Source organism: Bradyrhizobium sp. P5_C12 (genome assembly GCF_054049735.1).
Map to the genome: position 1 here is coordinate 1 of NZ_JBFULU010000041.1, position 54,925 is coordinate 54,925.

51 protein-coding genes and 1 tRNA gene (1 of these 52 cut by a window edge) are annotated in these 54,925 nt (G+C 64.5%); 30 read left to right on the forward strand and 22 right to left on the reverse strand.

Features of this window, described 5'->3' with window-relative positions:
• Window positions 1–42: 42 nt before the first annotated feature.
• Window positions 43–651 (reverse strand): TetR/AcrR family transcriptional regulator, encoded by a 609-nt coding sequence (locus ACXJMY_RS28585; RefSeq protein WP_456622696.1) that lies wholly within the window; start codon window positions 649–651, stop codon window positions 43–45.
• A 130-nt stretch (window positions 652–781) separates the two neighbouring features.
• On the opposite strand from ACXJMY_RS28585, the gene ACXJMY_RS28590 reads away from it, so the two are divergent.
• A complete protein-coding gene (locus ACXJMY_RS28590) occupies window positions 782–2,014 on the forward strand; it encodes an MFS transporter (protein ID WP_456622697.1) in 1,233 nt (410 codons plus the stop codon).
• 1,190 nt (window positions 2,015–3,204) lie between these two features.
• Here ACXJMY_RS28590 and ACXJMY_RS28595 read toward each other — a convergent pair.
• The gene (locus tag ACXJMY_RS28595; protein ID WP_456622698.1) at window positions 3,205–4,023 is read right to left on the reverse strand and encodes a class I SAM-dependent methyltransferase; all 819 of its coding nucleotides are present in this window, start codon (window positions 4,021–4,023) and stop codon (window positions 3,205–3,207) included.
• A 506-nt stretch (window positions 4,024–4,529) separates the two neighbouring features.
• Between ACXJMY_RS28595 and ACXJMY_RS28600 the strand changes: the two genes are divergently transcribed.
• Window positions 4,530–5,075, forward strand: coding sequence for a hypothetical protein (locus tag ACXJMY_RS28600; protein ID WP_456622699.1), 546 nt, complete (start codon window positions 4,530–4,532; stop codon window positions 5,073–5,075).
• 492 nt (window positions 5,076–5,567) lie between these two features.
• Here ACXJMY_RS28600 and rpmG read toward each other — a convergent pair whose 3' ends face one another.
• Both rpmG and ACXJMY_RS28610 read right to left on the reverse strand, forming a co-directional pair.
• On the reverse strand, window positions 5,568–5,735 hold the full coding sequence (gene rpmG, locus ACXJMY_RS28605) for a 50S ribosomal protein L33 (RefSeq protein ID WP_007603295.1): 168 nt from the start codon (window positions 5,733–5,735) through the stop codon (window positions 5,568–5,570).
• A 124-nt stretch (window positions 5,736–5,859) separates the two neighbouring features.
• Window positions 5,860–7,185, reverse strand: a complete 1,326-nt coding sequence (locus ACXJMY_RS28610; RefSeq protein ID WP_456622700.1) for an LLM class flavin-dependent oxidoreductase — start codon at window positions 7,183–7,185, stop codon at window positions 5,860–5,862.
• A 245-nt stretch (window positions 7,186–7,430) separates the two neighbouring features.
• Here ACXJMY_RS28610 and ACXJMY_RS28615 point away from each other — a divergent pair, with 245 nt between their 5' ends.
• Window positions 7,431–8,009, forward strand: a complete 579-nt coding sequence (locus ACXJMY_RS28615) for a hypothetical protein (RefSeq protein ID WP_456622701.1) — start codon at window positions 7,431–7,433, stop codon at window positions 8,007–8,009.
• Between the two features lie 74 nt (window positions 8,010–8,083).
• The gene (locus tag ACXJMY_RS28620) at window positions 8,084–9,442 is read left to right on the forward strand and encodes a metallophosphoesterase family protein (protein ID WP_456622702.1); all 1,359 of its coding nucleotides are present in this window, start codon (window positions 8,084–8,086) and stop codon (window positions 9,440–9,442) included.
• Between the two features lie 27 nt (window positions 9,443–9,469).
• On the opposite strand, the gene ACXJMY_RS28625 is transcribed toward ACXJMY_RS28620, so the two are convergent.
• The 4 genes from ACXJMY_RS28625 to topA are packed head-to-tail and all read right to left on the reverse strand — an operon-like array spanning window position 9,470 to window position 15,799.
• Entirely contained in the window at window positions 9,470–10,222 is a 753-nt protein-coding gene (locus ACXJMY_RS28625; RefSeq protein ID WP_456622703.1) for an NUDIX hydrolase, read from the reverse strand.
• A gap of 33 nt (window positions 10,223–10,255) precedes the next feature.
• Window positions 10,256–10,696 carry a DUF983 domain-containing protein gene (locus tag ACXJMY_RS28630; RefSeq protein ID WP_456622751.1) on the reverse strand — a complete coding sequence of 147 codons (441 nt, stop codon included), beginning with the start codon at window positions 10,694–10,696 and terminating at the stop codon, window positions 10,256–10,258.
• Window positions 10,690–13,038 (reverse strand): ribonuclease R, encoded by a 2,349-nt coding sequence (rnr, locus tag ACXJMY_RS28635; protein ID WP_456622704.1) that lies wholly within the window; start codon window positions 13,036–13,038, stop codon window positions 10,690–10,692. The genes ACXJMY_RS28630 and rnr overlap by 7 nt, the downstream gene beginning before the upstream one ends.
• A gap of 7 nt (window positions 13,039–13,045) precedes the next feature.
• Window positions 13,046–15,799 (reverse strand): type I DNA topoisomerase, encoded by a 2,754-nt coding sequence (gene topA / locus ACXJMY_RS28640; RefSeq protein WP_456622705.1) that lies wholly within the window; start codon window positions 15,797–15,799, stop codon window positions 13,046–13,048.
• Between the two features lie 228 nt (window positions 15,800–16,027).
• On the opposite strand from topA, the gene ACXJMY_RS28645 reads away from it, so the two are divergent.
• Window positions 16,028–16,267, forward strand: coding sequence for a hypothetical protein (locus tag ACXJMY_RS28645; protein ID WP_456622706.1), 240 nt, complete (start codon window positions 16,028–16,030; stop codon window positions 16,265–16,267).
• 216 nt (window positions 16,268–16,483) lie between these two features.
• Here the strand turns inward: ACXJMY_RS28645 and ACXJMY_RS28650 are convergent, their stop codons facing one another.
• The gene (locus tag ACXJMY_RS28650) at window positions 16,484–17,038 is read right to left on the reverse strand and encodes a flavodoxin family protein (RefSeq protein ID WP_456622707.1); all 555 of its coding nucleotides are present in this window, start codon (window positions 17,036–17,038) and stop codon (window positions 16,484–16,486) included.
• 303 nt (window positions 17,039–17,341) lie between these two features.
• On the opposite strand from ACXJMY_RS28650, the gene ACXJMY_RS28655 reads away from it, so the two are divergent.
• On the forward strand, window positions 17,342–17,581 hold the full coding sequence (locus ACXJMY_RS28655) for a hypothetical protein (protein WP_456622708.1): 240 nt from the start codon (window positions 17,342–17,344) through the stop codon (window positions 17,579–17,581).
• 89 nt (window positions 17,582–17,670) lie between these two features.
• Window positions 17,671–18,021 (forward strand): hypothetical protein, encoded by a 351-nt coding sequence (locus tag ACXJMY_RS28660; RefSeq protein ID WP_456622709.1) that lies wholly within the window; start codon window positions 17,671–17,673, stop codon window positions 18,019–18,021.
• A 24-nt stretch (window positions 18,022–18,045) separates the two neighbouring features.
• On the opposite strand, the gene ACXJMY_RS28665 is transcribed toward ACXJMY_RS28660, so the two are convergent.
• Window positions 18,046–18,525 (reverse strand): winged helix-turn-helix transcriptional regulator, encoded by a 480-nt coding sequence (locus tag ACXJMY_RS28665; protein ID WP_456622710.1) that lies wholly within the window; start codon window positions 18,523–18,525, stop codon window positions 18,046–18,048.
• Window positions 18,526–18,646: 121 nt separating this feature from the next.
• Between ACXJMY_RS28665 and ACXJMY_RS28670 the strand changes: the two genes are divergently transcribed.
• Complete coding sequence (locus ACXJMY_RS28670) at window positions 18,647–19,420, forward strand: SDR family oxidoreductase (RefSeq protein ID WP_456622711.1); 774 nt, start codon at window positions 18,647–18,649, stop codon at window positions 19,418–19,420.
• Window positions 19,421–19,595: 175 nt separating this feature from the next.
• Window positions 19,596–19,778 carry a hypothetical protein gene (locus ACXJMY_RS28675; RefSeq protein WP_456622712.1) on the forward strand — a complete coding sequence of 61 codons (183 nt, stop codon included), beginning with the start codon at window positions 19,596–19,598 and terminating at the stop codon, window positions 19,776–19,778.
• 58 nt (window positions 19,779–19,836) lie between these two features.
• Here ACXJMY_RS28675 and ACXJMY_RS28680 read toward each other — a convergent pair whose 3' ends face one another.
• Window positions 19,837–20,445 carry an FMN-dependent NADH-azoreductase gene (locus tag ACXJMY_RS28680; RefSeq protein WP_456622713.1) on the reverse strand — a complete coding sequence of 203 codons (609 nt, stop codon included), beginning with the start codon at window positions 20,443–20,445 and terminating at the stop codon, window positions 19,837–19,839.
• Window positions 20,446–20,529: 84 nt separating this feature from the next.
• Between ACXJMY_RS28680 and ACXJMY_RS28685 the strand changes: the two genes are divergently transcribed.
• Entirely contained in the window at window positions 20,530–20,940 is a 411-nt protein-coding gene (locus tag ACXJMY_RS28685; protein WP_456622714.1) for a winged helix-turn-helix transcriptional regulator, read from the forward strand.
• On the opposite strand, the gene dprA is transcribed toward ACXJMY_RS28685, so the two are convergent.
• A complete protein-coding gene (dprA, locus tag ACXJMY_RS28690; RefSeq protein ID WP_456622715.1) occupies window positions 20,937–22,079 on the reverse strand; it encodes a DNA-processing protein DprA in 1,143 nt (380 codons plus the stop codon). The genes ACXJMY_RS28685 and dprA overlap by 4 nt on opposite strands.
• 562 nt (window positions 22,080–22,641) lie before the next feature.
• Entirely contained in the window at window positions 22,642–22,863 is a 222-nt protein-coding gene (locus ACXJMY_RS28695) for a hypothetical protein (RefSeq protein ID WP_456622716.1), read from the reverse strand.
• A 115-nt stretch (window positions 22,864–22,978) separates the two neighbouring features.
• On the opposite strand from ACXJMY_RS28695, the gene ACXJMY_RS28700 reads away from it, so the two are divergent.
• A complete protein-coding gene (locus ACXJMY_RS28700; protein ID WP_456622717.1) occupies window positions 22,979–24,223 on the forward strand; it encodes an amidase in 1,245 nt (414 codons plus the stop codon).
• Here ACXJMY_RS28700 and ACXJMY_RS28705 read toward each other — a convergent pair.
• From ACXJMY_RS28705 to ACXJMY_RS28720, 4 genes are all read right to left on the reverse strand, one after another.
• Window positions 24,215–25,429: a patatin-like phospholipase family protein gene (locus tag ACXJMY_RS28705; RefSeq protein WP_456622718.1), complete on the reverse strand. Its 1,215-nt coding sequence runs from the start codon at window positions 25,427–25,429 to the stop codon at window positions 24,215–24,217. The genes ACXJMY_RS28700 and ACXJMY_RS28705 overlap by 9 nt on opposite strands.
• A 148-nt stretch (window positions 25,430–25,577) precedes the next feature.
• Window positions 25,578–26,174 (reverse strand): glycerol-3-phosphate 1-O-acyltransferase PlsY, encoded by a 597-nt coding sequence (gene plsY, locus ACXJMY_RS28710; protein ID WP_456622719.1) that lies wholly within the window; start codon window positions 26,172–26,174, stop codon window positions 25,578–25,580.
• 83 nt (window positions 26,175–26,257) lie between these two features.
• Complete coding sequence (locus ACXJMY_RS28715; protein WP_456622752.1) at window positions 26,258–27,559, reverse strand: dihydroorotase; 1,302 nt, start codon at window positions 27,557–27,559, stop codon at window positions 26,258–26,260.
• A 5-nt stretch (window positions 27,560–27,564) separates the two neighbouring features.
• Window positions 27,565–28,512, reverse strand: a complete 948-nt coding sequence (locus ACXJMY_RS28720; RefSeq protein WP_456622720.1) for an aspartate carbamoyltransferase catalytic subunit — start codon at window positions 28,510–28,512, stop codon at window positions 27,565–27,567.
• 186 nt (window positions 28,513–28,698) lie between these two features.
• Between ACXJMY_RS28720 and ACXJMY_RS28725 the strand changes: the two genes are divergently transcribed.
• From ACXJMY_RS28725 to ACXJMY_RS28735, 3 genes are all read left to right on the forward strand, one after another.
• Window positions 28,699–29,475, forward strand: coding sequence for a M15 family metallopeptidase (locus ACXJMY_RS28725; protein ID WP_456622721.1), 777 nt, complete (start codon window positions 28,699–28,701; stop codon window positions 29,473–29,475).
• Window positions 29,476–29,495: 20 nt separating this feature from the next.
• Complete coding sequence (locus ACXJMY_RS28730) at window positions 29,496–31,139, forward strand: acyl-CoA dehydrogenase family protein (RefSeq protein ID WP_456622722.1); 1,644 nt, start codon at window positions 29,496–29,498, stop codon at window positions 31,137–31,139.
• Window positions 31,140–31,285: 146 nt separating this feature from the next.
• On the forward strand, window positions 31,286–32,050 hold the full coding sequence (locus ACXJMY_RS28735; protein ID WP_456622723.1) for a CPBP family intramembrane glutamic endopeptidase: 765 nt from the start codon (window positions 31,286–31,288) through the stop codon (window positions 32,048–32,050).
• Here ACXJMY_RS28735 and ACXJMY_RS28740 read toward each other — a convergent pair.
• Complete coding sequence (locus ACXJMY_RS28740) at window positions 32,047–32,970, reverse strand: AEC family transporter (RefSeq protein ID WP_456622724.1); 924 nt, start codon at window positions 32,968–32,970, stop codon at window positions 32,047–32,049. The genes ACXJMY_RS28735 and ACXJMY_RS28740 overlap by 4 nt on opposite strands.
• 3 nt (window positions 32,971–32,973) lie before the next feature.
• A complete protein-coding gene (ruvX, locus tag ACXJMY_RS28745) occupies window positions 32,974–33,465 on the reverse strand; it encodes a Holliday junction resolvase RuvX (RefSeq protein WP_456622725.1) in 492 nt (163 codons plus the stop codon).
• A gap of 45 nt (window positions 33,466–33,510) precedes the next feature.
• Between ruvX and ACXJMY_RS28750 the strand changes: the two genes are divergently transcribed.
• Entirely contained in the window at window positions 33,511–33,726 is a 216-nt protein-coding gene (locus tag ACXJMY_RS28750; RefSeq protein WP_456622726.1) for a hypothetical protein, read from the forward strand.
• A 65-nt stretch (window positions 33,727–33,791) separates the two neighbouring features.
• On the opposite strand, the gene ACXJMY_RS28755 is transcribed toward ACXJMY_RS28750, so the two are convergent.
• On the reverse strand, window positions 33,792–34,727 hold the full coding sequence (locus tag ACXJMY_RS28755) for a cyclase family protein (RefSeq protein WP_456622727.1): 936 nt from the start codon (window positions 34,725–34,727) through the stop codon (window positions 33,792–33,794).
• A gap of 360 nt (window positions 34,728–35,087) precedes the next feature.
• Window positions 35,088–35,978, reverse strand: coding sequence for a LysR substrate-binding domain-containing protein (locus tag ACXJMY_RS28760; protein WP_456622728.1), 891 nt, complete (start codon window positions 35,976–35,978; stop codon window positions 35,088–35,090).
• Window positions 35,979–36,073: 95 nt separating this feature from the next.
• Between ACXJMY_RS28760 and ACXJMY_RS28765 the strand changes: the two genes are divergently transcribed.
• From ACXJMY_RS28765 to ACXJMY_RS28820, 12 genes are all read left to right on the forward strand, one after another.
• Window positions 36,074–37,099: an NAD(P)H-dependent flavin oxidoreductase gene (locus tag ACXJMY_RS28765; RefSeq protein WP_456622729.1), complete on the forward strand. Its 1,026-nt coding sequence runs from the start codon at window positions 36,074–36,076 to the stop codon at window positions 37,097–37,099.
• A 106-nt stretch (window positions 37,100–37,205) separates the two neighbouring features.
• Entirely contained in the window at window positions 37,206–38,282 is a 1,077-nt protein-coding gene (locus ACXJMY_RS28770; RefSeq protein WP_456622730.1) for an NAD(P)H-dependent flavin oxidoreductase, read from the forward strand.
• Window positions 38,283–38,460: 178 nt separating this feature from the next.
• The gene (gene gatC / locus ACXJMY_RS28775) at window positions 38,461–38,748 is read left to right on the forward strand and encodes an Asp-tRNA(Asn)/Glu-tRNA(Gln) amidotransferase subunit GatC (protein WP_247983795.1); all 288 of its coding nucleotides are present in this window, start codon (window positions 38,461–38,463) and stop codon (window positions 38,746–38,748) included.
• An 18-nt stretch (window positions 38,749–38,766) separates the two neighbouring features.
• Window positions 38,767–38,979, forward strand: coding sequence for a hypothetical protein (locus ACXJMY_RS28780; RefSeq protein ID WP_027547180.1), 213 nt, complete (start codon window positions 38,767–38,769; stop codon window positions 38,977–38,979).
• Window positions 38,976–40,451: an Asp-tRNA(Asn)/Glu-tRNA(Gln) amidotransferase subunit GatA gene (gene gatA, locus ACXJMY_RS28785; RefSeq protein ID WP_456622731.1), complete on the forward strand. Its 1,476-nt coding sequence runs from the start codon at window positions 38,976–38,978 to the stop codon at window positions 40,449–40,451. Before ACXJMY_RS28780 ends, gatA begins: the two co-directional genes overlap by 4 nt.
• 2 nt (window positions 40,452–40,453) lie before the next feature.
• The gene (locus ACXJMY_RS28790; protein ID WP_456622732.1) at window positions 40,454–40,744 is read left to right on the forward strand and encodes a hypothetical protein; all 291 of its coding nucleotides are present in this window, start codon (window positions 40,454–40,456) and stop codon (window positions 40,742–40,744) included.
• Window positions 40,741–42,219, forward strand: coding sequence for an Asp-tRNA(Asn)/Glu-tRNA(Gln) amidotransferase subunit GatB (gene gatB / locus ACXJMY_RS28795; protein WP_456622733.1), 1,479 nt, complete (start codon window positions 40,741–40,743; stop codon window positions 42,217–42,219). Before ACXJMY_RS28790 ends, gatB begins: the two co-directional genes overlap by 4 nt.
• Window positions 42,220–43,759: 1,540 nt before the next feature.
• Window positions 43,760–44,026, forward strand: a complete 267-nt coding sequence (locus ACXJMY_RS28800) for a hypothetical protein (protein WP_456622734.1) — start codon at window positions 43,760–43,762, stop codon at window positions 44,024–44,026.
• Between the two features lie 472 nt (window positions 44,027–44,498).
• Window positions 44,499–44,592, forward strand: a tRNA-Ser gene (locus ACXJMY_RS28805).
• Between the two features lie 400 nt (window positions 44,593–44,992).
• Complete coding sequence (locus tag ACXJMY_RS28810; protein WP_456622735.1) at window positions 44,993–45,172, forward strand: hypothetical protein; 180 nt, start codon at window positions 44,993–44,995, stop codon at window positions 45,170–45,172.
• Window positions 45,162–47,777 carry an O-linked N-acetylglucosamine transferase family protein gene (locus tag ACXJMY_RS28815; protein ID WP_456622736.1) on the forward strand — a complete coding sequence of 872 codons (2,616 nt, stop codon included), beginning with the start codon at window positions 45,162–45,164 and terminating at the stop codon, window positions 47,775–47,777. The genes ACXJMY_RS28810 and ACXJMY_RS28815 overlap by 11 nt, the downstream gene beginning before the upstream one ends.
• An 856-nt stretch (window positions 47,778–48,633) precedes the next feature.
• The gene (locus ACXJMY_RS28820; RefSeq protein WP_456622737.1) at window positions 48,634–50,241 is read left to right on the forward strand and encodes a porin; all 1,608 of its coding nucleotides are present in this window, start codon (window positions 48,634–48,636) and stop codon (window positions 50,239–50,241) included.
• A 457-nt stretch (window positions 50,242–50,698) separates the two neighbouring features.
• Here the strand turns inward: ACXJMY_RS28820 and ACXJMY_RS28825 are convergent, their stop codons facing one another.
• Window positions 50,699–53,101: a transglycosylase SLT domain-containing protein gene (locus ACXJMY_RS28825; protein WP_456622738.1), complete on the reverse strand. Its 2,403-nt coding sequence runs from the start codon at window positions 53,099–53,101 to the stop codon at window positions 50,699–50,701.
• Window positions 53,102–53,381: 280 nt separating this feature from the next.
• On the opposite strand from ACXJMY_RS28825, the gene dapA reads away from it, so the two are divergent.
• The 3 genes in view from dapA to smpB are tightly spaced (at most 59 nt apart) and all read left to right on the forward strand, a layout consistent with a single transcriptional unit that may run on beyond the window.
• Complete coding sequence (gene dapA, locus ACXJMY_RS28830; protein WP_456622739.1) at window positions 53,382–54,272, forward strand: 4-hydroxy-tetrahydrodipicolinate synthase; 891 nt, start codon at window positions 53,382–53,384, stop codon at window positions 54,270–54,272.
• Window positions 54,273–54,328: 56 nt separating this feature from the next.
• Entirely contained in the window at window positions 54,329–54,745 is a 417-nt protein-coding gene (mscL, locus tag ACXJMY_RS28835; protein ID WP_271554767.1) for a large conductance mechanosensitive channel protein MscL, read from the forward strand.
• A gap of 59 nt (window positions 54,746–54,804) precedes the next feature.
• Window positions 54,805–54,925, forward strand: partial view of an SsrA-binding protein SmpB gene (gene smpB / locus ACXJMY_RS28840; protein ID WP_247387893.1) — the 5' end (the start) only. It continues 353 nt past the right edge of the window; the window shows 121 of its 474 coding nt (coding positions 1–121); its start codon is at window positions 54,805–54,807; the stop codon falls past the right edge of the window.

Genomic DNA, 54,925 nt, shown 5'->3' on the forward strand with positions numbered 1-54,925 from the left:
TTTCGTGGTTATGGGTCCCGGCCTTCGCCGGGACGACATCGGTTAGTGTGGCTTGCGCTTGTCTTGCGTCACCGGCTTCACCGCACCATCCCCCACATCCACCCCGGCGTTCCGCAACAGCACCTTCGCTGCTTCCTTCGCCGCGCGCGCCATGGCGGGGTCGTCGCGGACGAGGTCCTGCGCGATGGAGCCGTCGACCAGCAGCACGAGCTGCGTTGCTAGCGCCTCGGCATCGGTCACGCCGAGCTCGTTCAGGCGGTCGCGAAACCAGACGCGGCGGCTTTCCTTGAAGGCGATCGCGATCTTCTTCACCGCGCGGTCCTTTGGCCCGAGCTCGGCGACCGCGTTCACGAACGGGCAGCCGCGAAAATCTTTCGCAGCAAAACGCCGCTCCAGCGAATCGAAGGTGGCGAGGATCTGCTCGGCCGGCGGTTTGTCGGAGGCGCGCGGCTGCACGAAGCGGCGCGCCAGATAGGCCGCGATCAGCGCGTCCTTGGACGGGAAGTGGTTGTAGAGCGTGCGCTTGGAGATGCCGATCTCGGCTGCGATGGTATCGACGCCGATGGCGCGAATGCCTTGCAGATAGAACAGCTTGTCGGCGGTCTCGAGGATCCGCTCCTTCATCGTCTGTGGTCTGGTCGGGGGAGCCATGCGACCGCAAACATCCTCTTCGCTTGACAGTGCAGTCCTTCTATAGCCTAGTTACACAGGTCTGTGTAACCAAAATCAACGTGAATCGCAGACGCCGGCGCGCGTGCCGTGCCCACGAGGGAGAAGAAAAATGCCCCTGTTGCAGGTCCTGCGTCCGACGCTTCCCATCCTGATCGGTGCCTCCATCATGCTCACGCTGAGCATGGGGCTGCGACAGTCGCTCGGCATCTTCCTCCAACCGCTGACCCACGACATTCACATCTCGGTGTCTGATTTCACGCTGGCGCTGGCCGTGCAGAACCTCGCCTGGGGCTTTCTCCAGCCGCTCGCCGGCGCGATGACCGTGCGCTACGGCTTCCGTCCTATCATGATCGTCGGCGCGCTGATGTACATCGTGGGCCTGGCGCTGATGGCGACCGCGAACGGACTTGTCAGCATCATGATCGGCGCCGGCGTGCTGATCGGGACGTCGCTGGCCTGCACCGCGGCCGCGATCGCGATGTCGGTGGCGGCGCGCGCGGTGCCCGAGACCGTGCGCTCGACCGTGCTCGGCATCGTCTCCGGCGCCGGCTCGCTCGGCGCGCTGCTGTCGGCGCCGCTCGGGCAGATGCTCAACGAGGGTTTTGGCTGGCGCGTCGGGCTCGCCGGCTTCGTGGTGATGTCGGTGCTGATGATCCCCGCCGCCTGGTATGCCGGCCGCGTCGACCAGATTCCGCTGCCGAAGCCTTCGGCCGACGACATCGGCGATGCCACCGCCGCGATCGCGGCGAAGACGGCGTTCGGCAACGCGTCCTTCGTGGTGATGACCTGCGCCTATCTCGTCTGCGGCATGCAGCTGGTGTTCCTCACCACGCACCTGCCGTCCTACCTCGCCATCTGCGGCCTCGACCCGATGCTGAGCGCGCAGACGCTCGGCATGATCGGCGGCTTCAACGTGCTGGGCTCGCTGTTCTTCGGCTGGGCCGGCCAGCGCTGGAACAAGCTGGCGCTGTTAGGGGGCATCTACATCCTGCGCTCGCTCGCGCTCGCCTGGTACTTCATGCTGCCGGCGACGCCATTCTCGACGCTGCTGTTCGGCGCGATCATGGGCTTCCTGTGGATGGGAGTAGGGCCGCTGGTGGCGGGCGCCGTCGCCGAGATGTTCGGCCTGCGCTGGCAGGCCATGATCCAGGGCCTCGCCTTCATGAGCCACCAGGTCGGCAGCTTCCTCGGCGCCTACGGCGGCGGGGTGATCTACGACGCACTCGGATCGTACACCATGGCGTGGCGCATTGGGGTTGCGCTCGGCCTCGCCGGCGGCATCATCCAGGTCGCGTTCGCGCTGATCCGGCCGTCGCAGCCACCGGTGTTGCGGACGGCCTGACTGCCGCGAGTCGCAAACTTTTCCCGTCACCCTGAGGTGGCCGCTTCTTCAGCGGCCCTCGAAGGGCGACGGCCCGGCCGATGCAGCGGGGCCGTTTCATCCTTCGAGGCTCTCAGCGCAGTGCAAATGCACCGCGCTGTTCGCACCTCCAGCGACGACGGCTTCGCCGTCGCGCGGGGATGACGGATCAAATAGAAACGGGGCCTCGAGGGCCCCGTCAAAGTTCTTCAGCGTATCCCGCGATCTCGCTTGATCTTGGCTTCGCGGAATTCGAGGTGCTTGCAGCGACCGGCGGGCGAAGCTCGGCGGTCTGCGGCAAGCGTTGGCCGATATCAACTGGAACGGGGATTAGCGACGTCCTGACCGCTTGAGTTCTGCGACCTTAAACCTGTTGCCTGCGGCCAGGCTGCTGCAAAACCAGTGGGCTCTGTTTCGATTCTCGCCCAGGAACACCTTCGTCTCGACGCAATTCTCGTAGGATGTATGGGTGATGGTGTCTCGGCACGTTGGCGAGAAAGGTCCATAATTTATATTGCCGCCCGACTCGCTGCATCCAATCCAGGGCTCCTTGCCGTGCGGAAAGCTTGATGCACAGCCACCGTTGCAGCTGCTGGCGACTTTCTCCAGGCTGGCAATTCTCCCCATCACTGAACCCGGCGCATACGAAGGCGTCCGTGCGGTTGACGATGACGTTTGAGCGGTTGACGCAGTCCGGCGCGAGGAGGCTCCGGTGTTTGCCGCCCGCTGCGGCGCAGGTGGCCTTGCCACCTGCTTCGGCGCGTCGACGGTGACGGGCGAAAGCGTGGCGGCGGAGCCTGTTGGGATTTGCGACGCTGCCGGGCCGCACAGCACGGCAGTTGACAGGACGGCGAGGGCTGAAGGCACGACAAGGCTTGACGACAATCTCATGACCATGTCCTTCCCAAATCCGGGACGGAAATCCCGTTCCGGCAAGTGCACGGTAACATACATTCCGAATTGGGCAACCGAGGGTTGAGACAATATCCGCCGATGACTCGCCGTCGACATGGCAGGCATGAAGGACGCGGACTGCTCGCCTAAAGCCGTTGTCATGTCTGACTTTGGCCCGTTTGAGACATGCCGGGGCGGTCCGACAATGGCCGTTCACAGGGGTAGGCCGGAAGAGAAAGGGCACCGGCCAAAGTGACGCGATTGACCCCAAGCGGTCGTCAGTGGAGTGAAGCCGCTACCACGAACGATTGCTGCGGAAAGGTCAACTTGCCACCCGCCAACATCGAAAGGTCGAGGCGGGAGGCGGCGTCATCGGCAATCGACATGATCATGCGCTCCCGCTCAGACGCACCTTTATCCTTCAACAGCGCAGCCATCGGCGTCGCTGTAAGCTGAAAGCGGACATAGTCCAAGATCGAGGGGAACGTGATCTGCTTTGTGACGGCGACCACATCAACGACGTCGAAGCCGGCCTGCTTCGCCCAAGCGCCGACCTCGTGCTCATCGCAAGAGAGATGCTCTGACCGTTTGGTCCGTGAGGCCGCTTTTCCTAGATATTTCTCGAGGCTCTGAACGAAAGCATGCGCCGCTGGCGTTCTCTCGATTGCGCTGTAGACACTCATCCCAGCGCGGCCTCCGGGCTTGAGCACGCGCACCATTTCTTTTAGCGCCAGCGCCCGATCTGGGAAGAATTGCAACCCGAGTTGGCAGAGCACTACGTCAAAACTGTCTGCATCGAACGGTAGGTCGAGCGCGCTACCCTCGATCCACTCGACTTCTGAAGAGTTCTCTCGCGCAATTGCGAGCATCGCGTTATTGACGTCTATGCCGACCAGCCGCCCCGTGTGCCCCCGCTGCCTCGCTAGGCGAGCTACCACGCCGGTTCCGCAGGCGATGTCGAGCACGCTTTCTCCTCCGCTCGGCGAGATGCGGTCGAGGAGATCACTAGCCCATATGGAAGTGATGGCTGGGACGAGATAGCGCTCGTATAGCTCCGGGGCGCTCGCGTCCATCTGCCAATGTTCAGGGGCCGACATGACTTTCCCCTAATGCCGCGACTTAAGAAGGCCAAACAATCCACGTTCCCAGGCGGCCTATGTTGGCCAACCTGGCGAATAACCGCAAGGCCCGAGCGACCGCTTGTGGCCCCCATCACCGAAGTGGCGGCGCACCTCACCGAGGTCCGCTCACCGAGGCATGGCAGACCAAATTTGCTCAGGTTGAGTTCTTCGCATTTTGACCCAAAGCGGTCATTCAGCCTGCGCGTCTCTGTCACATGCTGCGGAGGTATTTTGGAACCAATACCTCGGTGGTGTGGTGTTTCTTACGGACTCTTTGTGCGATATGTTTCTTTGCTCAAGCCAGCTGCTCATGCGTTCAGTACGATGTACAGCCATGGCCGAGGCCATCTCGCTAAGAAAGTAAGCTGCGCTCTTGCCTGGCAACAGGAAAGGGGCGGAACTGTGCGCGTGTCACGCATGTAGTAGCCTCCGCAAAAAGCGGCCGTCGCGGCTTGAAGACTGCCGCTCGGTAGGAGGTGCCAATGACCCGCTTCAAAATAAGCCTACTCTCAACAGTGGAAACGGCTCTTGTGTGCGCAGTCCTCGCGGCCCTTGTGCCTGGAGCGGCTGGGGCACAAACATCGGAAAAGAAGGGGACAACGCCCTATGTGACACATTTCATCTTCCGCCCGATCATGAGCATTGACATCCCCGGTCTTGGCACCGCCACCAACCTGGAAGCTGTCGGGACTACGCAAAACATGAAGGGGGAAAAGATGTTCGACAAGATGTCGGCACATTGCGCGGCGCTGAGCGTTGCATCAGGCGATAAGAAATACATTGACGGAGCTTGCGTGCTGGCTGACAGCGACGGTGACAAAATTTTCTCGACGTTTGATACTCGCGACGTCGACAAGTCGCAGCCAGAAATGAAGTGCGGCACGCATATCGTCACCGGCGGTACCGGCAAGTACAAAGGCATAACTGGGACCGAGCCATTTGCATGCATAGCGATGCCGGCCCTCGCTGGCCCAGGTGGCTATACCGCGATGGATATCCCGCATAACACGGCGTGGGAGATCAAGTGACGGTAGGCGCGCTTCGCTCTCGTCTTCGCTTGTCAGCATGCTACGCGTGAATGCAGTCGCCCTGCGTTCACGACCGGATTGAAGATACTACGGACCTGGGAAGGATAAGCCGGCGGCAAAATCTGGCACAAGCTCGTCATGTTGTCGTTTTGGTACCCCCTGGCGCGGTTGGCATAAGGCGAGACTTCCGCTTATGGCCCCACCGCTGACATCGAGCCGTCCGACTTCAACGTCGTCTTCTGCGCGCATAGCGGACGCGACAATTCGAGATGCACACACGCCTGGCTCAGCCTCGTGCCCCGGTCGCAGTGCAGCGCTTCTTGAGCGGTGCGCTGCAGAGCCGGGGCCCATGTCTCTGCGTCGTGCTGTGTTGCTTTCTGGGGCCCGGTTTTGCGCAGCAGCGCAAGAGCGCAGCAGCGCGTCCCGGACACGAAAGACAAAATAAAAACGGGGCCGTGAGGCCCCGTCAAAGTCCGTAACGTATCCGCGATCTTACTTGATCTTGGCTTCGCGGAATTCGACATGCTTGCGCGCGACCGGATCGTACTTCTTCTTGACCAGCTTGTCGGTCATGGTGCGCGAATTCTTCTTGGCGACGTAGTAGAAGCCGGTGTCAGCCGAGGACACGAGCTTGACCTTGATGGTGACCGCTTTGGCCATGTTCTGAACCTCAGAAAATTGGGGAATCTGGAGCCGGCCAAACGGCCCGCGTTGGCCGGCAACCTAGCCAGAAACCGCCTGATGTCAAGGTTTTAGGGCTGAAAAACCACTCAAATCGGCCCGATCAGGCCTCGAAGAACCGGTTTTTCGGCCGCGGCAGGCCCAGATTCTCCCTCAAAGTGGCCCCTTCATACTCTTTGCGGAAAATCCCGCGGCGCTGGAGCTCCGGGACCACCTTGTCGACGAAATCGTCGAGGCCGGCCGGCAGGAACGGGAACATGATGTTGAAGCCGTCCGAGCCGCGGCCGACCAGCCATTCCTCCATCTGGTCGGCAATGGTCTTGGCCGTGCCGACGAAGGACAGTCCGCCATAGCCGCCGACGCGCTGGGCGAGCTGGCGCACGGTGAGCTTGTCGCGCGCGGCGAGATCGACCATGCGCTGGCGGCCGCTCTTGCTGGCGTTGGTCTCGGGGATCTCCGGGAGCGGCCCGTCCGGATCGAAGCCCGACGCGTCCGTGCCGAGAATGACGGACAGCGAGGCGATGGCGCTGTCGTAATGCACGCGGCTGTCGAGCAGCGCGCGCTTCTCCCTGGCCTCGTCGACGCTGTCGCCGACCACGACGAAGGCGCCGGGCAGGATCTTGAGGTGCTCGGGATCGCGGCCGACCTTCTCCACGCGGCCCTTGATGTCGGCATAGAGTTTCTGGCTGTCGGCAAGACTGCCGCCGCCGGTGAAGACGGCCTCCGCGGTCTCGGCCGCGAGCTGCCTGCCGTCCTCGGAGGCGCCGGCCTGCACGATCACTGGCCAGCCCTGCACGGGGCGGGCGATGTTGAGAGGGCCGCGCACCTTCAGATATTTGCCGTTGTGGTCGAGCACATGCATCTTCGACGGCTCGAAGAACAGGCCGTCTTCGACATCGCGCACGAAGGCGTCGTCGGCGAAGGAGTCCCACAGGCCGGTGACGACGTCGTAGAACTCGCGGGCGCGCTTATAGCGCTCGGCGTGCTCCATGTGGTCGTCGAGGCCGAAATTCAGCGCCGCGTCCGGGTTCGAGGTGGTGACGATATTCCACCCCGCGCGGCCGCCGCTGAGATGGTCGAGCGAGGCAAAGCGGCGCGCCACATGATAGGGCTCGTCAAAAGTGGTCGAGCCCGTCGCGATCAGGCCGATCCGCTCGGTGACCGCGGAGAGCGCCGACAACAGCGTGAACGGCTCGAACGAGGTCACCGTGTGGCTGCGCTTGAGCGCATTGACCGGCATGTTCAGCACGGCGAGGTGGTCGGCCATGAAGAAGGCGTCGAACCTGCCGGCCTCCAGCTTCTGGATCAGCTGCTTGATGTGGCCGAAATTGAAATTGGCGTCGGGCCAGGCCCCGGGATAGCGCCAGGCGCCGGTGTGGATGCTGATCGGGCGCATGAACGCGCCAAGCTTGAGTTGCCGTTGTGCCATCGCGCCCTAAATCCGTTCTGGTGTCGTTGGAGAAAGACATAGGGACGCGGAGGAACTCTGCCATTGGGGGAGGGGAGGAACATTTTTTCGTTTTTCGATGCGTCCTCAGCACATTCGCGTCATTCCGGGGCGCCGCGTCCGGGCTCGCGCCAAGTGGCGCGCCCCKGAATGACGGAGAGGGGGTGGGCCCTCGAACCAATTCGCCGCTCGCTCCGACCAAGCCATGACCCCGTGGGGAGAGTTCAATGGCAGGCGCGATGACAGTGGATGGCGGCATGGTCCGCATCGACCGTCCCATGCCCTGGATCGGCCGGCTGCTGTCGTTGCCACTGCTGGCGGCAAGCGGTTATCTGCTGTGGAACGTCGCCCTCGGCCTGCGTCAGGATTTTTCCGGATTCGGCCGGCTCGCCGACGATCTCGTGCCGGTGCTGGTGTTCACGGGCCTCGGGCTGCTCGTCGGCATCCCCGGCCTGATCCTGCTCACCTTTCGCTATTTCGTCGTGCTCAACGAGACGCTGCGCCAGATCGTCGTCACCAGGCAGTTCGGCCCGCTGAACGTTCGCTCGGCGCACAATCTCGCCGACTATCACTTCATCAGCGTCACCGAGGACTATGATCCGGAGCTGACCGCCTATGACGTCAATCTCTGCGGCGGCAAGGGCACCGAGCCGATTACCCTGATGAGCTTCACGAAGCGGGATGAGGCGGACAAGTTGGCGAATGAAATCGGCCGCATCCTCAATCTGTCCGCGCGCGACTATGTCGGTACCGAGCCGGACGATCCTGACCTGCAGGAACCGCCGGTGGCGCCACGGACCGTGTAAAGGCCCAGCCACGGCCTGTTGCTACCCACGTCGGAAATTGCCATCCTTAACGCCGCTCACCGCAATGGATGGCCATGAACTCTGCGAATAATTCCATTCCCGCGATTCTGCCGCGCGGCAAGGGTCACCAATTTCTCTTGTATGGCGACTCCTGTTCAGGCGTTCCGGGCGCACTGCACGAGAAGACCTTCGCCTCGGTCAACGCAGTCGTTCAACGCCTGAGACCGCAGCCTGAATTCATTCTCTTTCCAGGCGATGAAGTCATCGGACTGACACCGGATCCGGACGCTCTGCGCGCGCAGTGGCGACATTGGCTGGACACGGAAATGGCATGGCTCGACCGTGTGGCCACCCCGATCTGGCACACGACCGGCAATCATACGACCTATGACGCGATGAGCGAGGCGGCGTTTCGCGCGGCGCTTGACCTGCCGAACAATGGGCCGCCGGGGCAGGCTGGTCTCTCCTACTTCGTGCGGCGCGGCGACCTTCTGATGGTGTTCGTCAACACGCTCTGGAGCGGCCTTGGAGGTGAGGGCCATGTCGAGCTCGCGTGGCTGGAAGCAACGCTCAGAGAGCATGGCGACGCCCGATACAAGCTCGTCCTCGGCCATCACCCGGTGTTTCCCATCAACGGCTTTACGGGGACGTATCAGCGCGAGATCGGCCACGAATATTCCCGCCCGTTCTGGGACATCCTGGTGAACGAAAACGTGCTTGCCTATTTGTGCAGCCACATCCTCGCCTTCGACGTACAGGCGCATCGCGGCGTCCTGCAGATCTGCACCGCGGGTGCGGGAACGGCTCACAGGATGCCGGAAGGCGTCGAGTATCTGCATTGCGTTCAAGCCGCGCTCGACGAGAACGGCCTGCGTTATCAGGTGCTCGATATCGACGGCGTCGTCAGGGAGAGGACGGAATGGCCGCTGCCCGATCCTGATCCCGCCCGGTGGAGGGAGCTGCCGCTCGGAAATGTCGAAGCGCCGTTCAGCGGATTTGTGGAGAGCGGACAGAGGATCGAGATGAGACTGGTGGGGCAAAGCGCCGCGACCGATGTCGCATCAGCCCAGACGATCTTCACGGCTTTCGCGCCTGGTTCGATCGCGCCGTTCTGGCTTGGGCTTCGTGGACCGAAGCAAACGCTGACGGCCATCGTCGGTCGTGAGCCGGGGCGCAGTCCATCCTATTGGTTTGGACCTGATCTTCCGGCGGGCGACGGCTTCGATATTCACGTCACGATCTATCCGGATATGGGCCCCGGCGGTCTTCTCTACCGCCATCACGGCTCCCCGCGCTGGTCGTCCTTCACCTCTGCGTCGTCGCGAGGGTTGGAGCAGCTTGTTTGGCCCCGGCATTGGGCGATCGGCCACGGACAAGGCGGCGGCGAAGACCGCGCCTTCAGAGGTGCAGCGTTGAGTTTGCAGATCGCGTGAGCAGGCCTGGAGAAATCGGCGGCCGGATCAGCTCAAAATATCCTTCTGCATCTTGCCGCCGTAGAAATGGAAGAACGGCACCGGCGCGTCGTGGCGGAGCGGGCCGGTGGCAAGACGCGTGTCGAGCTCGTTGAGCACGTTGCGCGTCATCGGATGCAGATCGGCGAGCGGCTTTGAGCCGAGCTCGACCCAGACCAGCTCGACGAGCTCGGCGTCGGCATGGATCACGCCGTCGACGCGGTGGGTGATCGCGGAGGCATCCGCGGTGAAGAAGCGCGTGTCGAACCGCTTGACGCGGCCGGGCGGGGTGATGGCGCGCGCGATCAGGAACAGGCTGGAGGGATCGGGCAGCAGGCCGGCATCGGCAAACGGCTTCCAGGCGCCGTCGAGCCTGGGCGCTTTCCCCTCGGCCTTGCGCCCGAGGCAGAGGCCGGTCTCCTCGCAGGCCTCGCGGATCGCGGCAATGGCGAGCGACTTCGCACGCGAGGCCGGTGTCTTCGGGCTGCCCTTGGCGAGATTGGCTTCCAGCTCGGCGGTAATCGGCGCAGCACAGGGGACCCGATAGTCGTCCTTGTCGACACGGCCACCGGGGAAGACGAACTTTCCGGGCATGAACACCACCTTGTCGTGGCGCTTGCCGACCAGGACCTTTGGAACGGCGCTGCTGCGATCGACCAGGATCAGTGTCGCGGCATCCTTCGGGCGGAAATAGGGATGGTGGTCGGCTTCCTTGCCCTCGTGGATCTTGGCCTTCTCACCTGCCTGCGACGTATCCGTCATGTCCTCACCCAAATCGCTTCTTGCTTATTCTGCTTACACCGGCGGAATACCATCCGGAGGGTTGTCGTCAAAGCCGTGCATGCGCAGGGCCCATTGCAATCCGACCACGGCGCCCTTGACCGGCTGCAACAGCGCGAGTGAGGCGACGAAGGTGAAGGGCAAATAGGCCGCAAAGCTGAGCCAGACCGGCGTGGTGTAATTGGTCTCGATCCAGAGGATGGTCGGCACCACGATGTGGCCGACGATGACGATCACGAGATAGGCGGGCAGATCGTCGGCGCGATGCGGCGTGAAATCGAGGCCGCAGACCGCGCAATTGTCCGCCGTCTTCAGGAAGGCGCGGAACAGTTTTCCCTCGCCGCAGCGTGGGCAGCGGCCGCGAAAGCCGCGCTTCATCGCAGCCCAGACGTCGCGCTTCTCGATAAGACCGGTCTCGCGCGTCCAGATTTTTGGAGCCGTGCTCATCGCTACCAGGCCTTGCCCTTTTGGCCCTTATTCTTCCCCTTGGCCTTCTTGCCCTTGCCGGGCTTTTTCTGTTTCGCCGGCTTATGCTTCTTCGCCGGACTGCGTCCGGGATGCGCCTTGAACGAGGGGCGGCGTTGCGGACCCGGTTGCCTGCGGTCGCGCGGCGCGGTCTCGCCGGACGACGACAGCAGCTCGAAGCGCAACGCACCGGCGATGGGAGCTGCTTCGATCAGACGGACGTCGACGACGTCACCCAGCTGATGCATGGTGCCGCTGCGCGTGCCGACCAAAGCGTGGCGGCCCTCGTCATAGTTGAAATATTCCGTGCCAAGGGATCGGATCGGGATCAGGCCGTCCGCGCCGGTCTCGGCGAGCTTGACGAACAGGCCGGCGCGCGTGACGCCGGAGACGCGGCCCTGGAAGGTCGCGCCGATGCGGTCGGCGAGATGGTGGGCGATCAGCCGGTCGACGGTTTCGCGCTCCGCCTTCATCGCGCGCCGCTCGGTCACCGAGATGTGGGCCGCGACCTCACCGAGGCTTTCCGGCGTCTCGCTGTCGGGCAGCGCGCCTTCGCCAAGGCCGAGCGCGCGGACCAGCGCGCGGTGCACGACGAGGTCGGCATAGCGGCGGATCGGCGAGGTGAAATGCGCGTAGCGGCGCAGGTTCAGGCCGAAATGACCGTAATTCTCGGCGGAATATTCCGCCTGCGCCTGGGCGCGCAGCACGACCTCGCTCACCAGCGGGAAGTGGTCGTGGCCTTCGAGCTGTGCCAGCACGCGGTTGAACAGGGCCGGGCGCAGCGCGCCTGATTTCGCGAAGGGGACGTCGAGCGTCTTCAAAAATTCCGAGAGCGCGTGGACCTTCTCCAGGGTCGGCTCGTCATGCACGCGGTAGATCAGCGGCAGCGACTTCTTCTCGAGCATCTCCGCCGCCGCAACGTTGGCGAGGATCATGAACTCTTCGATCAGCCTGTGCGCATCGAGCCTGTCGGGGACGATGACGCGATCGACCGTGCCGTCGCTCTTCAGCAGGATCTTGCGCTCGGGCAGATCGAGATTGAGCGGATCGCGCTCGTCGCGGGCGCGCTTGACGCAGGCATAGGCGGCATAGAGCGGCCTCAGGATCGGGTCGAGCAGGGGGCCGGTGGTGTCGTCCGGCCGGCCATCGATCGCGGCCTGCGCCTGCGCGTAGTTCAGCTTGGCGGCCGAGCGCATCAGGATGCGATGGAAGGTGTGGGAGCGCTTGCGCCCGTCCGGGCCGATCACCATCCGCACGGCGAGCGCGCCGCGCGGCTCGCCCGGCACCAGCGAGCAGAGATTGTTGGAGATGCGCTCGGGCAGCATCGGCACGACGCGGTCGGGGAAATAGACCGAGTTGCCGCGATCGAGCGCATCGCGGTCGAGCGCGGTGCCCGGCCGCACATAGAAGCTGACATCGGCGATGGCGACGTCGACGATGAAGCCGCCCTTGTTGTTCGGATCGGAATCCGGCTGCGCATGCACCGCGTCGTCATGATCCTTCGCGTCCGGCGGATCGATGGTGACGAGCGGGACGTCGCGCCAATCCTCGCGCCCCTTCAGGTTCGCCGGCTCCGCCGCTTCGGCTTCACGCTCTGCCGCGGGACGGAATTGCAGGGGGATGTCATGGGCGTAGATCGCGATCAGGCTGATCGCCTTCTCCGACTTGACCGAGCCGAGCTTCTCCTTGACCCGGCCTGACGCCAGCCCAAAGGCGCGCGAGCGGACGATGTCGACGCTGACGAGATCGCCGTCCTGCGCGCCGTGCGTCTCGGCCGCGGCGATGTTCAGCTCGCGGTCGGCGGACTTCTTGTCGACGGGGACGAGCCGCCCGCCGCCTTCGGGCAGGCTGCGGAACACGCCGAGGATGCGGCTCTTGGTCTTGTCGAAGACCTTGATGATGTGGCCGCGATAGGCCGGACCTTCGCTCTCATCCGAGCGCTCGACGCGCAGCAGGGCGCGATCGCCTACGCCGGCCGCGGTGCCGGGCTTGGGCCGGCGCGCCATGGCGATGAGGATCTTTGGCGGTTCGCCGCTTTCGACCTCGTCCCATTCGGTGGGGGAGGCGATCAGCTCGCCGTCAGCGTCGCGGCCGGTGATGTCGGCGACCAGCGTCGGCGGCAGGCTGTCGGGTTCTGAAATGGTGTGGCGTTTTTTCTTGACGAGGCCGTCGTCGGCGAGCTCGCGCAGCATGCGCTTGAGCTCGACGCGATCGGCGTTCTTCAGGCCGAACTCGCGCGCGATCTCGCGGGTCCCGACCTTTCCGTGGTTTGCCTTGATGAAGGCGACGATGGCGTCCCGGTCGGGAAAGCCACGGTCATGCTTGCGTTTCACTTAACCTCTAAGTCGTGCCGGCACTTTTCTTGGCCGGAGCTTTGGCGGCGGAGGCCTTGGTCGGCGACGTCTTGGCCGTCGACGACACGGCTGCGCGCGCCTTGCTGGTGGATTCGGATTTGGTTTTGGCCGCGGCTTTCTTCGCGGCCGGTTTCTTGGGCTTTGGCGCGGCGTCATCGCCGTCGGCAGCCTTCTCCGCAGCCTTTTTGGCCTTGGCCGGCTTCGCTGCCTTGGTGGTCTTCTTGGGCTTGCCGCCGCCCTTGGCTGCGCGCTCGTCGATCAGGGCGATCGCCTGCGCCAGCGTGACCGCGTCCTTTTCGAACTCGGCGGGGATCGTCGCGTTGACGCCGCCCGCGGTGACGTAGGGACCATAGCGGCCGCCCTTCACCGTGACGGTGCCGAGCGTCGGATGATCGCCGATCGCCTTGCCGGGGTCGGCGCCGAAACGGCGGCTCGGGCCCTTGGCGACCTTCTCGGCAATCAGCGTCACGGCGCGGTTGAGGCCGATGTCGAAGACCTCGTCGCCGGCCTCGAGGCTGGCATAGGTCTTCTCGTGCTTCACGAACGGACCGAAGCGGCCGAGGCCGGCGGTGATCGGCTGACCGGTCTCCGGATGCTTGCCGATCTCGCGCGGCAGCGACAACAGCTTCAGCGCGAGCTCGAGCTCGACATCACCGGGCGAGGTGCCTTTCGGGATGCCCGCGCGCTTCGGCTTCTCGCCTTCGGCATAGTCCTTCTGCTCGCCGAGCTGGATGTAGGGGCCGAACCGGCCGGCCTTGACCCAGACGTCGAAGCCGGTCTCGGGATCCTGGCCGAGCGAACGGTCGGCGCTGGCCTCGCCGTCGGCGGCGAGCTGACGGGTGTAGCGGCATTCCGGATAGTTCGAGCAGCCGACGAAGGCGCCGAACTTGCCGGCCTTGAGATTGAGGCGGCCGTTGCCGCAGCTCGGGCACTGCCTGATGTCGCCGCCATCGGTGCGGGGCGGATAGATGTGCTGTCCGAGCATGTCGTCGAGCACGTCCAGCACCTGCGCCACGCGCAGATCCTTGATCTCGTCCACGGCGCCGATGAAGCCGCTCCAGAAATCCTTCAGCACCTGCTGCCAGGAGATCTCGTTGTTGGAGATGCGGTCGAGCTGCTCTTCCAGGTTGGCGGTGAAGTCGTATTCGACGTAGCGGCTGAAGAAGCTCTCCAGGAACGCGACCACGACGCGGCCCTTGTCCTCGCCGTGCAGGCGCTTCTTCTCCAGCTTGACGTAGCCGCGGTCCTTCAGGACCTGGAGGATCGAGGCGTAGGTCGAGGGCCGGCCGATGCCGAGCTCTTCCATGCGCTTGACCAGCGACGCTTCCGAGAAGCGCGGCGGCGGCTCGGTGAAATGCTGGGTGACGGCGAGCGACTGCCGCTTCAGCGCGTCGCCCGAACTCATCGCCGGCAGGCGGCGGGAGTCCTCGTCCTCCTCGTCGTCGCGGCCTTCCTGATAGAGCGCGAGGAAGCCGTCGAACTTGATGACCTGGCCGGTGGCGCGCAGTTCCAGCGTCCGGCCGCCGACTTTCGCGGTGATGTCGACGGTGGTGCGTTCGAGCTCGGCGGATTCCATCTGGCTGGCGATGGTGCGCTTCCAGATCAGTTCATAGAGCCTGGCCTGGTCGGCATCGAGCTTGCGGCTCATGCTGTCGGGACGGCGGGACAGGTCGGTCGGGCGGATCGCTTCGTGCGCCTCCTGGGCGTTCTTGGCCTTGGCCTGGTATTGGCGGGGGGCGTCCGGCACGTAGGCGTTGCCGTAATCCTCGCCGATCACCTTGCGCGCCTGGGTGATCGCGGACGGATCGATCTGCACGCCGTCGGTACGCATATAAGTAATGAGTCCGGTGGTCTCGCCGCCGATGTCGATGCCTTCATAGAGCCGCTGCGCGATGCGCATCGTGTGCGCCGGCGCAAAGCCGTATTTGCGGCTGGCTTCCTGCTGCAGCGTCGAGGTGGTGAAGGGGGCCTGCGGATTGCGCCGTGCCGGTTTTGCATCGACCGCGGTCACCGCGTAGGCGGCCGCCTCCAGCGCCCTCTTGAAGTCCTCGGCTTCCGCGCCGGTGCCGATGTCGAGACGCTGGATCTTCTTGCCGTCGGCACCGACGAGGCGCGCCTCGAAGGCGTCGCCGCGCGGCGTCAGCAGGGTCGCGATCAGCGACCAGTATTCGCGCGCGACGAACTTCTCGATCTCGAGCTCGCGGTCGCAGACGAGCCGCAGCGCCACCGACTGCACCCGGCCGGCCGAGCGCGCGCCCGGCAGCTTGCGCCACAGCACGGGGGAGAGGGTGAAGCCGACCAGATAGTCCAGCGCGCGGCGCGCCATATAGGCGTCGACCAGCGCGCCGTCGATCTGGCGCGGATGCTTCATGGCGTCCGTGACGGCCTGCTTGGTGATGGCGTTGAACACCACGCGCTCGATCTTGTGGTCCTTCAGCGCGCGCTTCTCTTTCAGCACCTCCAGCACGTGCCAGGAGATGGCCTCGCCCTCGCGATCAGGGTCGGTGGCGAGAATCAGGCGGTCGGCGCCTTTCAGGGACTTGGCAATATCGTTGAGCCGGCCGGCCGCCTTGGGGTCGATCTCCCAGATCATCTTGAAATTGGCGTCGGGATCGACGGAACCGTTCTTCGCCGGGAGGTCGCGGACATGGCCGAACGAGGCCAGAACCTCATAGGACGAGCCCAAATATTTGTTGATCGTCTTGGCTTTCGCCGGCGACTCCACAATGACGATATTCATGTAGTTCCAGTAACTTACGGGGAAATATGGGGCCGAATTCGAAAGGATTCGGATCGGCCGTTTCGACCCGAACATGGGTGGTGCGACCCTCGCTGTCAAATCGAAGGGTGTTGAAAGGCGCTCCGATGGGAAAAGTTTCATATCGAGAAAGTTGCAAAATACCACCTTTGAGTTGCGATCCCTATCAGCGTAATGTTCCCTCGGGGCATGGATTCGGGGTGGGGTCTGGTGACTAAGCCAGGAAAGAAACGAGCGCGCGCCGCGTTGGGCGCGCGGGGAGGCTCGCGCAACGAGGAACCGGGAGAGGGCGGCGTCGACGAAGCGGTCGCCTTCATCGCCGAGCAGGTCGGGGCACTGCGCAAGCTCGCCGAGCGCCACAAGCTCGACGTGCTGCATTATCTCTTGGGCATGACCAAGCTGGAGGCCGATGAGCATCTGCGGCTGCGGAGCAGGCGCAAGCTGTCGTGAGGGTGGGGCTCACCAACAGTTCCGTCATCCTGAGGTGTGAGGCTTGAGATGCGAATGCATCGCAAGCCGAGCCTCGAAGGATGAGCGGCCCGCTGATGCAGCCGGGCCGTCGCCCTTCGAGGGCCGCTAAAGGAGCGGCCACCTCAGGGTGACGGGTGTTAGATTGGAGCGCGCTGACCTCGTCATTGCTTCGCTGCGCTCGCAATGACGGTGCGGTTAGCCGTTACGGTTTGCCATTCTGGCCAATCGCTGGCCGAGATATTCGGCCGTGCTGAGGTCGCTCTGCGGCAACGAGCCGTCGACCAGGTGTGTCGCCAGGCCGAGCTGGCTGCCCAAACGATTACGGCCGCGCGGATCCTCGCCTCCGGGAATGTCGAGTCCGCACCAGAGCATGCCGTGCTGAGCGGCCAGGATCGTAAAGTAGGTCAGCGTGTGGAGTTGATCGCCACTTGCGCAGGCGCCTGTGGTGAACCCGGCTGCGATCTTGTTGGCCCAGGCTTGCTTGCTCCATCTGTCGCTCGAAGCGTCCGCAAAAGCTTTGAATTGGGCCGCGGGCCCGCCCATGTAGGTGGGACTGCCAAATGCAACGGCGCTAGCGCCGTCAATCGTTTCCAGTAAGCTCTCATTCTGGAACCGGCCTGACACGATGTCGTCGCCTGTGATGCGACAGAGCGCGACGTCCGCCATGCCATCCGCCGCGCGCGCCATCGCATGCGCCAGCTTCTCGGTGGTGCCGGTGATGGAAAAATAGACGATGACGAGCAGGGGCATGGTGGTGCCACTTTGGGTGTCCAGCCATCTTTGACGCTGTCTAAATTTTGTACAAGTCCCACTACGTCGTCATTGCGAGCGCGGCGGAGCAATGGTGAGGTGGGCGAAGCAGCATCCACGCTGCCGTGCCACAAGATGGAGCCGCATTGCGCTTGGCGCCGTCCGCGCTGCGGTGTTCGTTTTCCACGGGCCATTGGCATGCGGTCCACCGAGCGAACATCCCACTTCAGCGCTTGAAAATGCATGCCTGGAGCAATTGCGGCTGTGGTAGATTTGTCCTCGCGAGGTTGGAGGTTTGCGGAGATGTCGATCAAGCCGCTTCCATTCGTCGGGACGGATCTGTGGCGCGCCCGCGAGATCCTGAAGTCGTGGACATCCCTGAGGCGCTTAACAAGCGACGAAACAGATATTGTCGTACGTATGATTGCGCAGGGCCTCGCGGAGGGCAGGAAACGCGGCTTCGAGCTGGCCGCGGCCGAAGGGCTGACCGAAAGCAAGCCCTATGTCGACGAACTGACCGACGCGCTCGAGGCCAACTCGTAAATCTCACTGCCACTTTCCGGCGGACTGAACCTGGTTCAGGCGCGTGCCTGCGCGCGCATGCTCGCGGCGAATGACTCGCGGAGACAAGGATGTTCAAGGTCACATGCGTGGTGCTGCTGTCGGCCGTGATCGCGCTTGCGGCGCCGGCGCTCGGGCGCGACGACGGCCGTTACGCCAGTTCGCCTCTCAAGTCGTGGTTCGAGAGTCTGCACAGCGAATTTGGACAGTGCTGCACCAATGCTGACGGGTACATCGTCTCCGATCCGGATTGGGACACCGACGGCGTGAATTATCGCGTTCGCATCGATGATGAATGGGTGAATGTGCCTGATGGCGCCGTCGTCAAGCAGCCCAATCGCGCCGGATGGACGATGGTGTGGAAGCATTACCTCGACGGTCATCCAAAAGTCCGGTGCTTCATGCCGGGTAGCATGAGCTGAAACGCGTCGGACCAGGCATCATCATCAAGCGAGACGTTGCGAACGACCTGCGTTCCGGCCCCGCCGCGGCTTCACCATCGTATCCGCGTGGCTGAGCAGGCGGCCGTCCTCCGCGCGCATTTCGAGCTTCTTCACCGGGCGGCCTTTCTCGCGATCGACCAGGATGGTTGCGATCTCCTCTGGGTGATCGTCGAACGCCTCGCTCCATTGCCGCAGCGCCACCAGGATCGGGAAGGTGCCGCGGCCCTTCGCCGTCAGCACATATTCCTGATAGGCGCTGCCGTCGGAGGCGGGGGCGGTCGTCAGGATGCCGTGGTCGACCAGTGATCGCAACCGCACCGACAAGATGTTCTTGGCCATGCCGAGCTTGTTCTGAAACTCGCCGAAACGGCGCAGGCCGAACAGCGCCTCGCGGATGATCAGCAGCGACCACCAGTCGCCGATCGCCTCCAGCGACCGCGCGATCGGGCAGGAATCGCCCTCGAAGCTGGTTCTTTTCACCATTGTCCTGGTCCTGTCGCATTCGCCCGATTTCGGCGCCGATCACGCGCTTGTGTGGTTGCATCATAAAACCAAATGCCCTAGATCGCAATATGGTTTTATGATGCAACCACTGGAGGCGAGCGTGAGACTGAAGAACAAGACGGCCCTGATCACCGGCGGCAATAGCGGCATTGGACTTGCGACGGCCAAGCTGTTCGTGGCCGAGGGCGCCAAGGTGGTGATCACCGGGCGCAACAGGGAGACGCTGGAAGCTGCCGCGAAGGAACTCGGCCCGAACGCGCTGGCGGTCGCCGCCGATGCCACCGACATTGCCGCGACCGAAGCCGCGATCAAGAAGGGGGCCGAAAAATTCGGCAAGTTCGACATCGTGTTCGCCAATGCCGGGATCGCCGGCGGGACGCCGCTCGGCTCGGCCACGCTGGAGACCTTCGAGAAGGTCATCAGCACCAATTTGACCGGCGTATTCTTCACCGTTCAGTCGGCGCTGCCCTACCTCAACGACAACGCCTCGATCATCCTCAGCGGTTCGGTGATCTCAGTGCTCGGCATTCCCGGCTACTCGGCCTATGGCGCCGCCAAGGCCGGCGTGCGGGCAATGGCGCGGATCATGGCATCGGAGCTGTCGCCGCGCGGCATCCGCGTCAACGTCGTTGCGCCCGGCGCGATCCGCACGCCGATCTGGGGAGCGGCGACGGCAACACCCGAAGCGGAGAAGGCGTTCGAGAAGCGGATCGCGCTGACGACGCCGCTCGGCCGCATTGGCGAGACGGATCACGTTGCGAAAACGGTGCTGTTCCTCGCCTCGGATGATTCCGCGCACGTGCAGGGCCAGGAGATCTTCGTCGATGGCGGCGCGGTTGCCTCGCCGAGCGGCGCGCCGATCTATCGCGGCTGATCAATTCAAATGAAAATTGAATCGGTCGGCGCAGCCTGCACGGTTGCGCCGGCCGGTTTTTACACCCGGCGAGATGTAATTCTCTGAACCTTGCGTGAGGCGTTGAACCTTCGCTTGCGCTGCCAAGACACTTTTACGGGCAGGGGGTCATAAGACTCATTTCAGGGAGCCCGACATGCCGAAAGCAGCGCGCATTTTTTCATCGATTTCAGCACCGCGTATTTACACCGAACGTACTGCAGTTCCCGCCAAACGCTCCGACACATCCGAGTTCATCGGGGTGGCCATTTTTTCCGGTATCGGCCTGTTCATCTCTCTGATCGCCGTCATCCTTGGCATTCAGGGCGCCTGGTTCTAGACAGGCCGATCCGTCAGCCGCCGCCGGGGTGCGGCAGCGGCTGTCGTTGGCGTGAGCGCTACGCCGCCTGCAAGTTGGTGGCGGCCTGAAGCGCGCCGGCCAGCGCCTTCTCGCGATGCTCGGCGCCGACCTGGATGCCGTCGGCCGGGATGAATTCGAGGCTGGTGATCCCCATGAAGCCAAACACCCAGCGCAAATAGGTTTCGAGATGTTCGCCGGCCGCGTATGGCGTCTCCACGCCGTAGAAGCCGCCGCGCGAGATCGCCACGATCACGCGCTTGCCGGAGGCCAGGCCCTGCGGTCCATTGGCGTCGTATTTGAAGGTCTTCCCCGCCACCAGGACTCGGTCGATCCAGGCCTTGAGCTGGCTCGGAATGGTGAAATTGTACATGGGCGCGCCGAGCACCACGATGTCGGCATCGAGGAACTCGTTGAGCACGGCCGCGCTCGCGGCAAGGTCGGGTCCAAGCTCGGCCGGCGCGGGCGCGCCTTGCGCGGCCGCAAGGTGCGATCCGGAGAGATGGGCGAGCGGGGTCTGGGTCAGGTCGCGGTAGACGACGTCAAGCGCCGGCGTCGCCTGCCGGAGACGGTCGACGATGGCGGCGGAAACCTGTCTGGAGACGGAGTGGGGGCCGAGCACGCTGGAGTCGATATGGAGCAGTTTCATTGGGGGTCACCTATGGTATAGATTTGTAACCCGCACTACATGAGTGACTGTCCAAATCCCCGCAAGAACGCACTTTTTTGAGCCATGGGCACATCCTTGAGACCTGCACACACCGATTTTCCTGCGCCCCAGATGCCGGATCGCGACCACGCTGACTGCCGCGGGGTCGCCTCGATCCTGGCGCGGGTTGGAGACAAATGGAGCGTGTTCGTCATCATGATGCTGAGCGACGGGCCCAAGCGCTTCAATGAACTGAAGCGGATGATCAACGGCATCTCGCAGCGCATGCTGACCCTGACGCTGCGCGGGCTGGAGCGCGACGGCCTGGTCACGCGCACCATCTTCCCGACCATTCCGCCGCGCGTGGACTATGAGCTGACCGATCTTGGCCGCGGGCTCCAGCAGCCGGTGATGGCGCTTGGGCTATGGGCGAAGGAGCACCAGGAGCAAATCGCGGCGGCGCGGACAAGGTTCGACGAGCGCAACGACACCTAGAGAAGAGAAACGAGCCCGCCGCCGTGACGCTCGAGCCGGCCGGCGAGCTCGAGCTCCAGCAGCACCGTGCGCACGATCGCGGGCGAAGCGCCGGACATCCGCACGAGGTCGTCGATCGAGATCGGCGCCGGGCCGAGTAGGCTGGTGATCTGATCGCGGTCGTGTCCTTGCGGGTCGCTCTCGAATGGTTCGCTGTCGGGCTCGCCTGCGGAGCGCATCAGCGGCCGCTCCATGATCGGTGCGACAGCGTTGACGATGTCGGCGGCTTCGGTGACCAGCGTTGCGCCCTGCTTGATCAGTTCATTGGTGCCGGCGGCGCGGGGATCGAGCGGCGAGCCGGGGACTGCGAACACCTCGCGGCCCTGTTCGGCGGCCATGCGCGCGGTGATCAGGGAGCCCGAGCGGTGCGCCGCCTCCACCACGACCACGCCGAGCGAGGCGCCCGAGATCAACCGGTTGCGGCGGGGGAAATCGCGGGCGCGCGGCTCATGGCCGAGCGGCATCTCGGAGATCGCGGAGCCGCCCTGGTCGAGGATTGATGCGAGCAGATCGCCATGCTCGGGCGGATAGATGCAATCATGGCCGCCGGCGAGCACCGCGATCGTGCCGCTCTCGACGCTGGCGCGGTGCGCGGCCTGGTCGACGCCGCGGGCGAGGCCCGAGATGATGATGAAGCCGGCCTCGCCAAGCTCACGCGCGAGCTGACCGGCAAATTTCAGCCCGGCGCCGGAGGCGTTGCGCGAGCCGACGATCGCGATCATCGGCCGCATCAAGGTTTTCGTGTCGCCGCGCACGGCGAGCAGCGGCGGCGCGTCGTCGAGCGTCGCCAGCCGCGCCGGATAGCCGTCCTCGCCGGGCGCGAGCCAGGCGATGCCGAATTTGCGGCTTGCGGCGAGCTCGGCCTTTGCCTCATCCGCACTACAGATGCGCCCCGATCGCGCCGCGCCGCCGCGACGTGCGAGATCCGGCAGCCGCTCCAGGGCAGCGCGCGCGTTGCCGTAATGATCGACCAGCGAGCGGAAGGTGCGCGGCCCGACATTGTCGGAGCGGATCAGCCGCAGGCGGTCGACCCGCTCGGTCTCGCTCAGCTCCACGCTCGGATTGATGGCGTCCACGGTGCCTCCTTGCAGGCGTAACATGGAACAACCTGAGGGCGTGGGCAACAGCTCCGTGCGCTTGCGCGAGGAGGAATGGGGTAGCGCGCTGCCGCCTTCCTCAAGGCTGACCCGCGTACGTCCCTGATCTGCATTCGGCGAGAGCAGGCTCTCCGACAGTTTCTAGTAGCAAGGTCCGTAGGGATAGTATCCGCAGCGCTGCGTTCCATAAGCTCCGTAAGCTCCGTAGGCAGCGGCACCGACGGCAGCAGCACCGACGCCTACCGCCACTCCACGGCGTACCGCTGCGCCACGGTAAACACCGCCGCGATAAACGCCGCCGTGATAGACGCCAGCGCGGCCAACACCAACGCGTCCACCGCGATATGCGAACGCATCAGTTGAAACCATAGCAACGCACCCGATGCCGATGATGACCGACGCGGCCAACGAGAAGATCGCTCGACGTGACATGTTACTTGTCCTTTCACGGTTAGAAGCGCATTCCTCCAGCCCGCCGACCAGACGATTGTGGGACAGGTTGCGCAGAGAGCCGCAACCTGCCGCAGAGCGTCGTGCCCTGCGTCATTTGCTTCGTTGATTTGGATCAAGCCAGGCTCCTTGGAACCGCGTGCATCAGACCGGCCATCGCGATCCGTCTTTGGTCCGACGACCTTTCATGAAGAACTACGTTGGCGGGATGAGCCTTGGAAACGGCGTAGAAATTGGCGGCGAGGGCTTTAGGCTCATTGGCGGCCCGATTTCTCAGCCGCAGGCGATCGATCCGCTCAGTCTCGGTCAGCTCAACGCTTGGGTTGATGGCGTCCACGGCGTCTCCTTGCACGCACAGCATGGAACAACCTGAGGGCGTGGGCAGCAGCTCCGTGCGCTTGCGCGACCTCGGCGCAATGCTAAAAGCGATCCCAATAAGAAGGGTTCTTGCCATGATCTCACTCGCCGATCTCCAGCGCCGCATCGAAGCGGGCGAGCTTTCGCCCGATGCCGCCATCGCCCAGTCGCATGCGGCGATCGAGGCCAAAGAGAAGGACGTTCACGCCTTCGTCAGGCACGACAAATCCGCGAAGGCGCAAGCCTCCGGCCCGCTGCGCGGCATCGCGGTCGGCATCAAGGACATCATCGACACCGCCAATATGCCGACCGAGATGGGCTCGCAGATCTATCGCGGCTGGCAGCCGCGCAGCGACGCGCCGGTCGTGATGATGCTGAAGCGGGCCGGCGCCACCATCATCGGCAAGACCACGACGACCGCGTTCGCCTCGCGCGATCCGACCCCGACGCTCAATCCGCACAATCTCGGCCATACGCCGGGCGGCTCGTCCTCGGGCTCGGCGGCGGCGGTTGGCGCCGGCATGATTCCGCTGGCGCTGGGCACCCAGACCGGCGGCTCGGTGATCCGTCCGGCGGCCTATTGCGGCGCCGCCGCGATCAAGCCGTCGTTCCGGATGCTGCCGACCGTCGGCGTCAAATGCTATTCGTGGGCGCTCGACACCGTCGGCCTGTTCGGGGCCCGTGCGGAGGATCTCGCGCGCGGACTGTCGGCGATGACCGGTCGCAGCGAATTTTCCGGCATTGTCGCAGCCAGGTCGCCGCGCATCGGCGTGGTCAGGCAGGAGTTCGCCGGCGCCGTCGAGCCCGCCGCCGAAGAGGGGCTGCAAGCCGCGATCAAGGCGGCTGAACGCGCCGGCGCCAGCGTTCAGACCATCGACTTGCCGCAGTCCGTGCAGGAGGCCTGGCGCATCCACCCGGTCATCCAGGATTTCGAGGCGCATCGCGCACTCGCCTGGGAATTTTCCGAGCATCACGACGAGATCGCGCCGATGCTGCGCGCCAGCCTCGACGCGACGGTCGGTTTGACGCCGAAGGACTATGACGAGGCGCGCCGGATCAGCCGCCGCGGCCGCCGCGAGCTTGGCGAATTGTTCGAGGGCGTCGACGTGCTCTTGACCTATTCGGCGCCAGGCACGCCGCCCGCCAAGGAGCTCGCCTCCACCGGCGACCCCCGCTACAACCGGCTCTGGACGCTGATGGGCAATCCTTGCGTCAACGTGCCGGTCTTGAAGGTCGGCGGCCTGCCGATCGGCGTGCAGGTGATCGCGCGCTTCGGCAATGACGCGCTCGCGCTCGCGGCGGCGTGGTTCCTCGAGGAGGCGCTGGCGAAATCAGGCTAGCGCGGGTTCGGTGGAAACGATGCGCTTGCCGGGTGCAGGCGGCGCTGCGTTGGCATTGGCACCTTGCCCGAGCCAGCGCTCGGCGGCCTCGCGGCCGCTCCTGTGCAGCAGGCGGATGAAGCCGCGGCCGAGGTCTGTCGATGAGCGCTGCGCCAGGCCGTCGACCGAATCCTCCGCCGCGATCCTGGACAGCCGCAGTTCGGCGGCGGCATGCGATGCTGCCCACTCGACAGCCGCGATCTCGGCATTGAGGACGGCGTTGGCCGCGATCTGGTCGAGCCGGCGGTCGATGGCGGCCAGCGTGATCGGCACATAGCTGTCGCGCGCCGGTGTGACCTGGACGATCAGGACGTCAGACGTTGTGGTTTCCTGCGCCAGCTGCAGCAGCGGTGGATTGCCGCCAAGGCCGCCGTCCCAATAGGCCTCGCCGTCGATCTCGACGGCGCAGTGAACCAAAGGCGGGCAGGTCGAGGCCAGCGCGACATCGGCGGTGATCGTATCGTTACGAAAAATCCGCTGCTGCCCGTCGCGGATCCGTGTCGCCGCGATCAGCAGCCTTGGGCACTTCGCGCCGCGGAGTGCCGCAAAATCGATGTCGCGCGACAGGGCCTGGCGCAGCGGGTCGAGATCGAACGGATCGAACTGGCCCGAGCGCAGCGTCGGCCCGAATGCCACCGAGCTTCCCGCCGGCGAAAATCCGCCGACCAGCATCAGCGAGCGGAACGAGGCCTCGTGCATCAGCCGGACCCAGAACCGGTTCAGCCGGGCGCGGGCGGCCTCGCGTCCGCCCTCGGCCAGGCCGCAGGCGAGCAGAAGCGCGTTGACGGCGCCCGCGCTGGCACCGCTGACGGTGTCGATCTCGATGGCGGGCTCTTCCAGGAGCCGCTCCAGCACGCCCCAGGTGAAGGCGGCAAAGGTCCCGCCGCCCTGGAGGGCCAGCGACAGTTTTTGCGGCGGCCATTGTCGGGAGGGCGACCGCTCGCGCGTGACAGGGGCGGTCGCGACCACGACCTCGATCGGGGCCGCAATATGCACGACGGGATCGGGCGGCGGCGACGGCGGTGAAACGGGAGCAGGTTCGGGCGAGGGAGGCGGCGAGGGTGCACTCGACCAGATATCCGTTGCCGAAAGCAGCCGGCTTGCCGCGGTGCGCGCCGCACCCTGCAAGCCACCGTCATCATGCACGCCGAGACTCTTCTCGCTCATTCTGAGCAACCGCGTAACGCCATTTCCGCCGTCAGGATGACAGGCCTGGAACCCGTTCGCCACTCTGGCCGCGAGTCGGCCAGAGTTGCAAACAGGAATTGGCACATAATGCGGAGACGCTGCGGCGGTATCCGTACTTTTTTCCGGCCTATGCCTTCTCGCCGATCCGGCTTTCCTTGCCCGATTGCAATCGCTTGATGTTCTCGCGATGCGCGTAGAACAGCAGCAGCGTCAGCACCGCGAACAGTGCAGACAGTGCGAGATGCCCGAACCACCACAGGAACAGCGGCGTGATGAAGGATGCGACCAGCGCCGAGAGCGAAGAGTAGCGGGTGGTGAAGGCCGTCGCGAGCCAGAGCAGGCAGAACACGACTGCGCCGGGCCAGAACAGGCCGAGCAGGATGCCGATATAGACGGCGACGCCCTTGCCGCCCCTGAACTTGAGCCAGACCGGAAAGAGATGGCCGAGGAACGCGCCGAGTCCGGCCACCATGGCGGCATTGGGCCCGGCGATGTAGCCGGCGATCAAGACCGCCGCCGTGCCCTTGAGCGCGTCGAACAGCAGGGTTGCCGCGGCAAGGCCCTTGCGTCCCGTGCGCAGGACATTGGTGGCGCCGATACTGCCGGAGCCGATCGAGCGCAGATCCTGCGTGCCCGCGAGCTTGGTCAGAACCAGCCCGAACGGGATCGAGCCGAGCAGATAGCCGATGACGAACGCCACCGGCAGGAACGCTTCAAGCCCCACGGCCGCATCTCCATGTTGAACTGCGACGCCACGCATGATCCCGTTCCGATACGCTGTCGCGGCGCAGGGCGACCTCCGGCACGCTAGACATGCTCAAAGACCGTCCGCCCGCCGACGATGGTCCGCACCACGCGGCCTGTAAAGCGGGCTTCGTCGAAAGGTGTGTTCTTGCAGGGCGATTTGAGATCGGCGGGATCGACCACCCAGGGCGTGTCGGGGTCGATCACGATGACATCCGCCGGCGCGCCGGCGCGCAGGGTTCCCCCGGGCAGGCCCAGAATCTCGGCCGGCCGGGTCGACATCGCCCGGATCAGCATCTTCAGTTCCAATTCGCCGTTGTGCACGAGCCGCAAGCCCGCCGGCAGCATGGTCTCGAGCCCGATGGCACCGCTTGCTGCTTCCGCGAACGGCAGGCGCTTGCCCTCGACGTCCTGCGGATTGTGGTCGGACATGATGACGTCGACGAGGCCGGAGGCGACGGCTGCGACCAGGGCGCGGCGGTCGTCCTCCGTGCGCAGCGGGGGCGACAGCTTCAGGAAGGTCCGGTAGGGGCCGATGTCGTTCTCGTTCAGCGCGAGGTGGTTGATCGAGACCGAGGCGGTGACGGGGAGCCCGGCATCGCGGGCGCGTTTCAGGATCTCGAGCGAGTCGGTGCAGGAGAGGGAGGCTGCGTGATAGCGGCCGCCGGTGAGCGCGACCAAGCGCATGTCGCGCTCCAGCATCACGGCCTCCGCCGCGTTCGGGATGCCCATCAGGCCGAGTCGCGTGGCGAACTCGCCCTCGTTCATCACGCCTTCGCCGACGAGCTTGGGATCCTCGGTATGGTGCACGATCAGCGCGTCGAAATCGCGCGCATAGGTCAGCGCCCAGCGCATCACCTGCGCATTGGTCACGCTCCTGTCGCCGTCGCTGAAGGCAACCGCGCCGGCCGCCTTGAGGAGGCCGAACTCGGTCATCTCCTCGCCGCGCATGCCCTTGGTCAGCGCCGCCATCGGCAGGATGTTGACGATTGCGGTGTCGCGGGCGCGGCGCATCACGAAATCGACGGTCGCGGAATTGTCGATGACGGGCTCGGTCTCGGGCTGGCAGATGATGGTGGTGACGCCGCCGGTTGCGGCTGCCTGGCTCGCGGAGGCAAAGGTCTCGCGATGGCTGAAGCCGGGCTCGCCGACAAAGGCGCGCATGTCGATCAGGCCGGGGGCCACGATCTTGCCGGAGCAGTTGACGATGTCGGTGCCCTCGGGGACGCCGGCCGCGCCGATGCCGCGACGGGTCTCGCGGATGGTGCCGTCGGCGATCAGGACGTCGCCGGGACCGTCGAAATCCCTGGAGGGATCGACGACGCGGGCATTGGCAAGCAGGAGGGGTCGTCGATCGGTCAACATGAGCATCACGCGTTCGGCAGGTTGCGGGCGAGCGCTTCCAGGACGGCCATGCGCACGGCCACGCCCATCTCCACCTGCTCGCGGATCAGGGACTGGGCGCCGTCGGCCACGGCCGAGTCGATCTCGACGCCGCGGTTCATGGGGCCGGGATGCATCACGAGCGCATCCGGCTTGGCGTAGGCGAGCTTCTTCTGGTCGAGCCCGAAATAATGGAAGTATTCGCTGGATGAGGGCACGAAGGAGCCGTTCATGCGCTCGCGCTGGAGCCGCAGCATCATGACGATGTCGGCGCCTTCGAGCCCCTCGCGCATGTCGCGGGCGACCTCGACCCCCATCCGCTCGAGCCCGGGCGGCAGCAGCGTGGAGGGGCCGACGACGCGAACGCGGGCGCCCATGGTGTTGAGCAGGATGATGTTGGACCGTGCCACGCGCGAATGCAGCACGTCGCCGCAGATCGCCACCACGAGGCCCTCGATCCGGCCCTTGTTGCGGCGGATGGTGAGGGCATCCAGCAGCGCCTGGGTCGGATGCTCGTGCGCGCCGTCGCCGGCATTGATCACGGAACCGTCAACCTTGCGCGCCAGCAGTTCCACGGCGCCGGAGGCGTGGTGCCGGACCACCAGGATATCCGGGTGCATGGCGTTCAGCGTCACCGCGGTGTCGATCAGCGTCTCGCCCTTCTTCATGGACGAGGAGGACACCGACATGTTCATGACGTCGGCGCCCAGGCGCTTGCCGGCGAGCTCGAACGAGGATTGGGTGCGGGTGGAGGCCTCGAAGAACAGGTTCACCTGCGTCCGTCCACGCAGGACGGTACGCTTCTTGTCCACCTGGCGGTTGAGCTCGACATATTCTTCGGACAGGTCGAGCAGGCCGGTGATGTCGGCAGCGGAAAGGCCCTCGATGCCCAGCAAATGCCGGTGGCCGAGGACGAAGGTCGATTTCGATGTCATTAAAACGAGAGCTATAGGCGGGGATGGCTGGGGGGGCAAGGGGCAAAGGGGAGGCGGCGAGTTATCCCCTGAGGAGTCTGGTACATCGTCATTCCGGGATGGCGCGCAAGCGCCAGACCCGGAATCTCGAGATTCCGGGTTCGATGCTCCAGGCCGCGCTTCGCGGTCCTGTCGCATCGCCCCGGAATGACGCCGAGAATCTGGAAGCGCTCCGTGAAACCAATTTTGATCGCACTTTTAACAATCGCCACCGCCTCGTCCGCCCACGCCCAATCGCTCCCCGGCGGCTTCGTCTATCTGCGCGACATCGACCCCAGCATCATCCAGGACATCCGCTACGCCACCTCGAACAATTTCATCGGCCGTCCGCTCGCCGGCTACGGCGCCGGCGAATGCGTGGTGAAGCGGGAGGTGGGGATGCGGCTGAAGGCGGTCCAGCAGGAACTCGCCGCGCAGAACCTGTCGCTGAAGATGTTCGACTGCTACCGGCCGGGGCGGGCCTCGCTCGACATGGTCGCGTGGTCGCAGAACGGCCGCGAGACCGCCACTGAGCGTCGCTACAATCCCAAAACTCCCAAGACCGAGCTGTTTCGCCTCGGCTACGTCGCGAGCCGCTCGCAGCATTCCACGGGCGCTGCGCTCGACCTGACCCTGGTCGACCTCACGGCCGACAATTCAGCCAAATACGATCCGTCGAAGGCCTATGCCGATTGCACGGCGCCGGCCGGGGCGCGGGCGCCGGAAGGCAGCGTCGACATGGGCACCGGCTATGATTGCACGGATGCGAAGGGGCACACCTCCGCACCGTCGATCGCGCCGGACCAGCGCGCCTGGCGCAAGCGGCTGGTGGCTGCGATGGCGAAGCAAGGCTTTGTGAACTATTCGAAGGAGTGGTGGCATTTTTCGCTGCCGGGGGCAGGCGGGGCGGCCTATGATTTCCCGATCCAGCCGCGGCGGAACTGATTCCGGTCCGGGGAAACAAGATGACCCAGCCCAGCTTCGCAACCCACGAGGTCTTCAACCAGTCGCCGCCGTTCGAGGATGTCGATCTGTTCGCCGTGGACCGGCCGCTGGTCGAGGCGGTGAAGGCCAATGGCGGCGCTGCGGCGGAGCGGGAGCTGTCGGAGTTCGGCAAGCACTGGGGCTCGGCCGCGATGGCCGATCGCGGGCGCGCGGCGAACGAGAACACGCCGAAACTGCGCAGCTTCGACGCCAAAGGCAATCGCCGCGACCAGGTCGAGTTTCATCCCGCCTATCACGAGCTGATGGCGCACAGCGCGCATGCCGGCGTGCACAATTCGACGTGGACGGCGGACGGCAAGCCCGCGGGCGATGCCGCTGAGGTCATCCGCGCCGCAAAGTTCTACATCGCCTCGCAGGTCGAGACCGGCCATCTCTGCCCGATCACGATGACGCGGGCGTCTGTTGCCGCGCTGGCGATGCAGCCGGATCTGCTCGCCCGCGTGATGCCGGTGCTGGCGACGAAGAGCTACGATCCGACATTCGCGCCGTGGTGGGAGAAGCGTGGCATGACGCTCGGCATGGGCATGACCGAGAAGCAGGGCGGCACCGACGTGCGCGCCAACATGACGCGCGCGGTGCGCGACGGGGACGCCTATCGCATCACCGGCCACAAATGGTTCATGTCGGCGCCGATGTGCGATGCGTTCCTGGTGCTGGCGCAGGCCGATGAGGGACTGACCTGTTTCTTCATGCCGCGCTTTGCGCCGGACGGGTCGGTCAACGCCATCCAGTTCCAGCGGCTGAAGGACAAGCTTGGCAACCGCTCCAATGCGTCGTCCGAAGTCGAGTTCGTCGGCGCCTATGCGCAAGCGGTCGGCGAGGCGGGCAAGGGCGTCCGCACCATCATCCAGATGGTGCAGCTGACGAGGCAGGATTGCGCGATCGCCTCCGCCGGCCTGATGCGCTCGGGGCTGGCGCATGCGCTGCATCACGCCCGTCACCGCAGCGTATTCCAGAAACATCTCGCCGATCAGCCCTTGATGCAGGCGGTGCTTTCGGACATGGCGCTGCATGTGGAGGCCAGCGTCGCCCTGGTGATGCGGCTCTGCCGCGCCTTCGACCGCACCCCGCACGATGCGGCGGAGGCCGCCTATATGCGGCTACTCACGCCCGCGATCAAATACTGGACCTGCAAGAGCGCGCCCGCCTTCCTCTACGAGGCGATGGAGTGCCTCGGCGGCAACGGCTATGTCGAGGACGGCATTTTGGCGCGGCACTACCGGGAGGCGCCGGTCAACGCGATCTGGGAGGGCTCGGGGAACGTGATGTGCCTCGACGTGCTGCGCGCGCTGTCGCGCGAGCCGGAGGCGGCGATGGCGGTGCTGCAAGCGCTTGCCGCCGGGACCAAAGGTCTGCCGGGGGCGGGTGAGGCGGCGGCGTTCATCGGCAAGGCCTTCCGCCGCGCCGACGGCGAGCGCGTCGCGCGGCTCGCGGTCGAGAAGCTGGCATTGCTTGCCGCGGCCGCCGCGCTCAACGCCGTGTCGCCGCGCCATGCCGAACTGTTCGCGGCCACGCGCCTCGGCACCACCCACGCCGGCATGTATGGCGCGGTGGAGCTGGAGAGCGGCGAGGTGCGCGCGGTGCTGGAGAGGGCGCTGCCGTGATCGGTGCGCGCTCTAACCACTCGTCATGGCCGGGCTTGACCCGGCCACCCACGTCTTGCGGCGCGGGACTGAGAACGTGGATGCCCGGGACAAGCCCGGGCATGACGATCTCTAGATAGTTTGCGCCCAATAACGAAAGCCTTTTGATGGACACCCTCAATCCCGATCTTTCGCCGCTCACGGTGACGCCTGCGACGCCGCGCGTCTGGAAATTCTGGGGCACGTCGCTCTGGGGCGTGGTCATCTTCGCTGCAATGTTTGTCGGGCAGATCGGGGCCATCGTCTATCTGGTCTGGGACCGGGGCGACCCCCTCGACCTGATGTCGATGCAGGACGTCGGCCGCGAGCCCGCGGCGCTCGCGCTGTCGGTGACGATGGGCCTGCCGGCGACACTTGCCGCGGTGTGGCTTGCCGTCCGCATCAAGAAGGCCTCCTTCGTCGACTATCTCGCGCTGCATTGGCCGTCCTGGAAGCAACTCCTGTTCGGTGCGGTCGGGCTTATCCTGATCGTGGTCGCCTGGGAGACGATGTCGCGGAGCCTCGGCCGCGAGGCGACGCCTGGCTTCATGACCGATCTGTTGAAATCCGGCCGCGACAAGGGCGCGGCGCTGATGCTGCTGTTCGCCTTCAGCGTGGCAGCGCCGATGTCCGAAGAGGTCCTCGCACGCGGCTTTCTATTTCGCGGCTGGTCGGCGAGCTTTTTGCGCGTGCCCGGCGCGATCATCCTGTCGTCGCTGGTGTGGACAATCGTGCATCTGCAATACGACATGTACTTCCTCGCCGAGGTCTTCTCCATCGGCCTGTGGTTCGGCTACATGCGCCATCGCGCGGGCTCGCTCTGGCTCACCATCGTGCTGCACGCGCTGAACAACCTGACCGCGGTGGTGCTGACGATGTGGCTGGGGAGCTAGGCCACCAGCGCGATCGCGATCGGCATCGTGATCGCCGCCAAAATGGTTTGCAGCGTGATGATCTGCGCGAGCAGCGGCGCATCGCCGCCCATCTGACGGGCGAGCACATAGGCGCTGGGCGAGGTCGGCACCGCCGCGCAGATCGCCACGATCGCGAGGCTGTTGCCGGACAGGCCGAACCAGGCGGCGAGCGCCAGCGCGAGCACCGGCATCAGCGCCAGCTTGAAGCCCACGCCGATCGTGGCGCTTACGCTGGGGCGGAGCAGGCCGTTGAGCTGCAGGCCGGCGCCGGTGACGAGCAGGCCGATGGCGAGCGAGGAGCGGCCGAGCGCATCGGCAACTTCGTGCCAGATCTTCGGGAGCGGCAAATGCACGACATTGACGAAGAGCCCGATGGCGCAGGCCCAGATCAGGGGATTGCGGATCACGGTCATGACGATGGCGCGGGCGGACTGCTTCTCGGGCGCAGCGTAATGGGCGAGCACGGCGACGCTGAACACGTTGACCAGCGGAATGATCGCGACCATCGCCACGGAGGCCAGCGCCAGCCCGACATCGCCGAACATGTTGGCGGACACCGAGAGCGCCACATAGGTCTGCCAGCGCGTCGCGCCCTGGAAGATCGAGGAGAAGGCAGGGCCGTCGATGCCGAGCCGCGACAGGGCAGGGCGCAACGCGAGGCACAACAGCGACATCGCGAGCGCCGACAGCAGCAGCGCCCCGCCGACGCCGGCGACGGGGACCTGGCCGAGGTCGGCTTTCACCAGCGTCTGGATCAGCAGCATCGGAAACAGCACGAAATAGGTCAGCCGCTCGAGCCCGTGCCATTGCGTGTCGAGCCGCATCAGGCTGCGCTTCAGCACGACGCCGAGCACGATGAGGATGAAGACCGGCAGCAGCGCCGCGATCACGACGGCCATGGATCAGCCAGGTCCGGAGGTTGCGCGGAGGTTGGCGAGCCGGTCGAGCGCGCCTTGCAGGATGAAGATCGCGGCGTGCTCGTCGATCACCTCGGCGCGCTTGGCGCGGCTGACGTCCATGCCGATCAGCTCGCGTTCGACCGCAGCCGTCGAGAGGCGCTCGTCCCAGAGCCCGATCGGAAGCGTGGTCAGCCCGGCAAGATTGCGGGCGAAGGCGCGGGTCGATTGCGCGCGCGGGCCCTCGCTGCCGTCCATGTTGATGGGCAGGCCGAGCACGAAGCCGACCGCCTTGCGCTCGGCCGCGATCGCGAGCAGCCGGGCGGCATCCTGCTTGAACGCCTTGCGCTGGATGGTCTCGACCCCGGTCGCTAACCGGCGGTCCGGATTGGACACGGCAACCCCAATGGTTTTGGTGCCGAGATCGAGGCCGACCAGCCCACCGCGTTCGGGCCAGTGGGTTGCAGCATCGACCAGGGGCAGGATAAGAGCCGGCATGGATCAGCGCATAGCATGCGTCGCGCCGCGGAGTGAACCCTGACGATGGATGCGCTGACACTATTCGGCCTGTTTGCCGTCACCGCGATGCTGGTCTGCTATGCCATGGAGGATCGCAGCCATTGGTTCGTGCTGCTGTTCGCAATGTCCTGTGCGCTCGGCTCGGCCTACGGCTTCCTGCAAGGCGCCTGGCCGTTCGGCCTGGTCGAGGCGATCTGGGCCGTGGTGGCGCTGCGGCGATGGCATCTCAGGCCGCGGTAGAAGAGTTCGGGCGAGGGCGCCTGCCGGGCGGCAGGCCGATCCTCGCCCGTGGGTAGACTTGCCGATCAGCGGATCGCGATCGGATTGATCATCGCCTGCACGCCGCCGGTCCAGCGCGGCTGTCCCAGCACGAACAGGAATTCATATCCCTTGTCCCGGGCGAGCGCAGCGGTGTCCATGTTCTCGAGGATGTAGGTCCCGTTCATGGCAAGTAGGATCTGGTGCACCTCGAACACGTTCTTGGACTCGAACGGCAGCACCTCGAGCGCCCAGGTGTCGGCGCCGATTGCGACGACGCCCTTGCCGGTCAGGTATTTTGCGCCTTCGACGCCGAGCCCGGGCTCGCCCGCCGAATAGCGCTTGTCGTCCTTGCCGATCAGGCTGAGCCAGCCGGTGTGGAAGATGACGACGTCGCCCTGGCGGATCTCGACGTTCTGCTGCTTGGCGGCTTCCTCGATCTCCTTGACGTTGAAGGCGGTGCCTTCCTTCACGATGTCGGTCTTGAAATAGGCGGCCATGTCGAGCAGCACGCCGCGGGTGACCATCGGCGGCACCTTCTCGATGCCGAGCTTTTTCAGCCCGTTGGGATCGGCGAAGTCGGCGAGCTTGTTGCCGTTGTAATAGACGTGCTCGACGCCGAGATGTCCGAGGCCGTCGAGCTGGCTGCCGATGCCGACCCACGTATCCAGGATGTCGTCGTTATAGGTCGCCTTGTTCGGACCGAGGCCTGGGCTGCCGGCCTGTCCGGGTTGCACGATGGTGAGCTTGAAGGTGCGCGGCGGATAGGCCGGCGTGTTGGGTGTGACGGGAATGCCGAGTGCATAGGTCTTGCCGGTCTTCACCAGCGACGCTGCTTTCAGCACGAGCTCGGGCGTCATGTAATTGGCGGCGCCGATCTCGTCGTTCGGTCCCCATTTCGATTTGGTCCAGTCCTGTGCGCTTGCAGTTCCTGATATCGCCGACAACGCGGCGACACAGCACAACACGAGCGTATTGCGCATCGATAGTCCTCCCGATGTTTTTTGCCGATGTTTTGGCTTCGTTATGGTTTCGCGCTGGCCAGCGCCGCATCCTAACGTAGAACGGTCGCGCGCTTCAAAGCATTTCGAAGTGCTGCGTTGCGATGGCGGAACGCAGTGATCGATTGAAATGCGATCCGCGCGGCCTTCGTAGCCCGGATGGAGCCAACGGGTCGGCGCGAAGCGCCGCCCGATGACAGGCTCCGCGCAATCCGGGACCGCTGCATCGTCAGCACGAAGATCCCGGATTGCGCTGCGCTCGATCCGGGCTACGCACTGAATTCAGATTCAAACGCGATGGAATTGTGACGAATTTCGCGCGGTGGAACGCGCCGTCGCACGTCAGGCCGCGATGACGTCGTCGTCCTGCTTCAGGCAGGTGATGAAACCGCTGAGCGCGCTGTATTGATGTCCGGCGCGGCGCTGGATGAAGAGCGTCTCGACGCGGGCATGGACCGGATTCAGCGTGTGCATCGACACGCTGCCGTTCATCGCGCTGCGTTCGACCACGGCGCGCGGCAATAGCGTCACGCCCATGTCGGCGGCGACGCAGCCGATCATGCCGTCGAGCGTGCCGAGCTCGAAGCGTGTCGCGGAGGGCCAGCCGAACTCGACGAAGATCTGCTCGAGACGTTGGCGGTAGGTGCAGCCGGTGCGGAACACCAGCGCGGTCGGGCCGGATTCCGGCGTGCCGGCGCGCAGCTCGGCGAGCGAGGTCCAGCGCCGCGCGCTGACCAGCACCAGCTCCTCGCGGAACGCACTTGTCGCGGTGAGGTCGTCATGCGCGATCGGACCTGCGACGAAGGCGCCGTCGAACGTGCCTTCGAGCACGCCCGCGACGAGGTCGGCGGTGGTTGCGGTGCGCAAGGAGAGGCGCACGGCGGGGAAGCGGCGGTGGAAATCGGCGAGCAGCGGCGGCAACCGGACGGCCGCGGTGGTCTCCATCGAGCCGATCGCGAGCGGCCCCTTCGGCTCGCCATCGTCGCGCGCGGCGAGCACGGCCTCGCGCGACAATGCGGTCATCCGCTGCGCATAAGGTAGAAGCCTCTTGCCGGCGCCGGTCAGCGTCATGCCGCGGCTGTGGCGTTCGAACAGCGGCGTGCCGATCTCCGCTTCCAACGCCTTCACGCGCTGGGTGACGTTGGATTGCACCGTATTGAGCTCTTCGGCGGCGCGGGTGATGCCGCCGGTGCGCGCGACCGCGGCAAAGGTCTGGATGTCGCTGAGTTCCATGGCCTCGTTTCGCTTTTGTGATGGCAGCGTTCGCTATAATTCAATTTTCGAGAATGCTATTCCCGCCTAATGTCGGTGTCCACAGTGGAGGAGCCATGCCGATCACCACGCCGCTGACCCAGCTCCTCGGGATCAAGCATCCGATCCTGCTGGCTCCTATGGATGTTGTCGCGGGCAGCCGGCTCGTGACGGCGGTGAGCCGCGCCGGCGGCTTCGGCATTTTGGGTGGCGGTTATGGCGAGAGGGTCTGGCTGGAGCAGGAGACAGCGAAGCTCGCCGGCATGAAGGCGCCGTTCGGGATCGGCTTCATCACCTGGAGCCTCGCCAGGCAGCCCGAGCTGCTCGACATCGCGCTCGCCGCCGAGCCATCCGCGATCATGTTGTCGTTCGGCGATCCCGCACCCTTCGCGCCCAGGATCAAGTCCACAGGTAGCCGCCTGATCTGCCAGGTGCAGGACGAAACAATGGCGCGACAGGCGCTCGATGCCGGCGCCGATGTTCTGATCGCACAGGGGACCGAGGCGGGCGGTCACGGCGCCTCGCGCACCACCATCGATCTCGTGCCGGCGATCGTCGATCTTGCGGCGGGCCGTGTGCCAGTGGTAGCGGCCGGCGGCATTGCCGATGGGCGCGGGCTCGCGGCCATGATGATGCTCGGCGCAAGCGGCGTGCTGCTCGGCACGCGCTTCTACGCAAGCCAGGAGGCCGACGGTGCGGAGGAAGCCAAGCGGCGCATCTGCGCGGCAAGCAGCGGCTCGACCGTGCGCGGCATCATCTTCGATCTCTCCCGCAACAATGTCTGGCCGGCGCCGTTCACGGGAAGGTGTCTGATCAACGACCACGCCAGGCGCTGGATCGGCCGCGAGGTCGAGCTGATGCAGAATGTCGCCGCAGTCGCGGCCGACTATGTGGCTGCGAAAGCGGCCGGCAATTTCGACGTCGCCGCCGTGATCGCGGGCGAGGCGGTCGGCCTGATCCATGATATTCCACCGGCGGCCGAGATCGTCGGGCGGATTGCGGTTGAGGCGGAGCAGTTGATCGCTGGGCGGAGCAACTCGGTTTCTTCTTTTCCTTCTCCCCTTGTGGGAGAAGGTGGCGCGGATGCAATCCGCGCCGGATGAGGGGTCTGTCTCCGCGGATGCGAACCTCTCACCCGTCTCGCCGCTATCGCGGCAATCCACCCTCTCCCGCAAGGGGAGAGGGAAGAGCGAACATGAGGCAAGAACCATGTGGCCTGACCGTCGACTGATCGATCTCTTCAAGACCGAATTCCCGATCGTGCTGGCGCCGATGGCCGGCGTGATGGATGCGGAGCTCGTGATTGCCGTGGCGGAAGGTGGCGGGCTTGGCTCGCTCCCGAGCGCGATGCTGTCGCCGGAAAAGGCGCGCGAGCAGGTCAACATCATCCGCCAGCGGGTGAAGGCGCCGGTCAACATGAACTTCTTCTGCCACACGCCGGTCGCGCTCACGACCGAGGCCGAAGCGCGCTGGAAGCAGCGGCTGACGACCTACTACACCGAGCACGGTCTGGATCCGGCGGCGCCGATCGCCGCGGCGAACCGCGCGCCGTTCGATGCGGCCTTCTGCGAGGTCGTCGAGGAGCTGAAGCCGGAAGTCGTCAGCTTTCATTTCGGCCTGCCGGAGGACGCGCTGCTGAAGCGGGTCAAGGCGGCGGGCTGCCTGGTCATTTCCTCGGCGACGACGGTGAAGGAAGCAGTCTGGCTCGAACAGCGCGGCGCCGATGCCGTCATTGCGCAAGGCGCCGAGGCCGGCGGCCATCGCGGCATGTTCCTCACCGACAAGATTGCCGAGCAGCCCGGCACCTTCGCGCTGGTGCCGCAGGTGGCCGACGCGGTGAAGGTACCGGTGATTGCGGCTGGCGGTATCGCGGATGGCCGCGGCATCGCGGCGGCCTTCGCGCTGGGCGCGGCCGGCGTGCAGATCGGCAGTGCCTATCTGCGCTGTCCGGAATCCAAGGTCAGCGCCGGCGGCCGCAAGGCCCTGGCCGAGGCGCGGGACGATTCCACGGTGATCACCAACGTCATGACCGGCCGGCCGGCGCGTGGCGTGCAGAACCGCCTGATGCGCGAGGCCGGCCCGATCTCGCCGGATGCGCCGCCATTCCCCCATGCGGCGACCGCGCTGGGCCCGCTGAAGGCGGCTGCCGAGAAACAGGGCAGGGTGGATTTCACCAATCTCTGGGCCGGCCAAGCCGTTGCCATGGGCCGCGAGGTCCCGGCGGCGGAATTGACCCGGGATCTGGCCAAATCGGCGCTGGCCCGCATGAAGGGACTAGCGGGCTAGGCCCTAAAGCGCGAAAGGCTTCGGGTGAAGCCCTTATCGCGCTTTAGGTTCTTGTTTGCGCATGATCTTTTCGGAAAACCGCTTCACACTTTTCCGGATCATGCGCTAGCCCCGGTTGCGGCGCAAAAGCGGCCTCTGCTATACGGCGGATAGGTTTTGCCGTGTGAGGCCTTATATAATGTCCGTTGACGCCGCTACCGTCCGCCGCATCGCGCATTTGGCGCGCATTGCGGTTTCCGACGACGAGGTTCCGCATCTGCAGGGCGAGCTCAACGCCATGCTCGCCTTTGTCGAGCAGCTCTCGGAGGTCAATGTCGAGGGCGTGGAGCCGATGACGTCGGTCACCCCGATGCAGATGAAGAAGCGTCAGGACGTGGTCAATGACGGCGAGATCGCCGACGATATCGTTGCCAACGCGCCCGCGACCGAAGGCCATTTCTTTCTTGTGCCCAAGGTGGTCGAGTAATTCTTAGGACCAAGTCCGATGTGCCTGCTATGCGACGATGAGAAGGCCTATCAGGCCTACATGAACTATCTCGACAAGATGGAGCGGCAGGGCAAGGCTGCCGACCCCAACGTCGCCGTCAATGCCGTGCTCGACGAGATCGAGGCCGCTGCGAAAGCAGCCGCCAAAAAAGACGACCCGGCCAACGACAAAACCCTGTCTCCGTTCTTCTGCAGCCCGATCAATAAATGACCGATTTGACATCGCTGACGCTCGCCGAGGCCCGCAAGGGTCTCGCGGCCAAGACTTTCACGTCGCTCGAGCTGACCGACGCGCATCTTTCCGCGATCGAAGCCGCACGCGTGCTCAATGCCTTCGTCATGGAGACGCCGGATCGCGCGCGCGATATGGCGCGCGAGGCGGACGGCAAGATCGCCAAGGGCGACGCGGGCCCGCTCGCCGGCATCCCGCTCGGCATCAAGGACCTGTTCGCGACCAAGGGCGTGCGCACCACGGCGTGCTCGAAAATCCTCGGCAATTTCGTGCCGACCTATGAGTCCACCGTGACTTCGCAGCTCTGGCGCGACGGCGCGGTGATGCTCGGCAAGCTCAACAATGACGAGTTCGCGATGGGCTCGTCGAACGAGACCTCCTGCTTCGGCCCGGTCGGCAATCCCTGGCGGCGCGACGGAAGCAACACGACGCTGGTGCCGGGCGGCTCGTCCGGCGGCTCGGCGTCCGCCGTGGCAGCTTTGCTCTGCATGGGTGCGACCGCGACCGACACCGGCGGCTCGATCCGCCAGCCGGCCGCGTTCACCGCGACCGTCGGCATCAAGCCGACCTATGGCCGCTGTTCGCGCTGGGGCATCGTCGCCTTTGCCTCGTCGCTGGATCAGGCAGGTCCGATCGCGCGCAGCACGCGCGATGCCGCGATGCTGCTGCGCTCGATGGCCGGGCACGACCCGAAGGATACGACCTCGGTCGACATCGCCGTGCCCGACTACGAGGCCGCGATCGGCAAGTCGGTGAAGGGCATGAAGATCGGCATTCCCAAGGAGTATCGTCTCGACGGCATGCCGGCCGAGATCGAAAAACTTTGGGAAGCGGGCGCGGCCTGGCTGAAGGCGGCCGGCGCGGAGCTTGTCGAGGTGTCGCTGCCGCACACCAAGTACGCGTTGCCGGCCTATTACATCGTGGCGCCGGCGGAGGCCTCCTCCAACCTCGCGCGCTATGACGGCGTGCGCTACGGCCTGCGCGAGCAGGGCAGGAACATCATCGAGCTGTATGAGAACACCCGCGCCGAAGGCTTTGGCGCCGAGGTGAAGCGGCGCGTCATGATCGGCACTTACGTGCTCTCCGCCGGCTATTACGACGCCTATTATCTGCGCGCCCAGAAGGTGCGCACGCTGATCAAGAAGGATTTTGAGGATTGCTTCGCCAAGGGCGTCGACGCGATCCTCACCCCCGCGACGCCGTCCGCCGCCTTCGGCATCGGCGAGAAGGGCGGCGCCGACCCCGTCGAGATGTATCTCAACGACATCTTCACGGTCACCGTGAACATGGCGGGCCTGCCCGGCATCGCGGTGCCCGCCGGCAAGGATGCGCAGGGCCTGCCGCTCGGCTTGCAGCTGATCGGCCGTCCGTTCGACGAGGAGACGCTGTTCTCGCTCGGCGAGGTGATCGAGCAGGCCGCCGGCCGCTACACGCCCGCGAGGTGGTGGTGAGGATGGCGGCGTACATCGCCAGCCTCGACGGCGCAGCGCCTGCGCCGGATCTCAGCGCGCCGCTTGCGGGCCTCTGGTGGGCCGCCAAGGGCGATTGGGACCAGGCGCACAGGATCGTCCAGGACGACAGCAGCCGCGATGCGGCCTGGGTGCACGCCTATCTGCACCGCGTCGAAGGCGACCTCGGCAATGCCGGCTATTGGTACCGCCAGGCCGGCCAGCCGACGGCACAGGATTCATTGCAGGCGGAGTGGGAGCGGATCGCTGCCACGCTGCTCGGGAGCAAGACATGAGCACGGCCACGCACAAGCTTCTCAAGGGCGCCACCGGCGATTGGGAGATGGTCATCGGCATGGAGATCCATGCCCAGGTGACGTCGAACTCAAAACTGTTCTCGGGCGCCTCCACCGCGTTCGGCGGCGAACCGAACAGCCACGTGTCGCTGGTCGATGCCGCAATGCCGGGCATGCTGCCTGTCATCAACGAGGAATGCGTCAGGCAGGCTGTCAGGACGGGCCTCGGCCTCAACGCGCAGATCAACCTGCGCTCGGTGTTCGACCGCAAGAACTATTTCTATGCCGACTCGCCGCAGGGCTACCAGATCAGCCAGTACAAGTCGCCGATCGTCGGCGAGGGCGAGGTCGTGGTCGAACTGGACGGCGGCAAGACCGCGACGATCGGCATCGAGCGGCTGCATCTGGAGCAGGATGCGGCCAAATTGCTGCACGACCAGTCGCCGAACATGTCCTGTGTCGACCTCAACCGCTGCGGCGTGCCGCTGATGGAGATTGTCTCGAAACCGGACATCCGCGATGCCGAGCAGGCCAAGGCCTATGTGACCAAGCTGCGCTCGATCCTGCGCTATCTCGGCACCTGCGACGGCGACATGGAGAAGGGCAGTCTGCGCGCAGATGTGAACGTCTCCGTGCGCAAGCCCGGCGCGCCGCTCGGCACCCGCTGCGAGATCAAGAACATGAACTCGATCACCTTCATCGGGCAGGCGATCGAGTACGAGGCGCGCCGCCAGATCGAGATCCTCGAGGATGGCGGGTCGATCGACCAGGAGACACGCCTCTACGACCCCAACAAGGGCGAGACGCGCTCGCTGCGGTCCAAGGAAGAGGCGCACGACTACCGCTACTTCCCCGATCCGGATCTGTTGCCGCTGGAGTTCAGCCGGGAGTTCGTCGACGAGCTGAAGGCGAAGCTGCCCGAGCTGCCGGACCAGAAGAAGACGCGCTTCGTCGCCGACTTCGGCCTGTCTGCCTATGATGCGAGCGTGCTGGTCGCCGAGCGCGAGAGCGCGGTGTTCTACGAGACCGTGCTGGACAAGCTCGGCAATCGCGCGCGCGACGGCAAGATGGCGGCGAACTGGGTGATCAACGAGCTGTTCGGCCGCCTCAACAAGGAGGGCAGGGATATTACGGGCTCTCCCGTCAGCGCCGAGCAACTGGCCGCGATCGTCGACCTGATCGGCGAGGGCACGATCTCCGGCAAGATCGCCAAGGATCTGTTCGAGATCGTCTGGCAGGAGGGCGGCGATCCCCGCGCGCTGGTCGAAAGCCGCGGCATGAAGCAGGTCACCGATCTCACGGCGATCGAGAAGGTGGTCGACGACATCATCGCGGCCAATCCCGACAAGGCCGCGCAGGTCAAGGACAAGCCGCAGTCGCTCGGCTGGTTCGTCGGCCAGGTTATGAAGTCGTCGGGCGGCAAGGCCAACCCGCAAGCGGTCAACGAGCTGCTCAAGTCCAAGCTCGGCATCTGACGTCACGCGTTCGGACGAGGTGACGGACACTCTCCTCACCTCGCTGTCGGTTCGCGATGCGACGCTCTCACGCGTCATCGGCGGCAAACTTCCTCCCGACGACCTGCGATGCGGCGACCGAATCGCCGTCACGCGATTCGCGCAAAACGGCGGCTTGCACACGCTCCGACGAGCGTCCGCGCCGTTAATCATGAAAATATTTTCGTTGCCAAAATCCGCGACTCAGAGTCCGCGAAACGCCCTTTCGACGTGGTCGCGCGATTGGCGACACGCATCGCCGCATCGATCACGCGCAGTGCGCGTGTGCGGAAAAATACTTGCTGCATAGTGTTTTCTTGCAGTCGCAGCTTACGCAGACGCCGATGCTGCGGGCAGTCTCTGCGATCGCTGGTGCACCTCGCACAGTGCACTTGCATCGAGCGCGCCAAGCGCACGCGGTTTGCTGCGTCAACACTTCTTTAAGCGAGAAGCTGTTTTTTTCGTCGTGTTGGTGTATTCGGGATGAGTGTGCATCTCGATCCCCGAGTGCACGCAGCGATTAAAGCCATCTCACACATCGGAGGGCAACATGGCCAAGAAAGCGAAGAAGGCGAAGAAGGCGAAGAGCGCAGTGAAGAAGACTGCGAAGAAGACCCGCAAGGTCGCGAAGAAGAAGAAGTAACTTCGACTTCTGAAGTTGCCGGCTCCTAGAGAGCCGGCTCGTCATCAGCGCCTCCTAGAAGGTTCTGGTCGACGATAGAGGGTGTCGGCGAGACATCAGGTCAACGGTCGGGTCGCTCCACTTTGCGGTCCGGCAGAAGAAACAAGTTTTCTTCGTTCGGTGCGGGTCTCCTTCACGGGGCTCCGCAATTTCACAGACGGCCTTCGGGCCAACGTGGAATCTGGTCCTGACGTGTTCGCCGACGCCCTCGTTCCCTGAGGCCGGGGTATTGCCGGCATTTCCTTTCCCGACATTGCTGATCTGATCGAGACCGCGCTGCCGTGGTCGTTCTGCCCTGGAGCAGACAAGGGGCGCGTTGTGCTTGCCTGACGCGCGGCGTCGCTTTCCCATTCGCGGTGTCATCGCCCGGCTCCGACCGGGCGATCCAGTACGCCGCGGCGTCTCGTGGGATGATTGCCGTCTCCGGAATACCGGGTCACCCGCCTGCCGCCCTTGCTGAAGCTTCGGCGTTCCAACACCGGCATGCCCCGGCGAAGCCTTGGCGTAGCCGGGTCGCGGGTGACGACAGCGAGCGGCGCCGAAACCCTAGAGCGCATCCGCCACCGCACGCGATGGTTAGCGGTGTCCGAAAATCGCAGGGTAAACCGAATCTGACGAATCGCGGAAGTGCCCGTCAATCCGGGGTTTTTTCAATTCGCTGCACGCGCGCCGCGCTCTCGCGTTTACGTCCCCTTCATCGCGATACTTAAACTGCCATTCAAATTTGCCCGCCATCATCGCCTCCAACAAGCCGGCAAACGGCATGGGGTGAGTTGAACAGTTCTTTGGACGGGAGCCGCGCTCGGGGGACGAGGCGGCATAAGAAAAAGGGGATGCGTTATGTTTCAGGGTACTTTCGATCTGGAGACGGCCACGCCGATCGACGCAAGCGCGCTGTCGGACGTGCTGTTCGAGCGCGGGATCTATTGGGCGAGCGGCCGCGCCGGCCTCGTCGATCTCGTCGCCGCGCACAAATGGTTCAACCTCGCCGCGCTGAAGGGCCGCAAGGATGCCGTGGCGCTGCGCCAGGAGGTTGCCGGGCAGATGTCGGACGCCGAAATCTCGGCCGCGCAGCGCGAGGCGAGGGCGTGGGTCTCCATGCACTGAATGGAGCAGCGCACCGAGGCCTGTGTTGTCACGGGTAGGCCCTGGTTGCGCTGAAATCGAGCTCGCTCATGGTGCCGCCGACGCGGCCGCGTGGCACGAGCGCTCCGACAGGAATGGCCCAAGAATAGACAATGGCTGCCGATTCAGATCGCGCCCGACGAATGCGATCTGGAACCCTGGCGGCTGCACAAGACGGGCCTCCTGGCGCAGGTCCGGCGTCTGGTTCAACGTCCGGGCGGGCGAGGCGATGCTGATTTTGCCCTCGCATGGGCGGATCTGATGGCCCTGCCGCTGGATGCAGGCGCGCATATGTCGCATATGTAATGAGAGCGCGAATCGGCTGCTCTCGAAGCGCAGCTGCTTTCGCCAGGCTTGCGTAGCCCGGCCGATGGCGGCTTTCAGGTGAAAGAACGCACCGACCTCAATTCTGCCGCTTGCGGCACGCCGCCGGGTCGGGCATACCCCCCATATTGGAGACGTGGCCGAGTGGCTGAAGGCGGCGGTTTGCTAAACCGTTATAGGCTTGTAAAGGCCTATCGAGGGTTCGAATCCCTCCGTCTCCGCCAAGCAGCCAGTTAAGAGATTGATTTTGTTGGGCTTTGCGCGCGCCTGGTGCGCGTCTGCCGATGCCTCTGCCCGATCTCGCGCATGTGCGTTCCCGATCAGTCTCAAAATCCCGCCGATGAATAATAACGTGTCGCGTCGGGGCTGCGGGGCGCAAGGCCCCGTGGGGAAGCCAGGCCGCAGCCAACGACTGTCCGGAACGCGCCTTTGCCGCAAGGATCAGGGCGCGTCCGGTGCTTGCGGGGCGAGGGCGCTCGCGGAACTGCAGCCCGCCTTGCACCGGTCGGAGCCGATGCCCGTCCGCGGCGGACGTCCTTCACCACGGATGTGGCGATCGCAGGCCGGGCGATATCGTTGCGTCGTGTCTGTCGTTGATCAGCAGTTCGGCCGCGCCGCGACTGCATGCCTGGCTTCGACGACAAGCGATCGCATCGCCGCCGCAATGCCGCGCTGGTCCGCTTCTACATCGGCCGGATTGATTGCAGACGCTTGCCGCGAGGCGGGACCGGTCCCTATGCCTTCGCCGAACCGGTTGTTATGATCGACGAGATGATCTCAGGGAGGAACGGGTTTGGCGAATGAACTGCAGGCCAAGTTTCGACGTGCTGTCGAGGCCTTTTACGCCAAGGATCTGGTCAAGGCGGAACGCATCCTGCAGCAAATCGCCAAAGCGTCCAGGAACATATTCGAAGTCGAGCATCTCCTGGGTGTGGTGAAGCTGGTGCAAGGCCGGTTTTCGGAGGCTGAGGTTCATCTCAGAGCGGCGGTAGCCCTGAACGGAAGCAATGACGAAGCGCTCAGCAATTATGGATATGCGCTCAAAGCCCTCAATCGCCCTCAAGAGGCGCTGACGTATTTTACCCGCGCATTGGCGGTCAATCCGCGCAATCCACTTTCATACCACAACAGAGGTTCGATCCTTGCCGAGTTTGCGCGAAGCTATTCGGAAGCGATCGATCAGTTCGACAAGGCCATAGCCTACAATCCGAACTTTGCCGACGCGTATGCGAGCAAGGGCAATTGCCTTGAAAAGCTCAAGCGTTACGAGGACGCCCTCGTTGCTTACGACAAGGCGTTGTCGATCAAGCCTGATCTGGAGCTCGCGTGGCTTGGCCGAGGGAATGTTTTCCGCAATCTCAAGCGCTATGACGACGCATTTGCGACCTACGACAAGGCGCTGTCGATCAAGCCCGATTTCGAGAATGCGTGGGTTGGTCGGGGGGATGTCTTCGCTGATCTCAAGCGCCATGACGRAGCAATTGCTGCGTATGACAAGGCGCTGTCGATCAAGCCTGAATTCGAGAGTGCGTGGGTTGCCCGCGGCCATGTTTTCTGGAGCCTCGAACGGTATGACGAGGCGTCGGCCGCATACGACAAGGCGCTGTCGATCAAGCCCGATCTGGAGAATGCGTGGCTTGGTCGAGGCAATGTGTCCTGTGATCTCAAGCGCTATGACGACGCATTGGCCGCTTATGACAAGGCGTTGTCGATCAGGCCCGATCTGGCGGAAGCCTGGCTCGGCCGGGGTAATGTTTTCACCGAGCTCAAGCGCTTTGACGAGGCATTTGCCGCATACGACAACGCGCTGTCGATCAAGCCTGATCTCCCCGAAGCCTGGCTCGGTCGAGGCAATGTTTTCTGGAGGCTGAAGCGCTACGAGGAGGCGCTTGCTGCGTATGACAAGGCGCTGTCGATCAAGGCCGATCTAAAGGGCGCGTGGATTGGTCGAGGCAACGTCTTCACCGAGCTCAAGCACTATGACCGGGCTTTGGCTGCTTATGACCATGCGCTGTCGATCAAGTCCGACTTGGAAGGCATCGAGGGGGTGCGTCTTCATGCAAAGATGAACCTGTGCAATTGGGAAAATCTGGAAGAAGAGATCGGCCATTTGACCGGCGCGATACGGGCCGGGAAGGCGAATAGCTCTCCCTTCGATCTGCTGTCGTTGACAGATTCGCCCGATGACCAATTGCGATGCGCCAAAGCATGGGTGGCCGCGAAGCTCCCGCAATCCTCAAGAGCAAGTTCAAGGCGTGCCGACTATCGGCACGATCGGATTCGGGTCGGATACGTTTCACCCGATTTTCGTCAGCATCCGGTCGCGCACCTGACCGCAGGGATCTTCGAGAGCCACGATGCCGGTCGATTTGAGACATACGCCTTTTCAATCGGTCCGGACGACAGCAGCGATCTGCGCAAGAGGCTGGAAGGGTCCTTTCATCGCTTTGTCGATTGTCAGCACAAGAGCGACGGCGAAGTCTTCGATGCGATCAGGGACGCACAGGTCGATATTCTCGTCGATCTTGCGGGACACACGCAGAATGGCCGATTGTCGCTGTTCGCATCTGGCCCCGCCCCGATAGCGGTCAATTTTCTCGGCTTCGCAGGGACCTTGGGCAGCAGGGAGCTATGGGACTACATCATCGCCGATCAAATCGCGGTGCCAGACCAAAGCCGCGGCTTCTTTGAAGAGAAGGTCGTCCGGCTGCCTGGCAGCTTCATGCCGCGCGACACTCAAGGGCAGGCCATCGACGACACGGTACCCAACAGGGCTGATCACAATCTGCGTCCGGAATGGACGGTGTTTTGCTGCTTCAACAACGCCTACAAGATCAATCGACCGGTCTTTGACAGCTGGATGAATATCTTGAGGAGCGTGGATCAGTCGGTCCTGTGGCTGTCTGACATGGGGGAGATCGCAAAATCGAATCTGCGCAAGGAAGCCAAGCAGCTGGGTGCCGATCCCGACCGCCTGGTGTTTGCAGGGCGCGTGTCATCACTGTCCGGCCATTTGGCGCGCCATCGCCTTGCCGACCTTTTCCTGGATACGCTGCCATACAACGCACATACGACAGCCAGCGATGCGTTGTGGGCTGGCCTGCCCGTGGTCACGCAAATTGGCAATAGTTTCGCAGGCCGCGTCGCGGCGAGCTTGCTTCATGCTGTTGGCTTGCCTGAATTGATAACGCCAACACGTGAGGACTATGAAGCGCTCGCAATCGATTTGGCGCTCGATAAGCAGAAGCTTCAGGGTGTTCGCGACACGCTGCAAAAGAACCGTCTGAAGACGCCGCTGTTTGACGCGGCGCTCTACACGAAGCACCTGGAAGCAGCTTACGAGGCCATGTATCAAAGATACCAAGCTGGATTGTCGCCCGATCATATCGATATTCCAGCACTTGGATGAGGAAGGCTCCTTGCGCGCCTGCTGTCGCCTGCGCAGACGAGCCAGGCAGTCCTCGACACCGACGAGACCGTGCCGGCGCCGGTCTCCGGTCGCTTTGTCTCTCACCGTCCTGACCGGTGATCACGAGCGGTTTGCTCGCGGCCAGCTTGATCGAGACGAAACCGGCCTCGGCGGCGTGCCGGTCGAACGGCGCCAATCGTCGCCGGCTTTCCAAGTCGGGCAGGGGAACCCGAGAAATCCGTAGAAGACATCCGTAGGATCGATTCCTCGGGGATCGACATCGGCGCCGGCCAGCTTTCTGGACAGGAACCGATCAGCCAACCCAGCGACGGTCCCCGCCGAAAGCGGCGCCGCCTTTCCAGACCGACCGATTGCCGACCGATTACCGACCGATTACCGACCGATTCTTGGAGCGACGGCACATCCTGCTGAGTCTTTCGAGACGCCGCGATTCGATGGCGTCAGAACCGCAACAGTGCTTCTCCACGCCTGCGGTCACCCAGCGGGAGTTTCGGGGGCAAATGGAACCGCCAGAAAAACATAAATAAATTCAATGGCTTGTGCGGGCGCTTTGATCACATCTGCGTGTTATTTGTGCAACACATGTCGGAAAACGCGTTTCATAGGCCCGTTCCGGAGCGTTCTCTTGTTGTGTGTGCAAGGACGTTCGGTAATTGTGACTGAGCGACGGAGGGGGGCATCCCGAGGTCGTCCCGTTTAGGTCTTTCGCTTAAGTCCCTCGCGTTCCGCGGGTGTGTCCGAAGGCGCGAAGTGGCTCAAGCGGTGATTTAAAGGGGGTTGGGAAATTGGCCGTCCGGTCAGTGACCTTCCCTGAAGAGCAACTTGGAGGTTTAACATGAAGTTGGTTAAGAGCCTTTTGCTCGGCTCAGCGGCGGGTCTTATCGCCGTGGGCGGAGCGCAGGCAGCCGATCTCCCCGTGAAGGCCAAAGCGGTCGAATACGTGAAGATCTGCTCCCTGTACGGTGCTGGATTCTACTACATCCCGGGCACTGACACCTGCATCAAGCTGGGTGGTTACCTGCGCGCCGAAGTCGCGCTGGGCACCAACTCGGACTTTACCCTGAACCAGAACGTCTCGACCCAGGGCGCCAACGGTGCACGCAACCGTCTGACGAACTACTACACCATGCGCGCTCGTGAAGACCTCAACATCGACACGCGCACCGCGACCGAATACGGCGTGGTCCGCACGTTCTTCGATGGCGTCTTCTCGTGGACGACTGGCAACTACGTCGGCACCGGCAGTGCAACGGGCACGACGGCCTACAGCGGTGCGCTGGCGACTGCCACGACCCCTGGCGCGACCACCACGTCGCTCTTTGGTTCGGGCGGTGGCTCGGTCAACGGCACCGACGGCAACACCTCGGCTGGTTCGCTCGGCGTGTACTACGCCTTCATCCAGTTCGCTGGTTTCACCATGGGTAAGGCTGTGTCGCAGTTCGACGCGCCCTGGACCAACTATCCCGGCAACAACTTCGACGGTCTCGTCGGCGGCAGCGGCACGGTCACTGGTATCAACCAGTTCTCCTACACCGCTGACTTCGGTCAGGGCATCACGGCGGCGTTCTCGGCGGAAGATCCGACCTCGTACATGCAGGCCGGTAACCTGAACATGACCGGCGCGACGGCCTCCAGCGTCCTCGGTGCCTCCTACGGCTCCAACGCCATCGGCGGTTCGCGTTCGCCGAACCTCGTCGGTATGGTGCGTGTCGACCAGGCCTGGGGTCTGTTCCAGGCGTCGGTTGCTGCCAAGGACAACCACGTCGCTTACTACGGCGCCACCGAGCCGACTGGCCACCCCGACGACAAGTGGGGTTGGGCGGTTCAGCTCGCTCTGTCGATCAAGAACATCCCGACTGGTGCGGGTGACGTGATCAACATTTCGGGCGTCTACACCGACGGCGCGACCCGCTACAACTTCCAGAACCTCGCGGGCAGCACCTACGTGATGTTCGGCAGCTCGGGCACCGCCTACCAGAGCCTCGGCTACGCCTCGGCTCCGGACACCGTGTTCATCACGGGCAGCTCGCAGGAGACCGTCAAGACCTGGGGCTTCCGCGGTGCTTACACCCATAACTGGGATCCGTACTGGAACACGGCGATCTACGGTGCTTACGCTCAGGCGCAGTTCGGCACCTTGGCCAAGACCACGCTTTGCGGCGCCGGTGGTGCTGGTGGTGGCGTGATCGGTGTTGGGTTCGCTGGCGTGACTGCCTGTAACCCGGACTTCGCGATCGGCCAGGCGGGCATCATCACCCGCTGGACCCCGGTCAAGAACCTGACGTTCTCGGCTGACCTTGCCTGGACCCATCTCGACCAGAAGTATGCTGGTACGGTGACCCCGGCCGCTCTGGTTCCGGTTCCGGCCAAGCCGGTCGCGACCTACGAGCTGAAGGATCAGAACTCGCTCGTTCTGCTCCTCCGCGCTCAGCGCAACTGGTAAGCTCGATCTAACGATCTGACAGAAGCCCCGGCGGGAAACCGCCGGGGCTTTTCTTTTTGCTCGCATGGCTCGCGACCCCGGAATGTCTGCCGAGTTGTCGCGTCGCTTCCGCTGATGCATCGCTCCGGCCGAGGCCGGTTGCACAAGAGGAGACGACTTGCGCCGCACCGCATCTCCGACCGGCAGGTGCGTTGCCCGCTCGCTTGCAGACACGGTCGGAGAAACAACGCACGTACCGGTCACGCAAGAGCAGGCGGGCGACGCCTTCGTCTCCGAGGCAGTGGCGCCGGCTCACCGGACTGGCTGCGATGCTGGCAGCTCTCGAGGTGCGCTCAGGCATGGCTCGCCCGAAGATCAGATCCGACCCTTGAGATGGTCGTCGACGGCCCAGGCGGGCGACGGTGCAGATACAACGCTTGCCACCGAGGCTCTCGACCGCGTTCGGGAGAAGCCGCCTCTACTCCACGCTGCCGGTGCCGCGGCGCAGATCGGCCTCGATCTGGAGGCGTGTGCCGCCGCCGAAGCGGGCGCGGTAGACCTGCAGATTCTCCACGATCCGCTGCACGTAATTGCGCGTTTCGGAGAATGGAATCAGCTCGACCCAGTCGACCGCATCGACCTTCGGGTCGCGCGGGTCGCCGTAGCGGTCGACCCACTTCTTCACGCTGCCGCGGCCGGCATTGTAGGCGGCAAACGTCATGATGTAGGAGCCGCGATAGTCCTCGAGCAGCCCGCCGAGCTCGGCCGAGCCGAGCGTGGCGTTGTAGACGGAATCGTTCTTCAGCCGCCCCAGATCATAGGTCGCGCCGTGCCGCTTGCAGACGTAGCGCGCGGCGTCCGGCGTCACCTGCATCAGGCCATAGGCCTGCGCCGGCGAGACCACCGACGGGTTGAACGCGCTCTCCTGCCGGGCGATGGCGTAGACGATGCTGCGCTCGACCTCGGGACCGATCGGGGTGAATTGCGGAATGCCGTTGACGGGATAGGCGTAGAAATCGAACGGAAGGCCGCGGTTGAGCGCGGCCTTGCCGACCAGCAGCATCCCGCGCGCATCGCTGTAGCGCTGGGTGAGCTCGCCGAGGCCGGTCAGCGCCTCGGGATCGCCGTTCTCGCCCATGTCGGCCAGCATCGGCACCGCCATCTCGCGCTCGTCGAGCTCGTAGAGCAGTTGCGCGGCGCGCACGATCTCCAGCCGTTCGGCGCCGCGGCCGCGCGGCTGGCTGTTGAGCTCGATCTGCGGCAGGCCGAGTTTTGCGCGCGCCAGCTGGCCGTAATAGCTCGTGGATTGCTCGGCGGCGCGGGCATAGGCGTTGCGCGCCTCCTGCTGGCGGCCGGCCGCTTCCGCGGCGCGGCCCTGCCAATAACCGGCGCGCGCCAGCGTGGTCGGATTGACGCTGCCGACGCCGATACGCGCGAAATGCTGGGTCGCGGCCGCGGGGTCGTTGAGGAAGCGCAGCGCGATCCATCCGGCGGTGAACTCCTGCTCGGTCTTGTAGATGTCGCGCGAGGGCAGCGCCGCATCGCGCGCGATCAGATAGGCGCTGCGGAATTCCTCGGTGTCGATCATCTTGCGCGCGAGCAGGCGCCGCTCGATCCACCATTCGTCGAGATTGTAGAGCCGGTTCGGATCCTTCGGCGCCGACAGCATCAGCTGGGCGGCCTCGGCAAACTTCTCCTCGCGGCGCAGCAACTGGATCTTGCTGAAGATGAAGCCCGGATCATTGTGCAGCTCGTGCGGCACGGCCTCGAGCAGCGCACGCGCGTTCGGCGCTTTCTTCACGGAGGCGATGCGGGCCTTGGCGAGCGCGACATAGCCGGCGCCGAGGCGCTTCGCCGCGCGCAGCGCCGCCTCGTTTTCGCTGCCATAGAGCAGGGTGTCCATCCGCGCCTTCTGGTCGCCCGGCGTCAGCAGGGCGCCGAACTGGTCGAGCGCGTTGTTCTCGGTGTCCTCCGACATCGGATCGATGCGCCAAGCCTCGCGCACCAGCCGCTCGGCATTGGCGCGGTCGCCGCGCGCCAGCATCGCCTTGGCCAGCGTGAAGCGGCCCTTGGCGGACACTGGGGATTCGTTCTCGAACCACGACCACGCAACTGAATCGTCGCGCCGGTCGTCCCACATCGCGGCCTCGAGGCGCCGGCGCAGGAAGGTCTGCGACGGCCAGCTCGGATTGGCGGAGAGGAAGGCGCGGTAGCGCTCCACGTTCGCGCCATTGTCCTCGCTGCGCAGGATGATCCATTCCGCGAGTTTTCGCGCGACGGGGTCCGAGATGGTGGCTGCGGTGTTGGTCGCATCGCCCGGCTGGCGCTTGCGCACGAGCTCGATGACGTTCTCCAGCGTGTCCTTGTCGGCCTGCGACGTCGACGAGGTCGCAGCGATCGCGGCCGGCGTGACCGGCTTGCGCGGCGCCGCGTGCTGGCGGGTTGCAGGAGCGAGCACGGGCGCTGCAATTGGTTTGGCGGCAGCTGCCGGGGCGGCGGGTCTGATGGTGGCCGTCGCAGCCGGCGCGGGAGCGGCTTTGGGGGGCGAGCCGTTGGCGGACGGTTGTGATTTTGGCGCGGAGGCCGCGGCCGCAGGCTTGGGCTTGTCCTTCGCGGGGTCCTTGGCGGCGCTCTTGCCAGCATCCTTTCCAGAATCCTTGGCCGGTTTCTTCGCAACATCCTTGGCGGGGGCGCTCGCGGCTCCCTTGGTCGCGTCCTTGGCCGTGTCCTTGCCGGTTCCCTTAGCTGTTTCTTTGGCTGTTCCTTTGCCAGTCCCCTTCGTGGCGTCCTTGGCGGCTGGCTTTGCGGTGTCCTTGGTCCCTTCCGGGGGCGTCTCGTTGGACTTGGCCCAGGCGGCGCAGCCGACCGACAGCCCTGCCATCAGGCACACGGCCAGACCGGTGGATCGCCATGTGGCACGAGGAAATGAAGTCACGGCGTTTAGTCGCCCCGAATCAGTCAAGTGGCTCAAGATCTAGCTGAATTTGATTGAATATGCGGACAAAATACCAACAGCCGCTTACCTCGGGCGAGTTTGCACCATCACCGCGGCAAAATCGCGGCCTAAACGGTGCGTCAGTCGGGAGCGGCCCTTTTACCGGCGGGATAGACCCGATATGAATGGGGCTTGCTCTCAAGCTCGCCGCGTACGGAGGAAGTCCATGGCAGCCAAGACGAAATTCCGGGGGTCGTTCACCGCCTTGGTCACGCCGTTCAAGAACGGCTCGCTGGACGAGGCGGCGTTCCGCTCGCTGGTCAACTGGCAGATTTCCGAGGGCACCAACGGCCTGGTCCCGGTCGGCACCACCGGCGAGAGCCCGACGCTCAGCCATGACGAGCACAAGAAGGTCGTCGAGTGGTGCATCAGCGAAGCCAAGGGGCGGGTGCCGGTGATCGCCGGCGCCGGCTCCAATTCGACCAAGGAAGCGGTCGAGCTGGCCCAGCACGCCGAGAAGGCCGGCGCGAACGCGGTGCTGGTGGTGACGCCCTATTACAACAAGCCGACCCAGGAAGGCATGTACCAGCACTTCAAGGCGATCAACGATGCGATCGGCATTCCGATCATCATCTACAACATCCCGCCGCGCTCGGTGATCGACATGTCGGTCGACACCATGAAGCGGCTGTGGGAGCTGAAGAACATCGCCGGCGTCAAGGACGCCACCGCCAGCATGGTGCGCGTCTCGCAGCAGCGCGCGGCGATGGGCGAGGATTTCAACCAGCTCTCGGGCGAGGATGCGACCATCCTCGGTTACATGGCGCATGGCGGCCATGGCTGCATCTCGGTGACGTCGAACGTCGCGCCGCGCCTGTGCTCGGAGTTCCACGCCGCCTGGCAGAAGGGCGATCATGCCACGGCGTTGAAGCTGCACGACAAGCTGATGCCGCTGCACAACAACCTCTTCATCGAGAGCAATCCGGCGCCGATCAAGTACGCGCTGTCGTTGCTCGGCAAGCTGGACGAGACGCTGCGGCTGCCGATGGTGCCGGTGACCGAGCCGACGCGCGTTGCCGTGCGCAGCGCCATGGTCCACGCCGGCCTGATCAACTGAAGCGTTAGGCATTCGGGGGGCTTGCCGTGAGCGCAGTCGACGAAAAGGGCAGGCAGATGCTCAAGGAGTTCCGCGAATTTGCCATGAAGGGCAACGTCGTCGATCTCGCGGTCGGCGTCATCATCGGCGCGGCGTTCGGCGCCATTGTCACTTCCCTGGTCGGCGACGTCATCATGCCCCTGATCGGCGCGGTCACCGGCGGTCTCGACTTCTCCAACTACTTCACCCCGCTGTCCAAGGCGGTCACCGCCACCAACCTCGCGGACGCAAAAAAGCAGGGCGCGGTCTTGGCTTGGGGCAGCTTCCTCACGCTGACGATCAACTTCATCATCATTGCCTTCGTGCTGTTCCTGGTGATCCGCGCTATAAACACGCTGAAGCGCAAGGAAGAGGCCGCGCCCTCTGCGCCGCCGAAGCCGTCCGCCGAAGTCGAGCTGCTGACCGAGATCCGCGATCTCCTCAAGAAGTCTTGACGCGCGCGCTTCATCCAAACTGTTAGCGTCCGCGCGCATCTCGATCAGGTTTGTCTGTCATGGCCGATAAGAACGAACGTCCTATCAAGGTCATGGCGGAAAATCGCAAGGCCCGCTTCAACTATGCGATCGAGGATACGGTCGAGGCCGGCATTGCGCTGACCGGCACCGAGGTCAAGT

What these genes read in the sequence shown, in the direction of transcription:
- ACXJMY_RS28715 (WP_456622752.1), bottom strand. Translation starts at nt 27,559, where the DNA reads ATGTTGACCGATCGACGACCCCTCCTGCTTGCCAATGCCCGCGTCGTC.
- dprA (WP_456622715.1), bottom strand. Translation starts at nt 22,079, where the DNA reads ATGTTACGCCTGCAAGGAGGCACCGTGGACGCCATCAATCCGAGCGTG.
- ACXJMY_RS28765 (WP_456622729.1), top strand. Translation starts at nt 36,074, where the DNA reads ATGCCGATCACCACGCCGCTGACCCAGCTCCTCGGGATCAAGCATCCG.
- ACXJMY_RS28700 (WP_456622717.1), top strand. Translation starts at nt 22,979, where the DNA reads ATGATCTCACTCGCCGATCTCCAGCGCCGCATCGAAGCGGGCGAGCTT.
- ACXJMY_RS28740 (WP_456622724.1), bottom strand. Translation starts at nt 32,970, where the DNA reads ATGGCCGTCGTGATCGCGGCGCTGCTGCCGGTCTTCATCCTCATCGTG.
- topA (WP_456622705.1), bottom strand. Translation starts at nt 15,799, where the DNA reads ATGAATATCGTCATTGTGGAGTCGCCGGCGAAAGCCAAGACGATCAAC.
- ACXJMY_RS28810 (WP_456622735.1), top strand. Translation starts at nt 44,993, where the DNA reads ATGCCTGGCTTCGACGACAAGCGATCGCATCGCCGCCGCAATGCCGCG.
- ACXJMY_RS28800 (WP_456622734.1), top strand. Translation starts at nt 43,760, where the DNA reads ATGTTTCAGGGTACTTTCGATCTGGAGACGGCCACGCCGATCGACGCA.
- ACXJMY_RS28660 (WP_456622709.1), top strand. Translation starts at nt 17,671, where the DNA reads ATGTTCAAGGTCACATGCGTGGTGCTGCTGTCGGCCGTGATCGCGCTT.
- ACXJMY_RS28780 (WP_027547180.1), top strand. Translation starts at nt 38,767, where the DNA reads ATGTGCCTGCTATGCGACGATGAGAAGGCCTATCAGGCCTACATGAAC.
- gatA (WP_456622731.1), top strand. Translation starts at nt 38,976, where the DNA reads ATGACCGATTTGACATCGCTGACGCTCGCCGAGGCCCGCAAGGGTCTC.
- ACXJMY_RS28675 (WP_456622712.1), top strand. Translation starts at nt 19,596, where the DNA reads ATGCCGAAAGCAGCGCGCATTTTTTCATCGATTTCAGCACCGCGTATT.
- dapA (WP_456622739.1), top strand. Translation starts at nt 53,382, where the DNA reads ATGGCAGCCAAGACGAAATTCCGGGGGTCGTTCACCGCCTTGGTCACG.
- ACXJMY_RS28650 (WP_456622707.1), bottom strand. Translation starts at nt 17,038, where the DNA reads ATGCCCCTGCTCGTCATCGTCTATTTTTCCATCACCGGCACCACCGAG.
- ACXJMY_RS28790 (WP_456622732.1), top strand. Translation starts at nt 40,454, where the DNA reads ATGGCGGCGTACATCGCCAGCCTCGACGGCGCAGCGCCTGCGCCGGAT.
- ACXJMY_RS28595 (WP_456622698.1), bottom strand. Translation starts at nt 4,023, where the DNA reads ATGTCGGCCCCTGAACATTGGCAGATGGACGCGAGCGCCCCGGAGCTA.
- ACXJMY_RS28730 (WP_456622722.1), top strand. Translation starts at nt 29,496, where the DNA reads ATGACCCAGCCCAGCTTCGCAACCCACGAGGTCTTCAACCAGTCGCCG.
- ACXJMY_RS28825 (WP_456622738.1), bottom strand. Translation starts at nt 53,101, where the DNA reads ATGGCAGGGCTGTCGGTCGGCTGCGCCGCCTGGGCCAAGTCCAACGAG.
- ACXJMY_RS28725 (WP_456622721.1), top strand. Translation starts at nt 28,699, where the DNA reads ATGACGCCGAGAATCTGGAAGCGCTCCGTGAAACCAATTTTGATCGCA.
- ACXJMY_RS28770 (WP_456622730.1), top strand. Translation starts at nt 37,206, where the DNA reads ATGTGGCCTGACCGTCGACTGATCGATCTCTTCAAGACCGAATTCCCG.
- gatC (WP_247983795.1), top strand. Translation starts at nt 38,461, where the DNA reads ATGTCCGTTGACGCCGCTACCGTCCGCCGCATCGCGCATTTGGCGCGC.
- ACXJMY_RS28755 (WP_456622727.1), bottom strand. Translation starts at nt 34,727, where the DNA reads ATGCGCAATACGCTCGTGTTGTGCTGTGTCGCCGCGTTGTCGGCGATA.
- ACXJMY_RS28600 (WP_456622699.1), top strand. Translation starts at nt 4,530, where the DNA reads ATGACCCGCTTCAAAATAAGCCTACTCTCAACAGTGGAAACGGCTCTT.
- ACXJMY_RS28820 (WP_456622737.1), top strand. Translation starts at nt 48,634, where the DNA reads ATGAAGTTGGTTAAGAGCCTTTTGCTCGGCTCAGCGGCGGGTCTTATC.
- rpmG (WP_007603295.1), bottom strand. Translation starts at nt 5,735, where the DNA reads ATGGCCAAAGCGGTCACCATCAAGGTCAAGCTCGTGTCCTCGGCTGAC.
- ACXJMY_RS28590 (WP_456622697.1), top strand. Translation starts at nt 782, where the DNA reads ATGCCCCTGTTGCAGGTCCTGCGTCCGACGCTTCCCATCCTGATCGGT.
- ACXJMY_RS28735 (WP_456622723.1), top strand. Translation starts at nt 31,286, where the DNA reads ATGGACACCCTCAATCCCGATCTTTCGCCGCTCACGGTGACGCCTGCG.
- ruvX (WP_456622725.1), bottom strand. Translation starts at nt 33,465, where the DNA reads ATGCCGGCTCTTATCCTGCCCCTGGTCGATGCTGCAACCCACTGGCCC.
- ACXJMY_RS28620 (WP_456622702.1), top strand. Translation starts at nt 8,084, where the DNA reads ATGAACTCTGCGAATAATTCCATTCCCGCGATTCTGCCGCGCGGCAAG.
- ACXJMY_RS28680 (WP_456622713.1), bottom strand. Translation starts at nt 20,445, where the DNA reads ATGAAACTGCTCCATATCGACTCCAGCGTGCTCGGCCCCCACTCCGTC.
- ACXJMY_RS28760 (WP_456622728.1), bottom strand. Translation starts at nt 35,978, where the DNA reads ATGGAACTCAGCGACATCCAGACCTTTGCCGCGGTCGCGCGCACCGGC.
- gatB (WP_456622733.1), top strand. Translation starts at nt 40,741, where the DNA reads ATGAGCACGGCCACGCACAAGCTTCTCAAGGGCGCCACCGGCGATTGG.
- ACXJMY_RS28585 (WP_456622696.1), bottom strand. Translation starts at nt 651, where the DNA reads ATGGCTCCCCCGACCAGACCACAGACGATGAAGGAGCGGATCCTCGAG.
- ACXJMY_RS28720 (WP_456622720.1), bottom strand. Translation starts at nt 28,512, where the DNA reads ATGACATCGAAATCGACCTTCGTCCTCGGCCACCGGCATTTGCTGGGC.
- mscL (WP_271554767.1), top strand. Translation starts at nt 54,329, where the DNA reads ATGCTCAAGGAGTTCCGCGAATTTGCCATGAAGGGCAACGTCGTCGAT.
- ACXJMY_RS28665 (WP_456622710.1), bottom strand. Translation starts at nt 18,525, where the DNA reads ATGGTGAAAAGAACCAGCTTCGAGGGCGATTCCTGCCCGATCGCGCGG.
- ACXJMY_RS28655 (WP_456622708.1), top strand. Translation starts at nt 17,342, where the DNA reads ATGTCGATCAAGCCGCTTCCATTCGTCGGGACGGATCTGTGGCGCGCC.
- ACXJMY_RS28685 (WP_456622714.1), top strand. Translation starts at nt 20,530, where the DNA reads ATGGGCACATCCTTGAGACCTGCACACACCGATTTTCCTGCGCCCCAG.
- ACXJMY_RS28705 (WP_456622718.1), bottom strand. Translation starts at nt 25,429, where the DNA reads ATGAGCGAGAAGAGTCTCGGCGTGCATGATGACGGTGGCTTGCAGGGT.
- ACXJMY_RS28625 (WP_456622703.1), bottom strand. Translation starts at nt 10,222, where the DNA reads ATGACGGATACGTCGCAGGCAGGTGAGAAGGCCAAGATCCACGAGGGC.
- ACXJMY_RS28610 (WP_456622700.1), bottom strand. Translation starts at nt 7,185, where the DNA reads ATGGCACAACGGCAACTCAAGCTTGGCGCGTTCATGCGCCCGATCAGC.
- ACXJMY_RS28750 (WP_456622726.1), top strand. Translation starts at nt 33,511, where the DNA reads ATGGATGCGCTGACACTATTCGGCCTGTTTGCCGTCACCGCGATGCTG.
- ACXJMY_RS28615 (WP_456622701.1), top strand. Translation starts at nt 7,431, where the DNA reads ATGGCAGGCGCGATGACAGTGGATGGCGGCATGGTCCGCATCGACCGT.